This window comes from Xenorhabdus poinarii G6 (assembly GCF_000968175.1).
Lineage (GTDB): Bacteria > Pseudomonadota > Gammaproteobacteria > Enterobacterales > Enterobacteriaceae > Xenorhabdus > Xenorhabdus poinarii.
In genome coordinates, this window is sequence record NZ_FO704551.1 from 1672475 (window position 1) to 1730145 (window position 57671).

A 57671-nucleotide genomic window follows, 5' to 3' on the forward strand; every position below is an offset into this window, starting at 1 on the left:
TTGGGATTTGGCAAAGAAGACGAAATCACGATCGTGTTTTGTGGCTCGAAGAAGAGTTTAGCGAATGGTGTCCCCATGGCGAATGTGCTGTTTCCTGCGGCAATAGTGGGGGTGATGTTGCTACCATTGATGATTTTCCACCAGATCCAATTAATGGTCTGTGCTGTGCTTGCTCAGCGTTATGCACAGCGCCTGAGCGCAAAAAAGGCAGAGTAGTTTTCTGCCTTTATCATCGTGTTTAAAATTTAAGTCATGTTTCTTAGCGGCTAGCGGCTAGCGGCTAGCGGCTTTGTCTTTCAGAGCCTGTTTTTCTGCTTCGCTGAGAAACGCTGTTGCCAATCCATTAATCTGTGCCTGTTTAATCATAGCGGGCGACAGACCTGCTGCTGGTGCAGCAATGGTGTATTCATGACCAATGTCAATGCCTTCTACTGCTGGATCATCGGTATTGATAGATGCCAGAATGCCGTGTTCAAGGAATTTTTTCAGTGGATGAGCTTGTAAGGTGCTGACCGTACTGGTTTGCAGGTTTGATGTCAGGCAGGATTCAATACCAATACGATGTTCAGCCAGGTAATCCATTAGGGCAGGATCGGTGATGGCTTTTACGCCGTGACCAATGCGGGTTGCGCCTAACTCACAAATAGCATGCCAGATGCTTTCTGAACCTGCCGCTTCACCGGCATGTACACTAATATTCCAGCCAGCATCACGCGCCTGGATGAAATGCCGCTCAAAGAGATGGCCAGGAAACCCTAGTTCATCGCCAGCCAGATCTAAGGCAATGATATGTTGCTTATGGGCAAGTAGCCCGGCCAGTTCTTGAGAACAGGCTGCTTCACCAAATGTTCTGCTCAGGATACCCATTAAACGGATCTGAATATCATGCTGTTGACTTGCTAAATGAATGCCGTCGATGACGGCTTCTACGACACCTTCAACGGGAAGCTGGTGTTTCATCGCCATGTAATAAGGGGAAAAGCGTAGTTCAGCGTAATCCAGCCCGGCATTGACCGCATCTTCAACGTTTTCTATCGCAACCCGGCGGCAAGCGTCTAAGTCGGCCAGAACAGTGACTCCCCAGTCCAGTTTCTGGAGAAAACTAACGAGGTTAGGCTCATTTTCAATGATTTGGACATGAGGACGTAATGTTTCCAGTTCATACGCTGGCAGTGGGATATTATGTTGACGAGCGAGATCCAAAATGGTTTCGGGGCGAATATTACCATCAAGGTGGCGGTGTAAATCCGTCAATGGAAGCTGTATGTCAATCATTTTCTTATCCTTCTTATTAAATTGTAGATATACAAAAAAGCCAGTCAACAGGTTGACTGGCGAGAAAGTGAAAGTACTCTTTGCTATTTTAATCTTAGCGATGTTTTAGCTGAGCCGACTATTAATAACCTGATACAAGTACTTTGTTATGATGACGGTTGTCATTATTCGGTGACCGGCAGTTCAGCGTCATTATCGTGCTGACTTTGTTCACTATCGGCGTCATCATAGGTGCCGACCAGGTTATTATCAAGCAGGAATTGATGCAGGTTGGATTCTTTGCCGTTGAGTTTAACTTTATCATTGGCATAGTGGAAGTTCAGGCCGATAAGGTTGTCTTTATCAGTGATGAATTTATTTCCACCGGCAACAAGAAATTGAACCTGCTGTTTAGCTTGATTTTCTGCCGCCGTTTTATCCTGACCTGCCAGTTCACGTGACTGTGCGATAGATTCTATTAACATGGCTTTGGGAATGTTCACGTCTAATGATAACTCTTTTACCAATGTACGGATCATGTCTTCCGGCTTCATGTTGTCCATCGAATTTTTGTCTTCTGGAACGTTTTGTAAGGCAAGGTTGAAATCGACTGAACTTTCACCTTTACTGTTTTTCCAGCTAAAGGGTGAGATGCTGAATTGTGGATCCTTGTTCATGAGCAGATGTAAATTACTCATCACAGCGTAGGTAACCGTATCATCAGATAATTCACTTGTAGCCAGAGCCTCTTGTGTTGCATCATTATAGGCTTGAGTAAATTTGCGTACAGACTGGCCATCCAACTTTTCTATGCCCAGATTTAACTGACCAGAACCGAATTCTATATCCTTAATGTTGACACCATCAATGCCATAGGCAACTTTGATATTCAGATTTTCTTTATCTTCGTTCGCATTGGAGGTGATTTTTATTCCTTTGAGGGAAATATTGGGTTCGTTAGGGATCCCATTGATGCTGAACTCGCCAATGCTGTAGCTTTGATCACCAACATAAATATCGAAATTACCTTTTTTATGATCCCCTTTGAAATCGATTCCTTTCAGTGAAATCGTTTCTTTTTTATTTGGCTCGCTGAAAGATAACCCATCATTTTTTACAGAGAATGAGAATGCACTTAAATCACGGTTAACATTGGCAATGATTTTGGCGCCTGAGAACGACAAAACACGTTGTTCCCCATTTTCTTTGGTTTCTGTATGAGTAATCGGAAGCAAATCCATGTCGGTAGAGAGGGTGCCACCATAACTCACGTTGGCATCTAATTTAAACGGTGATTTTCCGCCGGTCAGATCAAAAATCGCTTTTAGCGCGTCACTTTGTTCAAGTTCTGAATGGATAGAAGCCATTTTTGGCATCAGGCTGAATGCTTTGGTAATAGGAAAGGGTCCATGATCAATCGTTGATTTGAAAATGATCTCTTCATTTGGTTTAATCCCCATTTTTTCTATACCACCTTTAATCGTCAGGATCAAACGGACATCAGAACTGAAAATACCCCGATTGAAATCCTTGGCTTGCCATTCCATACCCCTTTCAGGGAGTGATTCTTTTAGTTTGGTGTTTGCTTTTGCGATAAAGCCATCCAAACGGTTTTCAAGTTGTTTTCCTGTATACCATGATGCCCCTGTCCATACAGCACCCAAGGCGACAATAATGCTTACTGCAACTAACGATTTTTTCATATGAAAATTCCATCCATTTGACACACCTAACCGGATAGGTGTGTGCGTTTTGTATTTATGTCAAAAATGGTTGTAAAGTGTATAGTTTAACTAAAATAGTTTAAGATTAATTAGTTACTTTGGCTATTTTCCCGTGGCCATAAACTGTTACGCTCTTCTCTATAGCAGATAAAAAGATTGATTCACCTGAGAATAATCTCAATTGGCGCTTATCCGTGCTGATAACAGCTTGTCCTTCAACACAAAATAGAACTGATGCTGAATCATTTTCTAATGAGATGGGTTGTTCTGAAACAGAATAGACAGAAAAACAAAAATCATTGACGGGAACAGGATAAATCAGCGCCTCTTTTTCCTGTTTTGGTACGGTTAGCAAAGTATCGGCCGATTTTGGAATGAAATCCAGATTAGCCATTAATTCCGGGACATCAATATGTTTGTTGGTTAAACCGGCTCGTAGAACATTGTCAGAATTGGCCATGACTTCCAGCGCTACACCGTCAAGATAAGCGTGAGGAGTGCGGGCATATAAAAACATCGCTTGGCCAGGTTTTAGCTCAACCACATTGAGTAGCAGTGGGGTAAACAGTCCATTGTCATCAGGGTAGAACGAGGTCATGTTTCTGATGGTTTCCCATGGTTCACCTTGATGGCTGTTTAATGCTGACTTTAAGACAGCAATGGCCAAATGTTTCTGCTCTCCTTGCATATTCAATAGTTGTGAAAATAGAAACGACAGGTTTTGCTCAGACGGCTGCTGGAGGAATGTCGGAATATCTGGATGGGCGGCAGAAACATAACTCAATAATTGGGTGATCTCAGATAAAGGCCGAAATGCATTCATCGCCTTGAACGGCGTCAGTGCATAGACCAATTCAGGTTTGTGATTGTCATCTTTATAGTTACGTTGCGCTGAATCTAATGGGAGTCCCTGAGCGTTTTCTCTGGCGAAACCCATTTCGGCGGCTGTTTTGTCAGGATGCACCTGAATAGATAACGGTTGAGCCGCACACAGTACTTTAAACAAAAAAGGCAGACGCTGGAATTGTTGTGCTACCTTTTTCCCAAGGTATTTTTCTGGATCTTGATCAATGAGGGTGTTCAAGGCAATCGTTTCACCCGTTTGAGGATCAGTGACCTGTGAACTACATTTCGGATGTGCTCCCATCCATAATTCTGCCATGGGCTGATTGTCTGGGTTAGCGATACCGTAAATATCCGTCAGCGCGGTTTTACTTCCCCAATCATAATGTTGGATGTTGTTGATCATTTTCAGCATGGCTATGTTTCCTGTAATAAAAAATAACTTATTTATAGACAACAATACAATAAACACGATTAGGTCGCATTATCGATCATAAATTTATGGCATGATAAACGAATGCCGACTAATTTATCCGCAAAGTTTGTTCCGGCGTATTCAATTATTCTGTGTGCTAAGGAGAGAGTAATGGCAGCCACTCGCATTGAAAAAGACTCAATGGGACCCATCGAAGTACCTGCTGACCAATTATGGGGGGCGCAAACTCAGCGCTCACTGGAACATTTCCGCATTTCTCAGGAAAAAATGCCTGTTGCATTGATTCATGCCCTTGCATTGACCAAACAAGCAGCAGCCAGTGTTAATATGGATCTCGGCCTTCTGCCGAAAGAACGTGGTGATGCAATCATTGCTGCGGCGAAAGAGGTATTGGAAGGTAAACACCCAACAGAATTCCCGCTTGCTATTTGGCAGACCGGTTCGGGAACTCAAAGCAACATGAATATGAATGAAGTGTTGGCGAATCGTGGTAGCGAGATCTTGGGTGGTAAAAGGGGTAACGAACGTCTGATCCATCCTAATGATGATGTGAATAAGAGCCAAAGCTCTAACGACGTTTTCCCAACGGCCATGCATGTTGCGGCCGTGATTGCAGTACGCGAGCATGTGTTGCCAGAGTTAAAAGTGCTACAAAAAACGCTGACCGATAAAGCTGAAGCATTTAAAGACATCGTAAAAATTGGCCGTACTCACTTACAAGATGCGACACCCCTGACTTTAGGCCAGGAAATTTCCGGCTGGGCAGCGATGTTAACGCATAACTTGAAACACATAGAAGATAATATTCCTCATGTGTGTGAACTGGCATTGGGGGGAACAGCAGTAGGAACGGGTCTGAATACTCATCCTGAATATGCTGTTCGTGTCGCACAGAAAATTGCTGAATTATCTGGCCAGCCTTTTGTCACTTCACCAAATAAATTTGAAGCGTTGGCAACGTGTGACGCATTGGTTCATGCACACGGTGCATTGAAAGGCCTGGCGGCATCACTGATGAAAATCGCTAACGATGTTCGTTGGTTAGCGTCTGGCCCTCGTTGCGGTATTGGTGAAATTTCTATTCCTGAAAATGAACCAGGTAGTTCTATCATGCCGGGTAAAGTTAACCCAACTCAATGTGAAGCCATGACCATGCTATGTGCTCAGGTGATGGGTAACGACGTAGCGATTAACATTGGTGGTGCATCTGGTAATTTTGAGTTGAACGTATTCCGTCCGATGGTCATTCATAACTTCCTACAATCAACCCGTTTGCTGGCGGATGGTATGCGCAGTTTCAACGAGCATTGTGCTATTGGTATTGAACCAAATCATGATCGTATCACTCAGTTGCTGAATGAATCGTTAATGTTAGTTACGGCGTTAAATACGCATATTGGTTACGATAAAGCGGCTGAAATTGCCAAAAAAGCACATAAAGAAGGTTTGACATTGAAACAATCGGCACTCAAGTTAGGGTATCTGACTGAAACTGAATTTGATGCGTGGGTTCGTCCAGAAGACATGGTTGGTAGTATGAGGTAATATTCACTATTCACCTGCGTTATCGAGTGAAAAAAAACCGGAGTAAATATTCTCCGGTTTTTTATTTAAGCATATCGCTCTTAACTTAACGCGACTGATTGAGCAGGGGATATTTTACATCTTAAAGCTCTTTGTAGAGATGTAGTCGAGGAATGACCAACTCAAGGGGTTTGGCTTTAGGTTTATGTCTATGTTTAATGACATTGGCATTGTAATTAGACAAAACACCTATTTTGGGATTGGTTTTGCTCCCTTCTACGCAAAAAACAATCACAGGTACTGGACAGGCGTACTGAACTTGCTTTTGTATGTCTGAATACCATACACGAGTGATAGGTTGCACTTTAACAGGGCGTTTAATTTTCAATACCACGTCATTGGGTAATTTTTGGATATCAGTTATCTCTAATTCCACCAGTGCTGACCACTGTTCGCGGGAGTAGGGCGGAACCGCTCTTCCTGCATTATAACTTTTCTCCAGCCTTTCCAGAATTTGTTGCTTAGTGACTTTATTAATGATGTTCTTATTGGCCCAACCGAAATGAATGGAGTCGGGATTTAATAACGGGGTAATGGTGCGATAGGCATTCAGGGTAATCAGTCCTCGCAAGTGTTCATGAACAAATTCAAATCGTTGTTCTTTACTGACTCCCGATTCTTGAGTCACAATATTTTCCAGCTCTTTTTTTAGTATGTTGATTTCATCAATTACTTTTATGGCTTCTTTATATTGCTGGTGGTTGACCGAAAAACACAATGCGCCTGGCAGGCGGCTCGCTGCTTTACTGCTGATATTGGGGTTATTATGGTGTATAAACAGTTTCTGGTAGAAATGCAGACCGAGATGAAGCGCCTCATTCCCTTCGAGCAGATTAACCATAATTTCGGTCACTTGTTCATGCTCTTCACCTTTTTCTATTTTAGGTAATTCAAATACTCTGGCGCTGATAAGTGGATAGTTCATTAATAATCTAACCAGCTCAGCCAGTCTTTCTTCTTGTTTTTTAAAGCAAGTTGTTAGTGATTCTATTGAAAGATACTTGTTCATCATTATGCCTTGTGTCTTTACATAATCATATTAGTTACAACATACTTATTAATATAACCCCACCCAGTAGGAACATCCACCACAAAAAAGTCTAATAAGGCCAAAAAACATTTACTGTTCGTGAAATTCAGGGAGGGGGAGTCGGCCATGATGTTAAAAACATGGCCGACATTATCTTTTTATTCAGAAAGTAAAATATCAACAATTTATTTAAACGTCGGACAACTTATTGAGTTTTAAACCTAAATAAAAAGCAATGATGGTGAGTGATAAAATAAATGCAGCAACACCATTCCATGCGAAATGAAGCCAGAAAATACCGCCTAATGTTCCCGCAATGCTAGAGCCTGAGTAGTAACAGAACAAGTAGAGTGATGATGCTTGTGCTTTTGCCCGCTTGGCTCTTTGTCCAATCCACCCACTAGCCACAGCATGAGCGGCAAAAAAACCTGTTGTGAGTATTATCACGCCTAACATCACCGCCCAGAGAGAGGAAAAGAGGGTAATGATGCAACCTACCAACATCATACCAATCGCCACAAGTAATATTCTTCCCCGACCAAGTTTACTGGTTAATGTACCTGCTTTAGTTGCACTATAAGTTCCTGTCAAATAAACGATAGAAAGCAATCCAACGATTGTCTGGCTTAAATGGTAAGGCGCCTCTAATAATCGATAACCGATGTAGTTAAACATCGCAACGAAGCTCCCCATGATTAAAAAAGCTTCAGCAAATAGCAGAGGAAGCCCCTCGTCACGAAAGTGCATCTTCAAATTGAGAAGTAACGTTTTAGGTTTTAATGGACTCGATTTAAAATGCTTCGATTCTGGTAGTAATTTCCAAAAGGCAATAGCGGAAACTAAGGCAAAGATACCTAATAAAATCACCGCATATCTCCAGGAGTAGTGATCAGCGATGATCCCAGTCATCAAGCGCCCACTCATTCCTCCGATTGAGTTGCCACTGATATAAAGCCCCATGGATAGAGTGACATAACTGGGATGAATTTCTTCACTTAAATAGGTCATTGCAACAGCAACAACACCACTGATTGACAGACCAACTAATGCGCGGATAAACAAAATCCCGTACCAACTTGGCACTATTGCGCTTAAAAGCGTAAAAATAGCCGCTGCAATCAATGAAATGACCATGACATTTTTACGACCAATCGCATCTGATAGTGAACCTGTGATTAATAGCCCCAGAGATAACATTCCGGTAGAAAGTGATAGCGCTAAGCTACTATTAGCGGGGGAAATATTAAATTCTTCTGACAGAATCGGCAAAATAGATTGGATGAAATAGAGCAATGCGAAAGTTGCCAGCCCAACGGCAAAAAATGAGAGGGTGACACGTAGATAGGCACTATCTCCACGTTGAATGTAATGCGATTGACTTTTGTGTCCTAAATTAATCGTGTTTTCAACATTTCGTTCCACGCCAGAGACTGCTGATTTTTCACTGACGCTTTGGGTTGTATTCACGCGACTTCCTTATTGAGATAAAACAAACGATAACGATTTGATCCAAATCAAGAATAGGAATTCGAAAATATTTTGTCTAATATATTAATAATCAGAAATGATATCTTACATATATCAATGGGGTGATAGATAATGCCAGCTAATATTGAACTGAGACATCTGCGTTACTTTATTGCTGTTGCAGAAGAATTACATTTTGGGCGGGCGGCAGAAAGATTGAACATTTCACAGCCACCATTAAGCCAACAGATCCAGGCGCTGGAAGCAAATATTAATGCTCAGTTACTGGTACGTAATAACAGAAACGTCAATTTAACGCCGGCCGGCCGGATGCTTCTGCAAGAGGCCTACCAAATTATTGCTCAAGTTAACGCAGCCGCAACCAGGGCGGCCAGAATGCAACGAGGAGAATTAGGGGAGATATCGATTGGTTTTACATCCATCGCCCCTTTTATGCAGAAAGTGGCACTCAGTTTACGTCAATTCCGGGAACGCTACCCAGACGTCTCTATTCATATGCATCAGATGAATACTAAACAGCAAATAGCGCCTTTACAGACAGGCAGAATTGATATCGGGATTATGCGAAATACATCATTACCTGACAATCTACAACATCATTTACTCTTCAAGGAACGCTTTATGTTAGCGGTATATGATGGACATCCCTTGCTGAAATACGCTAATGATGGGGTTAATTTGCAAATGTTATCTGATTTCCCTCTCGTCTTTTTTGAACGCGATGTAGGGACAGCACTATATGATGAAATTGTTGCGTTGTTAGCCAATGTGGGTGTCGTTCCAACAATTTCCCAGGAGGCGGGGGAGGCAATGACCATTCTCGGATTAGTTGCGGCCGGATTAGGCATCAGTATCATTACCGAATCATTTACCCGCATGAAACTGGATGGAGTTCAATACTTACCTTTAGCAAACAATCCTGTTTACTCTGAAGTTTGGCTGGTTAAACATAAAAATTGCAATAATAGCGCGGCGGCAGATCGCTTAACCAACTTGTTGATCTCAAATATTGTAGGAGAAACTTCGTTGTAATGGTCTACATTTTTCATGACATCGACATGTCGGTGTAGTATACCAATAGACAAATTATCCCAATAACAGGAGGCTTGTTTTTATGCTTGATTCAGACGGCAGGGCTTTGCCTTGCAAATTATTATTTTTCTCTTGGAGAAATAAATATTATGAAAAATTACAAATTACTCATTTCAATAATGATAGCACTGAGTTGTTCAGCTTGCTCGAATAATAAGAAAATAACAGAAACAATACATTCTCTAGAATCTAATCAAATTGATCATAAAATATCATATAAGGTCGGTGACATGCTGGAATGTGGCCGAGGCTATGTTGTTGGCATATGGTCAAATGGTAATAAATGGAATCAGTGGGCAGTTTGGTTATCAAAAACAGGCCGAAATTGGAGTAATAAAGATGTCCAAATTTATTGGGCTTACAGTGCCTTAGATACTGACTATGATAGTGGAAAAAACGCGTATGCAACTGTCCTAGCAGCTCAAGCCAGTGGACAGATCGTCGCACTTCTTGACGATCAATGGCCATTTCGGTGTAATAAATGGGGTCCTGACCCATATAATGGGCCGCAATTTAACTCAGTACAAGCCTGGTTTCCATAACCGGATATGATTTTTCTGGTTTCTCTGAAAATTGATAAAATTTTAAGTGAGGAACATTTAATGAGAACTTTAAAAGTCTTTTCTTTACTGTGTATTTTATTTTTATACACAATACAATCCTACGCTCAGCAACCTGTTGATAAAGTTTATCGAATGGATACTCGGCCCCCAGAAGAAATATTTCACCCAGCAAAGGGAGGATTTTCTCCTTGGGGAACGAATGATAATCTTGTGGAGCATGTTCAGGGAGTTTTTGATAGAGAACATAGGGCTACTGCTTCAGCATTTGTTTCAACGACGACCGACCGTGATTTTGCCATTAATTGGGGCAGGGGTTTTGGTATGGAGATATTCTACGTTTATGAAATACGACCCACTGCCAATTTTTATAGTGTCGTTCGGTCATTACAGCGGCTTTATGCTCAAACAGGCAGGCGTGAATATTGGAGTCTGATGAACCTTTGTGAAAATCAGGCAGAATATGTGGCAATCAGAGGTATTGGGGTCACACAAATTCGTGGCGTCCATAGGTTTAGATATAGTGAGAATGACCATGCCTATATTGAAGATGATTATTTAAATAACGAGCTTTATCAGAATTATAGAACAGAAGCAAATCCTGTCGCCTATATACCAACTGCACAACTACCCAGTGAAGCAATCACACCAGAAACTTACTGTGCTATGAATCTGACGGCTTCCCATCGTTATTCCATTCGTTTTGCCGCCAAGGCTCACACATGCCCCTTTCTGAAAGAACGAAGGCAATGTCATGACGCCTTATCGACAATCGCTTTTTTAAACGCTAGTTTTTTGTAATAGTATTCAATTTAACTTCACTCCACCTTTAAATAGATGGAGTGAAGTCTTGTGACCATGGTTGTTACTCTAAACGAACAGATACATCAGTGAGATCCGTCATCAAAAGTAATAATTACGATAAGTTCGTGTGAAAGATCACATTTCTATATCAAACGAATACTCTCTCATTTAAACGGAGACATAATCATCATTAATTTTTTAGCAGCGTGAATTAAATGGCGGGCGGTAAGGTGAGTGTTGATATTCAACCTGGTCATATTGACCAAATTAAGCAAACTAACATGGGATTGGTTTATCAGCTCATTGATCGGTGTGGGCCTATCTCCCGTATCGCACTTTCCAAAAAAGCTCAATTGGCACCAGCCAGTATTACTAAAATCACTCGAGAACTCATTGATGCACATTTAGTGAAGGAGATGGAATTCCCTGATCTTGGCTTTAGAGGGCGTCCCGCGATTGGTTTACAAGTGGATAGTCAAGAATGGCAATTTTTATGTATTCGTATTAACGAAGGGCATATTGTGATTGGGCTTCGTGATTTGAACTGTGATCTTGTCGTTGAAGAACAATTAGCTTTCGTTGTACCTCAGAAACATGCTTTCTTAGATTGTATTGTTCATGAGATTGATGGTTTCTTTTTACGCCATCAATCTCATCTAGAACGCCTGACGGCAATTAGCATCACCATTAATGCAATCGTCGATCCGGTTAACAGAATCATCCATAGCTCGCCATACTATGATATTCAAGATATTCCGTTGGGGAAATTTTTACATCAACGCACAGGGCTACCGATTTTTCTGCAACATGGCATTACTGCATGGACAATCGCAGAATCTTTATATGGGGCAGGGAAGAACGACCAGAATCTTATTCAGCTTGTCATTGACGATAATGTTGGTGCAGGAATTATGACGGCGGGGCAAATGCTTCATGCTGATAATCATAGTGTCGTGGAAATTGGCCATATCCAAATCGATCCCTCTGGAGAACCTTGTTACTGTGGCAATACCGGTTGTCTCGAAACGGTAGTCGGCATTAAAAAAATTTTACAAAAGGCGCATTTTCTGGCGGACAGGTATCCTGATGACGTCTTGAATCACGCAACGGCGGATAATACCTCGTTAAAAATTGAAATTGATTTACTTTGCCAGGCAGTGGCAGATGGTGATTCACAAATAATAAACATTATCCATGATGCAGGAGAGAGAATCGGGCGTATCATGGCAATTATGGTCAATATTTTTAATCCAGAAAAAATATTGATTGGTTCGCCGCTAAACCGCGTTAAACATATTCTTTATCCGGCTATTCAACAGCAGATAACACAGCGTTCACTTCCTGGTTATAGCCAACACGTTGATATTGTGGCTACCCAATTTCCTAACGCAGGTACATTACCCGCAGCCGCTTTAATAAAACAAGCGTTATATAACGGTGAATTACTTATTAAGCTTATGCAAGGATAAGAATAGCCCCCATTTCGCAAAACATTGAGCTAACGCAATTCCTGCCTCAAACACATCTCTTACACTCACTTAGCCTACTCACTAAAAGAGTATCCGATCTATCTGGTCTGTTATTGTGAAAAACGGAAAAATGAATTTATGTTAACGCGCTTATTTGTTACAGGCACGGATACCAACATCGGTAAAACAGTTGTTACCCGCGCATTACTGCAAGTCTTTAATCGTGAAGGAACAACCGCAGTGGGATATAAACCTATTGCGACAGAAAAACAAGAGACTCAGGAAGGAATACGTAATCGAGATGCTTTAGTCATACATCAATCTTCATCGGTTCAAGTGAATTATGAAGAAATCAATCCCGTGATTTGGGAAAGCAATTATGAAGTAGGAAATCGTGCTGACTTTACTCAAATGACAAAAGGGCTAAGAAATTTAGGGCATAAAGCAGATCGTGTCATCATTGAAGGTAATGGCGGATGGCGCATGCTACTGGAAGATGAAACGTTTTATTCTGATTGGGTTATACAAGAAAAACTCCCTGTCATTTTGGTTGTCGGTATTCAGTCAGGGTGTGTTAATCACGCTATTTTAAGTGCTCAATCCATCATTAATGATGGTGCAACTCTTATTGGTTGGGTTGCTAACCGCATCAATCCAGGACTTGCCCACTATGCCAAAATATTGGATAGGTTACGGTGTCACATTCCAGCACCACAGCTAGGGGAAATTCCTTATCTTTTAAGGCCAGAAGAGCGTGATTTATCTTGCTATTTGGATCTTTCTGCAATATCAGAAATCGACAATTGATTGGAAAGAGAAAAGGGAGCATATATTGCTCCCTTTTCTAATGAAGCCTCTATTGGTTGGACTAATGGCTGCTTTTTTTATCACTTGGTGCTTTATCTGGAGCCGTGCTCGTGTGAGAAAGACGAATATAGACTATTTTTGTTTTCCCTTTATCACAATGACCAATGACCTTTCCACTTGTATTAACGTGATCACCAGAAATTAAATCAAGCCTAAAATCCGTTTTTGAAACACCATTTTTCATGATCTTCTGCGCAATTTCTTCTTTCAGGCTTTCGCATGTCACTTTTTGTGAATCTTGAGTAGCCTGCGCCGCAAAAGAGGAAAGCGCAACGAACAAAGCGCCGGTCAGTAGGATCTTTTTCACCATCATCTCCTTATTTTGATGTCAGTGTTGAATCTATCAAGGTTCGATTGGATGACCTGTATTGACATCCAGGCAACGTTTTGTGCTTGGTTCCCAATAGGCATTAATGTTGGCACTTTTCAAACAGGCTTCACGATTATCAACTTCTACCTCATATTTATCAAATTCTTTCTCTCTACGTCTATCCATCTTTTGACGCAATGGTCTCTGTTCATTCCATTCTTCTTTGTTTTGGCGAGCCATTTCTTTACTTACGGCGCTTTCTTCACCACCATTAATGGTTACACATGTATTTCCTGTCGTACAGGGCGTCGACAAAGCGGGTGTTTGCCAGAAGAGAGAAAACAGTAGGGTGATAGCAGAAACACATTTAATTATCGAAGAACCACGAACGTTCATGTCTGAACCTCTTTCATCAAGACTAGGATATTTAAAAATACATTAGCAGAGAACTAATACAGTTAGTTGATACAGTATAGTGATTGGCTAGCTTCTATGTACATTTAATCCCGCGAATGACTGGCAAACTGGCATCATTTCCAATGTATTGATATTGACGCGAGCAGGCAGATTAGCCACCCAAAATACCGCTTCTGCAACATCATCTGTTGTCAATGCTTCAGCACGTGCATAAGTCTGATCAACTTTTTCTTCATTACCCTTAAAACGAACATGAGAAAACTCGGTTCCACTCACAAGCCCTGGTTCAATGTCAGTAACCCGAATGTTCTTTCCGTGTAAGTCAGCCCGCAATCCTAAACTAAATTGTCGGACAAAAGCTTTGGTTGCACCGTATACATTACCGCCGGCATAGGGCCAGTTTGCTGCCGTGGAACCAATATTGATAATATGTCCGCGATTAACTTCAACCATATTAGGCAACAAAGCCCGTGTCATATTCACTAATCCTTTAGCATTAGTATCAATCATGGTTTCCCAATCATCGGGATTAGCCTGATGTGCGGGTTCTAACCCTAATGCCAGCCCCGCATTATTGACCAGCACGTCTATATTACGTAAGGCATCCGGTAATTGTTGGACTATACGTTCAATCGCAGTACGATCCCTCACATCAAGTTGAATGGGGTAGACGTTTTCCCCTAATTCGTTTTTCAACTTATCCAATCTCTCCTGACGACGTCCTGTTGCAATGACTACCGCACCATGAGCGATAAATTTCCTTGTAATCGCTTCACCGAAACCAGAAGTTGCCCCTGTCACCAAAACAATCATAACGATCCTCTTATCTGTTAATTATTATCATCCCCGTTAGCAGAGAAAATTATACCTCATTCGTCAAGATTAGCGTATGTTCTTGATTGCCCCATATACTCTTGAAGAGAGCCATCAAATACGACCTTTCCTTTATCGACTTTAATCACTCTTTCAGCAAGGTGAAAAACACGGGGATCATGGCTTATCATAAGCACTGTTTTACCACAAACAATATTATTCAATGATTCCGCAAAGCTATTGATTTTTCGATTGTCCAAGTAAGTGGTTGGTTCATCAAATAGCAATATTTCAGGTGTCTTAAGATACAACCGCGCTAAACCAATAATTTGCCTTTCTCCACCTGACAAAGAAGAACCTTTTTCGTCTACGTATGAATCCAAACCATCATAGAGGATACCCCGAAGAGAATATAAGTAATAACAAGCTTGCATCTGTGTCAATCTTCGGGCAAAGGCGACTTGAAGAAAGAAAAAAGGGAATTGGATTATCTCAAAATCTTCAGGTGATTATTTATTAAGCTTTACTTAAATAAAAGCTGTCACAGTTCATCATTTTAAACGTTGTTACTTGATTTTATTAACTTTCAGGGTAATCTTAACTCATTAGATTAATTGATATATAGGCGGCCGTGTGCAGGAAACCTGAGGGCAGTAGCTTATAATATTTCCAGTCACTCCTGTACCCTACTGAAATATATTTATAAAAATTTTTATGAGAGCGACAAGCGTTGTAGCAAATTGGACGCGGTTGCATTAACTTTTTAGAGATTCAATATCAGTTACGAACAGCCTTCATCCGTTCGTTAGTCGGTGATGTCACCTCTGTCTCCAGCAGTCCGTGCCCACGTTAACTTACCGGTTGAAATTCCGGGGAGAGTAAATCGCTTGCCAAACCATTCGGGGGCCGATAAATCGACGTTTGGGGAGCCCCGGATAGTTCGGGTGGCACGAGAGTACGTTGAAGTTTTTCCCGCAGATTTATCTATTTTGGACCTAAAATCTATGATGGAAAAACTCCGCAGTTTTATTACAAGTTGTAACTGATGACCGATTTACTCATATTTCAACATACTCCAACTAATTAATAAGGATTTATATTATGACTACGCACGATAGAAAAGCATGCAGTGCATATCTAAATCTTGTGTGCCCCCCTATATCCAACACTCTAGCGGCTACTATCACTAATAAAGATGAGGAAATTATAAGTAGGCTTCGTCAAAGTCATTTCTATATGATCTGTGGAAGATCAAAGGCTAGATTCGGTAAATTACAAAGATGGGATGAGGAAGGCAGGATTGAGGTCGAGATAAAACTTGATTCAGGCTTATCTTCATATGGTTATATTCACATTCAGAAAATGGTTTTTTTCCGAAATGCTCCAAGTAATTTCAAAATAAACGTTAAAGGAAATGATAACTTTATTATCGTTCTCTATGAGGGTGAGATAGTATTTCATGTTACTCCTGACGAGTTACTAATGCTTCGTGGTAGATTTCAGCCTGTTTTTTCTGGGTTTGATAATTATCGTGAAATTATGACTTTTGACATGCTTTACGTTGGTATTGCCAAAGAAAACCAAGATAGTTATAGCCGACTCATAGCTAGGGGCCATAAGGCGCGGATGGATATTTTGGCTGGTGAGGAGCAACGGACACCTGGCGCCAGAGTCAGTGATGAAACATATCTCCTTCTTTTTAAAATAGAACCTTTGACAATTACTACTTTTAGTGGGCCCGATGATTTAGATGATGAAGATTTAAATTTTACTATTGATTATCACAGATTGGTTGCTGATGCTGAAAAAGCAGTTGTTAATGTTTTTAGGCCGAAATATAACAAACAACAATATGTTAACTATCCAAAAGGAAAAGACGGCCTATATCGGCAGGGCTATGATGGGTACTCATATTCTATATCTGAAGGTATGGCATTTAATACAATCTATGGAACAATTAAGGGAGCAAGAGATACAATGGGTTATTTTCTATCTAATGATGCAGATTTTATCTCTGTAAATGGAGATGAGGTTACCTTACATATTTCCGGTCAAGATTTCAATGTTGAAATAGAAGAGACACAGCCAGAGGAGTAAGTAATGAAGTCTATTCTATTGAATTCATGCCAGCAAGTAATTTTCTGGTATGGCCAGTGCCCAACAGTAGGTAAGGGCGAGAGGTTTTTAGATTGGATCATTCGCGAACATGATCGTAAGATTGCGGTCCTAGAAATGGAGTTGGCAGGTGTGCATGATGTGGCGACCGTTCGCTCTGCGACCCCACGAACTTTTATGTTGCTGTGACCAGAGCTGAACAAAGCGTCGCCATAATTATCAATAATTATGGCGAATCGAGGCTGCCAGTGTGGATACCATAAAAAATGGAAAATAGGCTTGCTCGCAATTTACGGCAGTTGCACTGATTTACGAACGATCATCCTTTTTCGCCTACATGAGTAAATCCCGTATTTTTCCCAAGTGAGAGTTTTCTGGGATTGAATCCATGTATGGATCGCGCTCAAACACTAATTGTTCAGACTCAACGAAAGACAGCCATTCCAATGGGTCTAGCTCGTACTCCATTGCTGACATATCACTTTCATCTTCTCCCTCAATACATCTGACTAAATAAAATAACTCACCACCAGGAAAATCATTTTTATCATCCACAAGATCGATGTCGGTAACAGTAATTCGAAGACTGGGATCAGTTTTAGAAACATAAATCCCTAATTGTGGCATAGTTGAATTGTCACTCATGATGATTCCTTTTATTTGTTATTACTATCTAAAAAATGGCTCCAAGAAGGATGCCTGCCAAAAGAGAGCAGGACTAAAGCCGCCTTGCTCGCATCCCAGCAGATTACATCACCAATTTAAGCATAATACCGATAGAGGCAACATTTATATCACCTGGAAGCTTGTCCTTCAGAACAGATAATATAATATCTGGAAACATGAACCCCTGCAGGTTATTTAACATAATAATGATTGTGCGAACCAATCAAGCTAAAAATAAAAGCGCTATAGTTAGAGCACTTCATCTCAGCAAAAAATCACCTTTCTAACGATTTCCGTTCATCCTGACTTACTTTTCTTAGGAAATCAGAATTTATTTTATGGCCTTGTTATAAGTTCTTAGAACCTAATTGTCAACAAATTTTGAATTTTTAGATTATGATAATCGTAGAATTTATACGGAGGTCAAAAATGCCAACGAAACACATTAACGACAGCATTTGGCGCTTAGTTGAAAAAGAGACGGTTAAGGCGGTTATAGAACTCAAAGAACCAGTGAAAGACACTACTGTCTTAGAATGGTTGATCCGAAAAGGTCTGGATACAATAAGTGACGAAGATTACAGAAAATTTTCAAAAAAGAACGCATGATCGACATCTTTTTTTAATCTTCAAAGGACTATTTAAACATGAGTAATAACCACAATAATAGTAATTATTTAGTTGCAATGGTTTTTGTAATATGTGCCGTAGTAATTGGTGCTGTAACCTATGGCTTAATGAGTACTTTTGATGTTCCATTTAAGGTTGGAATAAGATCTGCCCTCCCTGTTCTTGCTTGGTCCGGTGGTCTCATTGCAATAGTCTATTTTTACTTCAGAGTTGAAGAAAGTATTCTTATGTTTATATCTCCATTTTATATATCCATGATCGTACCTTGCCTAAGCCCTATTCTTGGATATATTGCTGGAGAACGTGAAAATTTCCCATTCCGGCAAGATATAGCATGGTATGGAACAGCATGGGGAATGTTTTTAATTTTCTTGGGCATAAATCTTATTGGTTATGGATTACTCTATTGGTGGAGAAGCAGAGATACATATAGATATTATTGATAGACTTAAAAATTAGACAGTAATCGCTGAAAGCCCGAAGATAACCTTAGACTACCCCCGTAGTACCCCCGTAGTACAGCACGGGGGTCACCTTCGGCACTGAGCAATCTTCAAGCTTAATGACGATATAACCTTATAACAAGGAAGAATGAAATGCGTATTAATGATATTAAGGAATTTTTCTTAAATAACTCGGCGGAAACAACAGGATTAGAACAAAAGGAATTTATTGTTTTATATCGATTATCCACCATGTTAGATAGCAATCTTTACTCGCCAGATATGAATGACAAAAGGAACATATGGAATTTATGTGATTTATGCAACGTTAACACAAAAGAACTATCAAAAATAATTGATTCGTTAAGTAATAATGGCTGGCTTGTTGTTTCAAAAGGAAAAGAAAAAGTTTTTTATCGGATTTCTCAAAAGAAAATAGACTCTCTATCGTATGATTTTCATGAAGACTCAGAACTAAACGAAACACATTAACCGTGCAAGCTGAACATTTCTTTTGTCTCCGACAGGAAACTATCGCGTCACAGAAAGTTCCGTGAGGTTTAGGCTTTGTAGGGAGTGGAAGTGTTCTGCGCTCCCTGATTCAGTCCCCCCTTTGTATCGGCGGATTAACAATGGTGTCTTCAGTCATTTCTGATAGCCGCCTCCCATGCCCTAAAGGGCATCCAAAACCCTAACAAGCTCACTCCCCTTGAAAAAATCACGTCCCCCCCTAATGATTACGTTTTCTTTTCGCCACATTCCTGATGCCAATACTAAGAAAATAGCAATTAATCACCCTATTTTCATCCGTATTCAGGAAAAAGATGATCCGTTAGGATTCCGCCTCCTCGCACCGCTGCGGGGGCGAATCCTAACGTTTCACCTTTTTAGCTTGCAAAATAATAACTATATCGGTCTTTGTTTTCTCCTTACTGCTACTAGAGAGCCAGGACGGCATGAATGATAATCCGGTATTCGCATCCGTATCTTTATTATCAGCCAATCCGCCAATCAGGATAATGTCACCATCATTCACCGATACCGATGTTTGAATATTACGTTTGATTAACGTGGGTGAGTTATTCACGCCTGTATGCGTCTTGGCAAAGTTTGATAGTTCCTGACTAATCGACAAATCAATCACATTCTGCCTGACTTCTGGCATCACATTAAAAATAACCCCAGACGAACGATATTCCACTGATTGAATAGGTTTATCCCCCGAATAACTGACATTACTCAACACAGGCACATCCTCACCCACAGAGAATGAAGCCGACGTACCAGAACGCGCCCGAAGAGAGGGCGAACTTACCACGGTAAAACGAGAATCAGTATTAAAAAGCTCAACTAATGCATTTATATTGCCAGACGAAAATTTGATAAAATTGTCCATACCAATACCAGATCCATTACCACCAATCTGAATAGAAAAACGTTGACTCAGTAATTTAGCCGCTAATGCTAAACCCGAACCGTTACGCTCCGTTGTCTGAACCTGATAAACATAACCGCCTACATAAACCTCGTCAGACACCGTATCAATAGAAGGCAAAATCTGCTCTATCCGTGAAATATCCGCCTTAGTCCCATAGAAAACAAGCATATCACCCGAAGAACTAAAGGAATTCGCGCCAGAGGCAGAATGATTAGGGGCTTTAGATCCGCCTACATAAGTAGACATTGAACTACCATAACCGAACCGCCCCTGAACAACACTGGAAAGCACGGACGTTAAATAGCCCACAGAACGATACCGCGGTTTATAGACAAAGGTATGCTGCGGGATAACCGGTTCGACAATTTTTAATTTATAAATGTAATCAACGCCTGATTTATTGGTTACACCAATCCCCATGTTATTTAAGTAGCGAACAAAAAAAGCCTTTTCGTCCAAGTCTGGTGTGATATGAAACGAAACTAATCGCGTATCCGTAATCACATCCGGTGAAATCATAAAAGGCTTCTTAAATACCTGGCTATAAATGAAATTTACTGATTTTGGAACGGTTACACCATCAAGGGAAAAATTAACGCCTTTAGCAAAAGAGAAAGGGACAAATAAAAGAGTAATAATAAAAATAACTCTGTTCATTTCGATACCCCGCTAAAATAAGTCACCTTTTCCCCATCAATAAAGCCAAACATCATTATTCCTTTCCCCTGAAAACCCGTTTTATTCACCAGCCTGATGTCACCAGAAGCATTAACCAACGTCACATAAGTGTAATTGTCAATATTCAAAACACCTGATATACGCCAAGAAGAAGAAGAAACCGGTTTGTCTATTTCTTTCTCAACTCTTTTATCTCCGCCTCCCTCTCGCAAAGACTTATTGTCATATCCGCCGCCAATATGTGAAGTTGTCTTATGTAAGACATCATCACTATCAACACCAGATACGACAGGGTTATTGTCAGAATAACCAGTAAAGAAGGCGTAGATAAAATAACCACTACAACCAAATAAGAATAAAAACCCAAATAAAAATACCCATAATTTAGTTTGGCTAAACACATTTTGACGAGTGTCAACAGTTGCTTCACTGCCCTTTCCTCCGTTATAAGAATGATAAAATTTAAATATATTTTTATCGTACTTATTCTGATAGTGCGTCGTGCGGCCAGATTTGGTTAATTTCACGCCATTATAGACATCAACACGATAACGATTTTTAGCCCCGATCATCACTAACTTAGTCATCCTGAAAGAGGTTTCAATACGGGTTTTTATAAATCGGGCTATCGTATCAGGATGCTGATTCATCAACACCAAATCGCAACATAAACCACTATCAGGGTCAGTAAAATGGCGATGCTCAGCAATAAAAGACCGATGTTCAGCGGTTAAATCTTTATCCGAAGACCAGAACCGCCAAACTTCATCAAGACAAATCAGGTCACCCGCTTTACAAAAGGCATCGTTACCCGAATAACCCTCTTCATCACTACGCTTGTAAGGAAAAAATCCCGCCTTTATCACCCTTTCATCATTCACTGAAACTATCTCGCCAAAAACAATTTTCTTGCCTTTAGATAATTTCACCGCATAATCACGAATGGCAGCGGGATTAATGCCGTCAATATTGGTAATAATCCGTCTGCCTTGTAAATAAGCCGGAAGAATGACACTTTTCACACACTCATGACTTTTACCAGAGCCGGGAACGCCAAAGTAAGCCGTTATAGACATAGCGATCACCCAATCACAGGAATGCGACGAATAATAAAACGCGTAAACCAAGCGGTAACCACTAAGCTCACCCCAAACGCCCCCTGAAACAAATTAATAAAATACCAAGCTGCATCAGGCAACAAATCAAACAAAGACTGAATATTGGAACTCTGCGGCAGTAAATCCACAACAGCAGAAAACAACTCTTTGACAATAAAATACAGTGCACCAAACACGACAAATTTAATAACTACTGTACGAAGAACAAAACCTAAAGCCGTATTTAAAGCAGAAAGAAGAATACCGTACATAAAAACTCCTTTAAGCACTTAAAACCATACGTAAGGCCGCAAAAGCCCAGACAATCGAGGCAATAAGCTCTATCAATTTCCTGTTTTTCTCAATAATGTCACAATGGCTGTTAATTGTTTCGTCAACGTTAACCCCAAACAGAGAAAAAGAAATATCCGCCACCGGACAAATAGCGTCCCTACTGCCTATTTTAAAATCAGAAAGAAAAGGCATACTGTCCCTGATAGGCTGAATAATTTCCTTTCCCGTCAGCGGCTCATCTAAATCGGGTGATTTAATATTAGGGTTTTCACCTAAATCAACCTTCGCATCAACAGTAATATCAGTATTACCTCCACTATTATTAATGTTTTTTTCATTGGTTGATGAGTTTATTTCAATATTTTGATAAGGTGAAAATAAATCACGCGCTGTTAATTTATCTATACCTAATGTTATTAAAGCATCGCTAATTTCCGATTCTTTAATATAATCATTGTCATTTAAAACCATCCCTTCATAATTATCTTGTGCTGCCGCGTCATATAATAAATCATTAATTAAATCAGCGACAACATTATTATTAAGTGGCTTATCTTTAAGAATGTCAGCAAGTTCATTGGCAGAAACAGATTTAATTAAGTTGGATTCATTTTTTTTCGTAAAATAATCGCCTTTATAATCAGTATTCAAACTTAAATAAACACTCTCACTAATACGACTATCATTAATAACATAGTCGCCATCATTGGGTGGTGTGCACATATATTTATTTGTATTCACTGGAATATCGTCAACAACCTCACTAACCGTAATATACTTACAGGGTCGATAATTAGGCTTTAATGTTTTTTTATGCAAAATAGCTGGGACAACGGCATCATAACTTGTTACTGCACCGGAAATTTGAGTGTAAATGCCAGGATATGAAGGAAAAAGGCTACCTTCTTTTGGAATAAAATCCAGAACATCCAGAGTATAAGAAGTATCAACATAATCAAAAGTGACGTTGTCTCCTTTAGCTTCATCTATTCTAGGTTGATACTGCTTCTCAAACTCCTTAACAGCCTTAAAAATCATTGCATTCTGAATACTGCTCATCCGGTCATCTTCAATAAAATAATAATCCCCTGTGTCATCACGAATGCTAATCTCATAGACCGCCCGACTATGGTCGAAAGAAACCGATTTAACAACACCAGAAGGAACAGGGAAGACACCTGTATTGCTATCATTAAGCGGAAATGCATTCACAACTACAGGAAGAGAAGGTGTTATTACAGCTCCATTATCAGCCCCAGAAAAAGAAGACCCATAAAGAATAACTGGCGCTTCTGGCGAAGGCTCAAAGTCTACAATCTGAGTCCGTCCTCCTACCCGAACCTCATATTTGCCGTTCCCCAATGAAACACCATCAGTAGCGACTTTTAAATTATCAGAGCGAAAAGAATCAATCAGCTCTGAAGCCGTCATCACTCCCCCTGTAACCGTAACACCCGCCCAAGTAACCTGTCCTGCTTTACGTAAATAAGAATTCATAGGAACACTGGCGGCTCTCCTTGCTGCCTCACGAGACATACCATTAACTGTCGCTTTAACCGATTGATCAAGCGCATAACGACCCACTGCCGCCTCTGTCAGTGGATAGCGAATTGCCGCTTGAGTAGCCGCCCTTTTTGTCACTGTCTGTGCAATAACGCGAACCAATAAACCTGCTGCCAGAGCCGGATTAGCCGCAACAGGTTTAGGCCAACTGATAAATAGAAATGAAAAACAAAAAAAGTAAACTATTAGCCTCTGAATCCCTGAATAACAGCCCATGCGCATAATAGCCCCCAAATAAAAACAACCAGCGTTAATGAGTCAGCATGCATAAAGTAAAAAAGGGGTTTTCACCCCTTTACCCTATAAAATTAATTTAACTAAGCCCCACGAACCATTTTTAATACATGCCTAATACCCGCAACCGCCGCAAGCAAAGTAATAATTGATCCTGCTATTGCCATCACAGCAACAATAACACCGGAAAAACTAATGTTGTTAGTTAATGCAGACAAATCGACATCCCCCGCCTTATTAACGACATCATCAGCAAACGCACCAACAGAAGATAAAGCCAAAGCAGAAGCAATAGAAACCTTAGTGCACAGAGAAGATAATTTAGACATTTTTTTAATTTCCTATATTAAGCATGTTTTACCATGCGAATTATTTGACCCAAACCAAAAGAAAAAAGATATAACATCATTACTGAACTAAACGCCAATCCCCACACCTTACTTAAATAAGGATAATCATAAGATATGGGTAATTGGTTTGATATGTCCAATATTATCTTTTGACAATTATTGGATATATCGCATATAGAACCTGTTAAAGAGGACATTATTACCCCTTATTAAATGAAATGCTCCTATAGCTTTATTAAGTGTTTAACTGTTTCCATAGACACATAAGAAACATTCCATTGGTTAAATTCCAATCTCGGCGGATTATCACCAAATGGTTTGCCAGGATATAAACTCGAACCAGAAATTAAATATTTTCCTTCCGGTAAGGGGTTGGGTTCTGACAAAGTAATAACCGTTTCTGACATTGAACGGGGTCCCATATGAGCAATAACCCGTTGGGTATAATAAGGCGTAATTTCACCCGTATTTTTATTGGTTCGGGTTTTTTGCTCGATTTTCACATCAGCCGCAGTGACTTCAATATAAAATGGGATTTTTTCTAAAACGGACATGTTGATACTCCTAATTTTTCATTTACTAATGTTTGGTAAATTGGGGGCAAATCTAATTTCAGATTCAAATCAGAAATATGCTCATCCCGTACTATCATGGACAGTGCGGCTTGAGTGTCACCCTCAAAGAAATGAATAACTTTTGCAATCGTAGAAGAAGCCTGTTTTCTAAGCCAACTCACTTTCGCTTCGATTGCATCAATAGCCTTACGGCCCTCACCTTTTAGAATCTTATTAGGTTTTGCAGAATTAATAGAAGCTGCGTAAGAACATAATCCCGTATAAGCTCCCTGAGTGTCTAAGAGAACCTCAATTGGTATATCTTTCAATTCAGCTTCGGAACGATACCAAGTACCGGAAACTTTCTGCTCAAGCGCTTTATTGTAGACACGCCAATAGACTTTTGATTGTCGAGAACCTACTGTTACAATTTCTTTGGTATAACAACCATCAGCATCAATCTCATAGGCTGTTCCCAGTTTGGGTTTAGGCCCTTTCCCGCCATAAAAAGCATCATCCTTATAAGCAGATAATGCATGATGACAGGTGAACACTTCATCATAATCATCTGTAGCCAAATCTAAGCGCTTCAATGATGTAATATCCAGATGCTTGAACCATCTATAGAGTTTTTCGGGTGTGATTCCACTCATTACATGGGCGCACCCTTTCCCACCGATCTGTACGTAAAAAGTGCCTTTATTGCCGCCCCAGTAGATCATGCCAAAATGTTCATTACCACCATTCTCAGAATAAAGGACAGCAGAATCCTGATAGGCAAATCCGCCCGTTCCGCGCGCTGGACCAACAAATAGTCCAAATACAGAGGCAATAAAACGTCTTAAACGAGAATGTAAGCAGGACAGAAGTTCTTTGTTGTAGCGTTCTGCCTTACGATTGATATCTTCAACTGAAGAAGAAAATACATCATTTGAATCCGGTAAAGATTCATAATCATCAATTGACAATGTGTCAGCAAACCTACTGTGATGATATTGTCGATAAGATGGAAGATGTTGATATTTACGCCATTCGTGCCCTTTATCCTGAAATGTATGAACATCTTTCATGCAAGAAAGAGGAGCAGAAAAAGCCAGATAATCAATGATAACGCTTCTATCAGTGAGCATTTAAAGACTCCTGATAGCCAGTGAAGCACCCTGATGTTGCCGCCGTAGAGACGAGCACAATTTGATTGCCGTAGAGGGAGATGCATTCGAACATCAGTTCATCAACAGATGGATAATAGTCCCACTCCCCGTTGACAAGGGCATTGATGCCGAAACCTGCGATGTAATCGAAATAGACTACTTTCATATCCCCTCTCTAATTCAAGTAAAATTAGAAAGGGGATCGGACTCCACTAAGGAGTATGATTCGCACAACCCACGTTATGTGTAAATTGCTAGGCTGCCCCGTTATTCTAGCAGCCTAGCAATTCAACATAACGGTTATCGATTGTGCGAACCTTTAATGCTTTTAAAAAAGTACTGAGGTTTGACCCCACGCCAAGCCGACCATTGCTCTCTGTGCGGAGAGCAGTTCAGCCAAATAAAGACACAATATGTTAAATTTTTTGCTTTAGCACGGTATTTTCATGCTCAATTAGCCATTTTTTGCGAGCTACACCACCGCCATATCCCGTTATTGTGCCATCTTTGCCGATAATTCGGTGGCAAGGTATAACGATTGCAACTCGGTTTGCACCATTTGCGGCGGCCACAGCTCGTACTGCATTTTGTTTTTCAATTTTCGCAGAAAGTGCTTGATAACATGAGGTTTGACCATAAGGAATTAAACATAATTCCTTCCAGACAGAACGCTGAAAATCACTACCAGGGGTATCAAGTAAAAGATCGAACTGTCGACGTGTTCCAGCAAAATATTCACCGACCTCTTTTACTGTTTGCCGTGTGTGATTATTTTCTCCTGATAATATTTTAGATTTTAGCAAACGTTGGAGATCGCTAAACTCAGTCTCTAGCATTCGGCGGTCAGTAAATTCTAACAGGCAAACTCCACGTTCAGTTGCGCAAACAAACATAGGACCAAGGGGGGTGGTAAAACGGTGAATCATAATCACTTCACTCTGTTTTATTGGAGAAACACCTGTGAGACGTTTATAGGTATAACCAAAACCGCTTAATGATTCATAACCACTATCAAAAGCAACATCAATGGCGGCCCGTCCACTTTTGAGCTCTTGAAGTGCGATATTCACCCGCTGCATTCGTTGAAATGCTTGAAAGGTAATTCCATGATTTTGCATAAACCAACGACGTACACGTTCAGGACTAATGTTATATTCACGAAGATCTATATCACGTATTCGAGTTTTAGGGTGAGTTCTAACAAGATCAAGAGCTTTCTCGATAAAAAATGGTGCACTATGCGCATTTTCCATTGGTCGACAGACTTTACAAGGACGAAATCCCGCATCAAGTACAGATTTAATATCAGTGTAGAATTCAACATTTTCTCTTTTCGGTTTTCGAGCTCGACAGACCGAGATACAGAATACTCCCGTCGTTTTTACACCAACAAAAAACACACCTGTATACTCCGTGTTACGTTCAAGTAATGCCTGATACCAGATATTGCACTGATTATTATCGATAATTTTCATGAGTAAAAACACCTGCAAATGACTGTTGCAATTTGATATTTGACATTAAATCTTTAAGCTTTAATTGAATTGCTGAATGTATAAAATTACCCATAGAAATACGATTTACACCTAGTTCACCCAGTTTGTCGAAAGATGGTAGATCTGGCATACACATTATATTTAGTGGCACATTAATACCTTGTGCAATCGTCTCAATATCATTTTCATAAGTTAGACATGGAACAAAAAGACCGTTTGCACCCGCCTCTTCATATAAACGAGCGCGTAATAATGTTTCTTGTAATGCTTGTTCATGATTGAGAAGAAATGTATCGGTGCGGATATTAAAAAATAGTTGGTAATTTTCGTCAGCTAACGCACGTCGGACTTCTTTTAACATGCTGGCAAATATGGCAGCATCATCAAGTTGTCTGATTCCGTTAATTACCTTGCTATCCTCTAGGTTGATACCAACGACTCCAAGCTGAGAGAGCCGCTTAAGATTAATAGTTATCTCTCTAGCTGTTTTTCCAAAACCGGCTTCAACATCAACGCTTAGTGGTAGGTCACTGACGGATCTGATTCGATTGACGATATATAGCAATTCATCAAAAGACATTGCTTCACCATCTTCGTAACCTAATGTAGCGGCAATCGCTGCGCTTGACGTACCTAACGCTTGATAACCTATTTGTTGTGCTATCATCGCACTACCCACATCCCAGACATTTGCAATGAGTAATGGTTTATTTTGATAATGAAGTTTAGTGAAGTTCATGACTATCTCCTGTTATGACGTATCGAATAAATGTAAGCATCCGATGAGATGGTCACAACCGAAAATCAGACGACCATTTTTGGTTTATCACTCGATGAGGATAAAGCTATTTGATTTTATATATGCCGGACATTTCAACTTTGCTGAAAGGCGGACATCTCTACTCCAGCTGGAAACGGTCCATCACATAAACGCAAAAAGCCAACAGAAAAAAAATCCCAACGTTCATTAAATACTGACGATGTGCTTGCAGCATTAACCACACTTCAAGCTCTACGCGAATGAAACCAGCATGTTCGTAAAGTTTCAGGTGTAATCTTTTTAATAAGAAAATTCATGAGATAATCTCCGATTAGTCATATTAACTTTTAATTTTCATATACGATGCGCAAGCTGCATCGTATTCCTGTTGGCAAATCGTCCCCATCTCGGTTTTCTTATCCTTCTGCGTTTTCCTTTAAAAAATGGTCAAATACGCTAGATAACCATTCTGGCCTCTCCTCATGTACGCTGTGTGATGTGTAGGGAATATTAAATAAACTTGCAGAATCGATTTTTTCCACCATTTCTTGAGAATGTGTAAGCGAAACTAGAAAATCATTATCGCCTCGGCAAATTAATACAGGGCATACAATATTTGAAATGGTAGTATCAGGGTAACCTGTTGAGCTTTGATCCAACCACATTGTACGAACAGCGTTCATTAAACGATCAAAATCAGGCTGAGAATTAAGGCCTTGGTATGTATTTTCTGCCTTCGGGAATACTTGCAACCAACTCTCTGTGCTGATGCTTTCATAAATTGATTTGACTGGATCACTATCCGTCAGTTGCCACGTGGCGCCAATTACAATGACTCTATCAATAGGTGCAAATTGCTGTGCCGCTAAACGTAATGCAACAATACCACCATCGCTATGACCAATAATGGCACAGCTCTGTATTCTTAATTCATTAATGACTTTTATAAAATCTGATTGTAGTTGCTGATAGCTTAATGGAACATTACCCAATGTTGATTTCCCGTGACCACGAGTATCAATAGCTACTAGGTAATAATGTTGTAAGTATTCTGCTAATGGATTAAATGAGGTTAAATTACCCATCCCACCATGTAATAAGATAATGGGGTAGTTATCAGGGTTTCCTGCGGTTTCATAATAAATATCAGCGCCATCGACCTTGATAAATTGCCCTGATTGGTGATCAAAAATGCTCATTTATATGCCCTCTACAATTAATATTGAAGTTAAATGACAGTATTTGCCAGCAGTACTTACACATATCATTCTAATGGTTATTGAACGTAATTTATTAGGATATTTCAACTTTGCTGAAAGGCGAACATCTCTACTTGACAGTGTTTCTTCCTGAAAAAATAAAAAAACTCATTATTGCCATCAAGAATACACTTATCGCCGCATAAATCATTAACCATTCAAAACCAGATATTAAAGCGGCATGGATAACTTCGCTAGGATTAACTATATTACCAATGCTCTTTTCTACTGTGGCCACATCCCCCGCCGCTATTTTTTCTGCTAATAATCGTATCTGTTCGTTATTTATCATATTGAACTGGCTATTTAAATAAACGATGATCCCCTCAACTAAAAGAAAACCCATCACCGCAATATTAAATGCTAAAGATATCATTCTGGCACTCGTGTCTGAGCCTGATGCCATCCCTGCCCGCTCACTAGGCACTGATGCCGTTATCGTATTTGTTGCTGTAGTATTTGTCGCACCAACACCAACTCCAGCCAATATACAGCCAATTAACATTATCCATCCTTGCTGATCATACATGTTAGCGATTATCATTAAAACAAAACCTGAGCTAATAACGAGAAGACCTATAGGGATCACCATACCTGAGTGGTAGCGAACTGCTAAACGTTCAGCAAGTGGAGGAATAAAGAGTGTTGGTAATGTATAGGCTAATAATGCTAAACCTGTTTCGACGCTGTTATAGCCTAATCCTATGTGGAAATAGATAGGTAAATAGATAATGAATGGCCAAAAGCTAAAATTTTGTCCTATTGAACCAAATAAAGCACCAGAAAAGTCGCGAATTTTAAATACAGAAAAATCGAACATTGCATGTTCATTAGAGCGTTCTGTCAGTATAAAAGCAATAAAACTCAGGATAGATAGGCCAATAATGAATAGAGCTTTAATACTCTTAAAACCCAACGTTGGCCCCTGCGTAACAAATAAGACTAAGCAAAAAACACCGATGGATAAGGTCAATATTCCTTTTAAATCCAACTTAGCGGCATTTACATTACGTGATTCTTGTATACCCTTTAAACTTAATAATAGGGTAATCACAGACAGAAAAACGTGAATTAAAAACACCCATTCCCAACTGGCATAAGTAAGAATAATGCTACCTATGATTGGGCCAAATCCAAGTCCGGCACCAAAAACGATTCCCCAGCATGCAAACGCATTGCCCCTTTCTTTTCCATCTCGAAATTGATTAGAAAGAATTGATATCTGGCAAATTAGCATCATTGCTGCACTTAAGCCTTGTAAAAAACGAGCAATGATAAGAATAGACGCTATCGTTGTTAAACCACAAATCAATGATGTGATACCAAAAATGATAATACCGATAATGAAAATTTTTTTACGGCCATAACGATCTGCTATTGTACCAACGGCCATTAAAATTGTTGTCATCGCTATAGTATATGCTGTCATCACCCATTGTAATTGGCGAAAGCTAGCTCCCATCACGTTCTCAATAGTGGAGAGAATAGGAGGAACACTTGATATTTCTAACCCTAGCATGAGCGCGGACAAACAGACGGCGGCTAAAGCATATTTGCCCTGCTGTATAGATGTTTGATTCATTATAATCCTTAATAATATTGGGTATATCGATTTCACGTATCACGTTTTTCGAAATTGATACGCATTTCTCAGAAAATAGTATTGATGAATCATCTATACATCAATGTTATGATAGGTTATTTCTATAATAACAAATTGGTGTGATTGATGAGTCGCATGACACTCGATGTGGAATCGGTAAAAGCATTTGTTTATATCATTGACTTCCAAAGTTTTACCAAAGCGGCGGATGCGTTAGGGACAACTCAAGGAGCGATAAGCGTTAAGCTAAGACGTTTAGAAGAGCGTTTAGGCTATAAATTGATTGAGCGAACACCGCGATTGGTACGCCTGTCTGCCCAAGGTTCGCTTTTTATCAACGCTGCGCGGGATTTCATCACGTCACATGATAAAGCTATTGCTGCATTATCATGTAAGTGCCGACAATTCAGATTAGGTATTGCAGAACATGTCGCAGGGCCTGAAATTCCCGTGCTATTGGCTAAGTTGAATGAACGAGACCCTGCTTTGACAATTGAGGTCAGATTGGAAAACTCAACTCAACTGCTAGAGGCTTTTGATAATAGTGAGCTGGATGCCATCATCGTTCGACAAGATGATGATCATCGAAGTGGTGAAGATTTAGGTCCTGAACATTTTGGTTGGTTTGCAGCTCCAACATTTCATCAGCAGCAAGGAAAACCATTAAAGCTTGCTGCATTAGCACCTTGTTGTCGTGCTCGGAATATTGCAATCGATGCGCTGGATAATGCAAAGATAGAATGGGTAGAAGTTTTTGTTGGTGGTGGAAACGCGGCAATTATGGCCGCTGTATCCGCAGGCCTTGCTGTTGCCGCTTTTTCAAGCCGTCTTGCGCCGGCAAACACTATCGAAGTGGGGAAACGGTTTGGGTTACCTGACTTACCCTCCTCTAGGATCATATTACATTCAACACTTTCAGATAGACGATCCAAAGAGGCTTTGCGCACATTGGTTGCTGCATACCGCGAACATAGTGCATCTTGATGTCAGTGGTAGATAGTTCCTTTAAAGCCAGCTTCTCATGTAAGCGAATGAATTCGCTTTTTAGCTGACAATAGATTTCTGAGCTATTACCACATGCTTTTGCAGCCTGATACTTAATTTCTGCATATTGATGAGCAACATCATTGTGTCTACGAAGGTAATCGCTGAACGGTACTGAGGTACTTCCAATATGATGCACAAATAATATTTCATCCGGACAAACATCTTTAAGCTTAACCATTTCATCATTGTATATATTCTCCCAATGTGAATTATATGGTTCAATAGTAATAGGGTTTTATCTTGATTAATCGTCGTCATCTGTATTATTTTTCGTATATTAAAAATTCACTTGGATTTAACACCAATGTCTATTGCTGATTACCTTCTCACCTACTCCCTGGCTGCATTACTTCTAACTCTTACCCCAGGGCTTGATACTGCTCTGATCCTACGAACAGCATCAGCTGAAGGTTCAAAAAAAGCGTTGCATGTGGTACTTGGTATAGATACCGGATGTTTTATTTGGGGAGCTGCTGTAGCATGTGGCCTTGGTGCATTGTTGGCGGTTTCTGATGTTGCTTATACACTACTCAAATGGTGCGGTGCGCTCTACCTGTGCTGGCTTGGCACTCAATTACTACTTCGCCCTAGAACTACATTACAACAATTAAATAATCAAGACGTTGCTGAAAAAAATTGGTTTTTAAGAGGAATGTTGGGAAATGTGCTTAATCCCAAAATAGGTATTTTTTATGTCTCATTTTTACCTCAATTTATTCCTGCTGGGCACTCTCCGGTTATCTGGACATTTCTACTTGTCACTATACATGTCATCATTGGTACTATTTGGTCATTGATCCTGATTTCATCGACACATTATGCTGCTTTCATACTAAAGAAAAAGAGGGTTATTAAATGGCTAGACCGAGTTACTGGCGGATTATTTATTCTTTTTGCAGCAAAGTTAGCCATAAGCTCACGATGAAGAAACGGATACCTGTTTCTTCACGAAGTTCTCTGCTTGTTCAAAGGATTCCGCCACCTCCAGGGATTGCCCAATATGTGGTAGCAGAAAATAAAACAGTCTATAGCGATTCAATCATCTTAAATTCGATTACTACAATTTCCATCTCTGGAAAAAAATCACCTACTTTCTGAAAAAAACGTTGATGCTCTAATTGCCAATAAAGCAGGCTTCTATCTCCCTCTCCTTCTTTCCATGCCAGTTCTTCCGTCATTTCTGAAAATCGCATTAAATGTAGGTGAGTCACCCTGACAACACAAACAGGCTGGTTTTGACTATTGAAAACAATATAGTGATTACCCACCAGAATTTTTCCATCCTCTGATTCATGAGAATCATAAGCGTAAAATGAGCAGGTTGTCGCTGTTTTTATACCATTGGCAACTAATTGAGCTAACTCATCATGCATAATGGGCGAATCTCCAAACATCCAACGCCCTGCCTTTGAGTATTTGTGGCTAATTAATTCCATCATTTCATTTGTTTTCATATTATTGTTCGTTAAATTTATTGTGGATGATATACGCATACCCCGTAAACGGATTTTACTGAATCTGGTGTAGAACACACCGACAGTATTGAATAAACGATTAAGGATCGCCGTTTTGGCATTGAACGTAGGCCAAATTGCAACGCATGTCCACAAAAACACCGACATAAAAGCCGACTTTTATGCAATATTGCAGTAAGATTGGCACCCAATCTCGTGAAAATTGATTTGGATCATTAAATTGTTATTGTTATCGCTTTTTCGCCTGTCACAGCGCCGAATACCCGCCTTTATCGCCTTAATGGCGATTCTGATGCTGTTCATTGCGCCGGTGATATCGAAAGCACTGGAGCATCATCGTAAAAACGGGATGAATCACTGCATAGCGATGTCAGATATGCAGCATAATGATAATAATGGTCATCAAAAAATAGGCCACCAACAAGCGGTAACATTAACTCATTCTATGAACCATCATGGTATTGACCATATTCATATGGGATTCATGGATGATATCGCTTGTGGTTACTGCCAGCTCCTGATTAATCTGCCATTATTGGCCGGTGGGTTTGTTTCTTTCGTTTTACTGACCTTGATGGTGTCACGAACTCCACCAGCGCCACTCTTTTCTGGTACAACTATTTGGCGTTTTTACGGGGAATCACAACCACGCGCCCCACCCTTAATTAGCTCATTGACTCGAAATAACGACTTTTATTTTATTTATTGCTAATTAAGGAATTTTTTATGTCTGCTACACAATTATTCCGCATATCACCGCTGACAGCGGCGTTGGCTATTGCACTTTCTGCGCCAACCAGCGGTTGGGCTGCTAATTTTGAACACACAAAAGAAGCACATACAGCAAAAAACAGTGATGACAGTGAGACGGTGATAACCGTCACAGCTCCGGCAACGTCACCGCTTGAAGTTTCTTCTTCATTAAAAACCCCTCGCCAACCTATTCCGGCCAGCGATGGTTCTGATTACCTGAAGACCATTCCTGGGTTTTCACAGATCCGCAATGGGGGGACTAATGGTGATCCCATATTCCGGGGGATGTTTGGTTCTCGTCTGAGAATGCTGATTGATGACAGTGAAATTCTGGGATCTTGTGGTGGGCGTATGGATGCACCAAGTTCTTATATTTCACCTGAAAATTATGATGTTCTCAGTTTGGTCAAAGGTCCACAAACCGTACTTTGGGGATCTGGAAACTCAGCGGGAACTATCCGTTTCGAACGTTCTCGTCCTCAGTTTGAACAATTTGGTGCAAAAGGCCATGTCAGCACAGTGATTGGTTCCAATGACCGTTGGGATAGTAATGCTGATCTCAGTATTGGCAATGAGCTGGGTTATATCCGTTTGATTGGTAACAAATCCCGTTCCAATGATTATAAGGATGGTGATGGCAATAAAGTACCTTCTCGTTGGGATAAATGGAATACCGATATTGCACTGGGTTGGACTCCGGATGAAAATACGTTGCTGGAGTTAAACGCTGGACAAGGTGATGGTAATGCGCGTTATGCCACACGTGGCATGGATGGATCTCAGTTTAAACGTAAAAGTTTTAGTGTGCGTTTTGAAAAATCTAATATTGGCGAAGTATTTGATAAGTTCGAGAGTCATTTTTATTACAATTACACCGATCATGTCATGGATAACTATTCCTTGCGCACACCTGCACACATGAAGAAAATGATCTCAGAACCGGATCGCCTCACTATGGGCGGCCGTATGATGGGCACCTGGATTTGGGAAGATTTCAGCTTGCAAAGCGGTGTCGATATGCAAACCAATATCCATCGTTCCAACACCGATCATAAAATGATGCAAGCGGAGAGAATGGGCTGGCAGAAAAATGCGCGTTTTCGTGATTATGGCATTTTTGGTGAATTAACCTGGGATGCAACAAAGCAGAGTAAAGTTATCGGAGGTGCACGTTTGGATCGTGCAACGGCCTATAAGTATCTGACTCAACAAGAACGAAAAGAGACTCTCCCTGCTGGTTTTATCCGGTTTGAACATAACCTGAAAAATACCCCAGTGATGTTTTATGCTGGGGTGGGCTACACTGAGCGTTTTCCCGATTTTTGGGAGATCTTTTCAAATAAAGCGGGTGATGAACGTATTTTCACTGATATCAAAACTGAGAAAACCACACAGTTGGATATTGGTACACAATATGATGATAATCAACTGAAAGGTTGGGTATCGGCGTATGTCGGTAAAGTGAATGATTTTATTCTCTTTAACTATGACAACAAAAATCCCGCTCATAATGTTAATGCCACCATTATGGGGGGAGAAACAGGGATTGCTTATAATTTCAATGAACATTGGAAAACGGATGCCAGCCTGGCATATTCCTGGGCACAAAATACCACGAACCATCGTCCGTTACCGCAGATCCCACCTTTGGAAGCACGTTTTGGCCTGACCTGGAAACAAGGTGATTGGACTAGTAGCGGTTTGCTGCGTCTGGTAAATAGCCAGCACCGGGTCGCTATCAATGAAGGGAACGTTGTTGGCAAAGATTTTGATAGTAGTAAGAGCTTTGCCATTTTGTCGGCAAATACAACTTATCAGGTGACTAAAAATGTTCAAGCCAGTGCCGGTGTTGACAATATTTTTAATAAAACCTACAGCGAGCACCTTAATTTAGCGGGTAACCAGGGTTTTGGTTATTCTGGCAGCACAGCCGTAAACGAGCCTGGTCGTACTTATTGGGCAAGATTGAATATTAAGTTCTGATATGTTTTGTTTTTAAAATTTTCAGCCCCCGCTTGTCCTGATTGATATCAGGGTAAGCAATAAGATAATCACCCTGTTAGCGGTATGTTGACAGGGTGATTTTTTCTTAAAACCATTCTTGTCGCTGAATCAGTAACAGATTATCAGTTAAAAATTCAACTCATTGATTCATTAGTCAGTAACCAATGCCGCAACAATGTTGCAAGTTGTTCTTGTTGGTCTTCAGTCAACGGTTCGAGAATCGCTATTTGGTTTTCTAAATGACTTTCTACGGCTTTATCTATTAATGATTTTCCTTCTGGAGTCAGAAAAACTTTGCAGCTACGTCGATCTTCTGCATTGGCAGTACGCTCAATCAACCCACGTTGTACCATATGTTCAATACGCGTGCTCATCGCACCAGAGGTGAGCATAACCGATTGATACATCTCAGTCGGTGTTATTGGCGTGTTATTGCGCCGCAATGTTGCAAGAATATCAAATTCGATAGCGCTTAAGCCATATTCTTTGAAAACACGTTGTAAGCGTTGCTCAATCATTTTGTTTATGCGGCATAACCGTCCAATGACACCCATTGACGATGAATTAAGATCTGGGCGTTGCTGTTCCCACTGTTTCAGTAATCGGTCAACGTGATCGTACTTCATGCTTTCTTCCTATTGTCCCTATGCATTTTATCTCGATAAAAAGATACTTGATAAAAATCAATTAAGCTATTATTTTAATCTATCTTCACATAAAGATACTTTTTTTAGTGATATCATCAGGTTTATAACTTGATTTGTGAAACATAGAAAGCGTTAAGAACAGGATGGCGAAATGAATCAATTAGAAGGATATTCAGATGTCAGAAGTTAGAATTGTCCCAAATATCTTACTGACTGCGTTAGCACCGATTGTTTGGGGAAGTACCTACATTATTACAACCGAATTATTGCCGCCCAATATGCCCTTACTGTCTTCTACAATCAGGGCGCTGCCGGCCGGTATATTGCTATTGCTGGTTTGTCGTACCCTACCACAAGGCATTTGGTGGTTACGCATTATGGTATTAGGATTACTTAATATCGGTGCTTTTTTCTATTTCCTCTTTGTAGCAGCTCAATATCTTCCAGGTGGAACAGCGGCACTTATCATGGCTTGCCAACCCATACTGGTCATCTTGCTAAGCGCTTGCATATTGAAAACCTCCCTCACAATAAGGCACATTATTTCAGCAATACTGGGAATTATTGGTATCAGTTTATTAGTATTAAATTCAGCCACCAGCCTAAGCTGGCAAGGCATCGCTGCGGGGAGTGCCGGGTGTTGCTGTATGGCTTTAGGGGTTGTGCTAACTAAATACTGGAATCGACCGCCAAATTTATCATTGCTCAGTTTTACGGGCTGGCAACTAACACTGGGTGGAATAATGCTATTACCTGTCGCCATTTCCGTAGAGGGATTACCGCAACACCTTACTGCGTTCAATATTCTCGGCTACTGTTATTTATGCCTCATTAGTGCGATATTTTCTTATGTCATTTGGTTTCGGGGAATCGAAAAGTTACCTGTAGTGACAACCTCTTTTTTAGGTTTTCTTAGCGCCCTTTCCGCTTGTATTTTAGGTTATTTGTTTCTAAAACAGACATTTTCATTGCTACAAATGTTTGGAGCATGCACCATTATTATGTCTATTTGGTTTTCGATTCCACGAGAGCAAGCGGAAAAAACGATTTAATCAACAAGTAAAAAATAGCAGGATAATTAATGAAACTTACTATAATCTCAGGCAGCCAACGCCTTGACTCTCATAGCCAGCGTGTCGCTTGTTATTTGCAGAAATTAAGTCATAGACATGGATTTACCAATATAGAATGTTTGGATCTTTCGAAAGTGGAATTACCACTCCATGATGGTTTTACGACAGATATATCAGCGGAAACTCACCCCTGGCAAGCGATTAGCCGACATTTGAGGGAGAGTGAAGCGTTTATCTTTATTACGCCAGAATGGCATGGAATGGCAACACCGGCATTGAAAAACCTTTTATTGTACTGCTCTATCGCAGAGTTGGGCCATAAACCTACATTATTGGCAAGTGTGTCAAGTGGAATCAACGGCGTTTATCCGCTTTGCGAATTACGGATGACAGGTTTTAAAAATAATCATGTTTGTTTCTTGCCTGATCATTTAATTTTTCGTCAGGGGGAAGATTTAATTTCAAGTGATCTGATTTGCCATGATGAAACATTTGAAGGTCGTGTTAACTACACGCTGAAACTACTTAAATCTTATGCTAAGGCATTGAAGCAAGTTCGTGAAGATATTGGCGAAGAAGGTAAAAATTATCTGTATGGTATGTAATTAGTATCCCGTTAGTGACAATCAATACACTTCGGCTCAACAAAGCTTGAGCCGAAAAGAGAGTAATCTATTTTGCATAGGCTATTCATGATTGCGATAACTGGATAAAAAAACAGTACCCCGTATTTTTGGCACTTTTGCTCAATAAAAAGACATGATTCGCTTGTTTTACTCATGCAGATCAAAATACCAACACAAAAAGAAATGCTGAATTAGAAAAAATCATGACAATGGACAACAATCCGTTAAATTAGCATATTACCGGCCTTTTGAACTTCATAAGGTACGCTGGACACCCCGTATTTTTATCTAATTCCTCGCTGACGACCGAAAATCCCTGCGATAAATAAAACGCATAACTCGCCTGATTTTGCTGATAAACCGATAATGTAAGTTCCTCTCTTCTATTTTTAGCATCATCCATCAATGCCTTTCCGATGCCCTGCCCCTGCTTATCGGGAGATACAAAAATAGCGGCCAAATTATTTTCGTAAAGCGCATAAAAACCAACAATATTCAACCCTTGTACATAAACATACACTGCTGAGGCAGGGATATAGATATGCCTCATATTTTTGATTTGTGATTGCCAAAATTTAACAGGCACAAAATGGTGGGCTTGAATGGAGGCTTCTAACCAAATAGACAGAACCGCATCCATATCAGTTTTTGTAAATACTCTGATCATTTTTTCATGCCCTCTCTCTGTCGTCTTCCAAGTTGATAGAAAAAAATCCGATTCTATAAATTAGAAAGTTAACACAAAATAAACAACAAAGTTGTTATCAATGTATATAAAACATACATCTTGCTATAAATTGATTATAATTTACAGTAAAACAGGTATTCCCAAGAATACTACGTTCCCGGCTCTTATATTGATAATAGCCGTTACCTGCGCGATACACTGAACACCCGTTTACGTCAGGCTGATACTGATGATGTCTCTGTTGGACACAATATCAAAGCAGATAGAAACGGGGCATGGGCACACATCACTGGCAACGGGCAGAAGGTAACAGTGAAGTCAATGGTTACCGTGTATCTTCTGCTTTAGCCATAATTAAGCAATGCATAATGTCATCGGGTATTTTTCGGAAAGCTTTTGTGATGAAAATCATTAGCAATCCCATAGATGGAAGTGTTTTTTCAATTACAATTCGGCCACAAAAGCCTCAGATAATATCATTGCATTGCATTTTTGCATTTTCTTATAAAATTTCTCTTCCGGTTTCAGAATCTCACTCCTACTAGCACTTGAATATGATGTACTATTTGCACATGCATACGTTTCTGAAAATAGAGTTTGAGCTCCTGAGGGGTACATGTGGGGATATGGGGCAGTGTTTGCTGCTGAAGTTACTTCTTGATAATTAGGGTTATTTGTGACTGTAGACGGTACAGGTCTACCATTTTCAATCCGATACAAGGTCGCACTGCGTATCTGCTCCCTTAAAATCCCTGCAAAAGCAACATATTCATGTTGGTCTTCGAAGTCATAAAGAGCCTCGAGGTAACCATTATCTGTTCTCCCCCATTCTCTGAACGAGGTTTCTACACTATAAAAATTATCAGTCGGCCTTACTTCATAAAGATAAAATACTGTTCCATCTCCCTCTTCATCCGCATAAATATTAACAGCCACATTAGAATCAGTTGATGTTGCTACAAAAGCAGAGGTGGGTGCCTCACCATGCATACCTAAACTAGTCGCTTCAACATGCTCAAGTAAATTATCGTTTCCCCCCCATGGACGAAACCCTATATCAAATATTCCGTCAGTTCCAGTCGGGGCTCTGCTATCAGCCCTGTAAAAAAAAGTCTGTGCCAATAGAAATGGTGAAAAAACAAGCAAGAAAAATGCCGTTAGTATTTTCATTACCCCCACCCACTAATGTAATAAATTTATTTTACCCAATGAACCATCCCCATCGCACTGGGCTTGTAATCTACTGGAAGTGATATTTGCCAAAGTTGCGTACTTAAAGAATCTCTTTCCATTTTCTGTATTCAGGCCGTATTCATAAGTAAAGGCGCCGTGAAAGAACCCCTTCCCTTGAGCAAGGTTAACTCTGTTTACATCTTTACCTCCCCAGGTTGGATAAATACCGGTCACCTTACTATCGATATAAACCCCATTAGAATTTCTGTCCCGACATGATGTCTGGTCAGTAGTAAAAAATGTTATATTAATGGCTCCATGATCCGGAACGCCGCTTTCTGCATAATTCAAACACCCTTGGTCATTACAGGTTGCATCGGCCACTAGTATATCCTTCCCACTTGTGCAGGGGGATTTTATTATTGTGAACCATGTGCCACCACTTTTAAAATGCCTAAACTCTACCGTACATGTCTTGGCACGATAATAATTTGCATAGTTAGATAAAGGGTTGGCATGAACATTCCACGTGACAAATTTGGGATTGTTAATACAAGAAAACAAGGCATTACTGTCTTCTATTTTTATTTTTTGAGATGTTTGACCTGGTTGAAGTGTTATTGCTGGATCAGGAACTGCCCAAGTATGCATACATTCTGAACCACTCCCTTGCGGGGTGTCTATAGTTATAGAGTAAGATCTATTTGGATTACTGAAAGTCACATCATACCATTGTGATGCATGAGCAAGTGAAGACAGAAAAAACAAAATAGAAGTATAAAATTTTATCTTCCTCATATTTCCCACCGTTTAGTTATCAACTTTAACAGATGCGAACTGATTGCCACCTATACAATAAATAGTTATCTTCGCCCCAGACACATACGCCAGCATAACAATTTTATCTATAGCTTTTCCTGAATCTGTATCTATAGGGTATGTTTTATTGATTAACTGTGGGAAATTGGTCCCGTCATTTGCAGTAAATTGAATTTGCGTGAACTTTCCGCTACTGTCTAACCCGTAGCTTTTCACTACACCAGTAGGTGTATTGCCCGGATTACATGTTGTGGTTGACATGGCCTGGCACGAGAAAAATAGCCCGCCAACCATCAATGTACTCAATATATATTTCATATTACACCATAAACACACAGATGATTTATTGTCACAAAAGTAACTTTAAACATGGGTGATTATTTTTTCAACAAGAACACGATGAAAACACCGACGAGATCACACAATCTGCAGGGCTTGCCAACAACCGGAATAACCCATCCGCGACGGCGTACCGAGAGGCTATGGCTGTCGTCGAAAGCATCATATATTGGGTTAATAGAACCAACCTCTCATCGCATTATGCGATGAATATTTCTTTATCAAGCAACATAGTGATGGTTCTTGTGCATAAAATAAACCGTGACAACGTCACGGATTATTTTATGTAAAAAGAAGCGCGAAAAGAGTAGGATAATCAGTGAAGGGAGTATGAAATAGACATCATATTTTTAACATCATAAAAAATGTATATTGATTAATAATTTCAGCGATAAATACGATGGCTGCGCCAAGAAGAATGAAATAGTTATTATTGGTCAATAAGTTACTTTTTCCCTTCCAGAGTGAACACGTCCAGAGTGTCATGGCAATAATATATAAGCACCATGAAAGCATTTTTAATCCGAAGTCACTTTTGATATTAAACTTCACTTGGTTTGGATAAATAATATCATCGTTATCTATTTTTGTGATTTCTGTTAACCACTCCATATAAGCGGGATGTTCAATGATTCGCATGATAACACTAATAAAAACAACCAGTAGCGTTGACATAACCAGTTTGACAGGCAACTTTCCCTGATAACGTTTTGCTAATGGATAACCGATAAATAACATCGATAATGCAGGGCCTAACGTAAATACAGCACCATAAAACAGAAAATAAGTGTTAACGTTATTCCATACGAACATTGTGTTTTGAACACAGATGATTGCCATATAGTAAAGATCGATGAGACCAATACCCCCAATAATCAGTATGATATAAAGGTGTATGCGTTTTATCACCGCGAAAAAAAGTGTATATAAGACCAGTGAGCCAAAGTAGATGGAGGCGAAAGCAGTTTCTATGTTTATCCACTCCGGCATGACATTTTGTAAGATGCAATAAACACGAAATGGGTGTTCCATCACATTCAGAGACGTAATCAATCCCACCCCTGCCAGTAAGCTACTGACTAATAATGTTCTTAGTAAGATTTTTTGCACAAAAATGGTTGAATATTGCCATGTATTTGATTCGCATTTAAACCAATAAATATAAAGCCCGCTCATCAATACCAGCCCTACTGAGCTTTGTACGACCATTGTAAATGCAACTAACAACCACTCGACCATGTCAACCCTATTTTCTCTTGTATCTGTCAGTAACCAACATCATCGACGCCATTTCATCCATATATTATGAATTCAATTTTAGTTTGATAGAGATGTTATATTGAATGACTAAAATTTTACGCAAATTCGATGTTAATCCCAAAGAAATTTCATTTTTTTTCGTAGGTGATGATAAATGCCGTGATTAATGAAAGTATCTTGCCCTTACCAGAGCAACCTAAATATGTTAAATTTACACTTATCAATCACTTCTCATGAGCATCTCCTATGATCCCTGAAAAACGTATTATTAGTCGGATTCAATCTGGTGGTTGTGCAATCCACTGTCAGGATTGTAGCATTAGCCAGCTTTGCATTCCTTTCACCTTAAATGAACATGAACTTGACCAGCTTGATAATATTATTGAGCGCAAAAAACCCATCCAGAAGGGGCAAACGTTATTTAAGGCCGGTGATGCTCTGAAATCACTCTATGCCATCCGTTCTGGGACGATCAAAAGCTATACGATTACTGAAGAAGGCGATGAACAGATCACGGGTTTTCACCTTGCGGGTGATTTAGTGGGATTCGATGCCATCATTAATACTGAACATCCGAGTTTTGCTCAGGCGCTGGAAACATCAATGGTGTGTGAGATCCCATTTGAAACGTTAGATGATCTCTCCGGAAAAATGCCTAATCTCCGCCAACAGATGATGCGTTTGATGAGTGGCGAAATTAAAGGCGACCAGGAAATGATCCTGTTATTGTCTAAAAAGAATGCAGAAGAAAGATTAGCGGCTTTTGTGTACAACTTATCGCGCCGCTTTGCACAACGCGGTTTTTCACCTCGTGAATTCCGCTTAACGATGACACGGGGTGACATTGGCAATTATTTAGGCTTGACGGTTGAGACAATTAGTCGCCTGCTTGGTCGTTTCCAGAAAAATGGTATTTTGGCAGTGAAAGGTAAGTATATCGCAGTCGAAAATATGGATAAATTGACTGAATTGGCGGGTAAATCCCCGGCTAAAGTTCCCTGACACCCGCTAAATTTTAAGCCAGATCACGATATTTTACTGATCTGGCGTACCCTTACCCTGTTATAGTTGTTCTATATTGCTTTATCTTCTGTACGAAAGAGCTATCCAGACTCTGCGAGGAATTCAATATGGCAAACTATCAAAACCTCTTGGTTGCAATTGATCCCAATCAGGATGATCAACCCGCATTAAGGCGTGCAGTTTATATCGTGCAACGTAACGGCGGAAAAATTAAAGCATTTTTACCGATTTACGACCTTTCCTATGAAATGACTACGTTACTTTCTCCGGAAGAAAGAAATGCAATGCAAAAAGGTGTCATAGGCCAACAAGTCGCTTGGATAAAACAACAAGCCCATTATTATCTTGAATCAGGCATTGATATCGAAATCAAAGTCGTTTGGAATAATCGTGCTTATGAAGCCATTATTCAAGAAGTGATGACAGGAAACCATGACTTATTATTGAAAATGGCGCACCAGCACTCTCGGCTGGAGTCCATGATTTTCACGCCACTTGACTGGCATCTGTTACGTAAGTGCCCTTGCCCGGTCTGGATGGTAAAAGATCAAGTCTGGCCAGAAAATGGCTCAGCCGTTGTTGCTGTCAATTTATCTAATGAAGAACCTTATCATAATGAATTGAATTTGAAATTGGTGCGTGAAACACAAGATCTTGCCAACCGAATAGTTAAAGGCCCATTGATTCATCTTGTAAGTGCCTATCCCGCTGCACCTTTAAATATTGTAACGGAAATACCTAGCTTTGATCCTAATGTGTATAATCAGGCATTGCGCGGCCAACATTTGATTGCCATGAAAGCATTACGGCAAAAATTTCATGTTGATGAACAGCAGACTCACGTTCATGAAGGTGTTCCAGAAAAAGTCATTCCGGAAATATGTGATAAATTAAATGCAGGTGTGGTTGTTTTAGGCATCCTTGGTCGCACTGGCTTATCCGCGGCGCTTCTTGGTAATACAGCAGAACATGTTATTGATCGGCTAAAATGTGATTTGTTAGCGATAAAACCCGATGGATTCGTTTGCCCGGTTAAAATAGACGAAGAGTAATGGATTGGGTTAGATTGCCCGTAAAATGCGGGCAATCTCGTAGATCAAAAACTTAAATTTCTGGCGGCATTTTTTAGACGTTCATCTCCACGGCGATCATATTTCTGAGTGGTGGTAATGCTGGAATGTCCCATCGCATCTTTGACGGTGACGATATCTTCACCATTATCCAACATAGCAGATGCAAATGTTCTGCGCAGATCATGGGGCGCAAATTTTTCCAGCCCACTTTCTATCCTGCGTGTTTCAAGGATATGATAAATCGCCTGATCTGATAAACGGTCATCAGTGACATCATCGTGACGACGGATTCGGGTAAAAAGTGGACCGGCATGATCCCCGCGTACTTCATCTATCCAACGAGTTAAACGCGCCCATGTTCCTTCCGGCATATAAGATAACCGTTCTTTATTACCTTTTCCCATAACCCTTAAAGCTTGTTCGCGACGAATAATGTGTTTCATATCCAGTGAAATAATTTCTGAACGGCGAAGCCCACAACCAACAAGCACGCCAAGTATCGCTGCATCACGCAGCCCTTTTGTACTGACATCATTTTCACAGGTAAAAAATAAAGTTTTTATTTCATAACGTTCAAGCGCCCGGCCTTTTGGCAAGCGATTTCCCCTGACTGATCGCACTTGTTTAATATGTTGAAAATTATCGGTATCGAGTTGTTTCATTGTCCATGCTTCCAGGGCAACGCCTTTCAACGCAGAAAGATAAGTATTAATTGTGGCTGGCGCTTTACCCGAATCTGACAACATTTCCATAATGGCTTGAACATGATGACGGCGAAGTGCATGCCAGGTGCAATCCCGGACGTTTTGATATCCCAACATTTTTGCCACAATATCCAAAAATGACTTCATTGTTTGGCGACTACGCTTTGAACCGAGACTAACAAGATAAGCAATGGCGGGATTATCATACACCCGGGCTCCCGGTGCTGATAGTGACATTAACATACCTTGTTCTTGTTGAGCGTTGATTGGCAAAATCAGTGAATCGGTATCACCGTGATTATTGTCATTATTTTTATTCTGGTTATTCAAAACTACCCCCTGCTTCCTATCCCTGAAAGTTTATTTTTTGCGCAATCTGAGCGCATGTTAATGGTTGATTTACGTAAAAACCACGGTTAATCACTCACGCTATCTTATTTAATAAATCTTACTTTTTCAAATGTATATTTTAATAAGTAGAGACGATATTAAAGTGAAGGTTTTATTTAACTCATTGTTATATAAATATAAAAACAGAAAGTCGTTTTTAAGGGAAGCGCTCGTGATTTTTCACCTTCTGAATTGGATCGGGAGCTGGAAACACATCGCACTATTAAGGGGATTTACCCTGAACTAAAATCGCTGATTGGATCATTAGAATTGTCACAAGGCAATATCATTCACTATGCATCGATTATAAAACAGACTTCTGTTTACAAGGTACACCGATACCCACACTGGCAAGGCTTGCTGTATCTGACCTGTTATCTCTACTTCCGCTACCGGGAAACCAATGACAAATTGGTAACGGCTTTTTGCTACCTGACCCGTAAATATCATGAAGCCGCTAAAGCCTTTGCCAAGCAAAAGATAGCCGATGAACTGGAGCTAATCAGGGAAAAATTGAAATATGCCGGGGATATTCTCCACTACTTTGTTGACGAGAACGTCAGTAATGTCGTTGAATTTGGTGAAATTCGCCAGCAGGCTTTTGGCCTTATCCCGAAAGAGGAAATTCATGCCATCAGTCAACACTTGGGTAAACGCGATTTTGACCTTGCCGGTTACGAATGGGAATACATTGATAAACAATCCAGAAAAATTGCCAACTCATTGCGTAAGCTGTTTATTGCCATCGACATTGAATGCGAGGCTGATCAAAAAATACTGTCAGCTCAGATTACGTTATCGAAACAGGAGCTTACTGAAAAACGAAAAATTATCACCCTGCATCAGGAAGGAATTAAGAAAAGTGACAATCGCTATCTTTGGATTAATGGGGAAGTTCATACAAGACGCTTTGAATTTTATCTGTATCATAAGATCAGCAGACAGTTAGATCGTGGCAAGGCTTACGTCACTGAAAGTGAGAAAAATAAACGACTGGAAGATGACCTTATCCCAATCAAAGACTGGGAAAATGACAGGCTTAACCTCATCCAGAAAACCGGTTTACAACGGCTGTCATCGCCGATTACTCAAACACTGGATGAATTTGAAAAACGGCTTGAGCGGCGCATGGATCAGGTTGCGGCAAGTATTTCTGGTGATACCAATGAGTTCGTCAAATTACAGCCTCGTTCAAGCCAGCTCGCGTGGACGTTAGCCAACCGACGTTGGCGAGACGACGTTGTTAGCCCTTCATGAATATGACCGGCTGATTAAGTGCCTATATCTATTGGAGTATATTGATAACAAAACGCTGAGGCAGTTTGTACAACAAGCCCTGAATAGAGGTGAAGCTTATCATTAGCTGCGTAGGGCTATTGCGTCAGTTAATGGCAATCAGTTCCGGGGCGGAAATGATTATCAAATCGAACAGTGGAATGACTGCGCCAGACTCATTGCCAACTGTATTATTTATTACAACTCTGCGTTGTTATCTGCATTAATTGAAAAGTGTCAGGATGAGGACAATCAGAAAGCCGTCAACCAAATCGCTGGTTTTTCACCAGTCGCCTGGCGTCACATCCAATTGTCAGGAAACTATGTTTTTGGAAATCGTGATGGTTTGTTGAATCTGTACAATATGCTGGAACGCGTTGATCCGCTGGTCAATATTGAAACTGAAGAACTTGCCGCTTAATCATGAATCAGGGGGGAGTGATCTTTCCGAGGGAATGGTCACAAACCCCCTACAAGGTAGCGCCGTCATGATGCCTCGTTCTGCTTTAAAAAAAGATAAGCGGGCAGCCGAATACCATCGTCGAAAAATTGATGAATTAGGCGATCCACTGCTTGTCCTTGATCAGTATGTTGATTTCTCGGCACTGGCTGACACGGTAGACCGGGTCACGCCACGGATTATTTCTCCCAAAGGCGGACGCCCGCCATTCCCGACTGAGGTGATGGTTCGCATCATTATCCTGAAACATTTCCATAATCTTTCCGATGAAAAGAGGGAATATCAATTACTTGACCACATGAGTTGGCAACGTTTTTGTCGTTTGACCGATGTCATTAATATTCCAGATCGTAATACCATTTGGTATTTCGAAAAACGGATTGGTCAGGAAGGTGCCAGGGCGTTGTTTGACGAGGCGAAGCATCCGCTTTCGGCACATAAGAAAATAGCGAAAACCCGGGCACGAGTGGAACACATCTTTGGCTCATTCTCCCAGATGGGTGATAAATTCATCCGAACGGTAGGCCAGCTACGCGCCAATGTCGTGATGACGCTGAAAGCAACCTGCTATGATTTACAACGTTTGGTTTATTTTAGGAAATCGAGCATTCATGCCTTTTAATGCGTGAAAAAGTCAGAAATCCCTCTTCTCAATAAGATCAATTTTATGACGAATGGGTACAAAGTTGATCTTATTTTTTCAGGGGAGAGTTTTTAGAGGTTCCCTTACGTGAGTACCCTGTTCTACCGGCAGGAGAACTTGCCGCGCAATTTCCGGAATGGAAAGGTTTAAAAAACCTTGGCGTAGCAATGCGATATCGCCTGGATAAAAAAAGTAAAAAAGAATCATTGGACTACCATTATTACATCAGCTCAGCCGCGCTTGAAACAAACCGCTTTAAGGCGGCAGTGCGGGGTCATTGGGGTATTGAAAACCGCGTTCATTGGGTGCTCGATGTTTCCATGAATGAAGATGCGTGCGCCATTCGTCGCGGTAACGGTGCTGAGATATTAGCGGGTATGCGACACCTCTCACTGAATATGTTGCGTGCAGAAAACAGTATAAAAGCCAGCATACGGCGAAAAATGAATATGGCTAATATGAGCAGTAAGTATTTGGACAAGGTATTAATTGCAGGTTTTCAGGTATTGGGCAAGAAATGAACACTCATGCTCTTGCCCTGGCTGTTACACTTAGTGTATTATTTTTCCGAATTCTATAGTAACCAGGAATTGATAATAATTAATTTATGTATTTTTAATTGCAAGGTGTATTAATAATTGGCAATTAATAAGGTTGGTAACTAAAAGTGAACAAATTAAAAACAATGGCTTTTTCAAATATAGTTAGTTTATGTCTTTCCATACTAATTGTGAGTCAATCATCATTATCAATAACACAATATGGTAATGTACATCATTATTATGATGTGATATTGGCAATTTTATCATTTTTTGGTTTTAAATATATTTTTAACAAAACAGTTGAAATATTTCTTTAAATTAATAATAATTATTACTCCTACAATGAATTACATTAAAAGATATATAATATGAAAGAATACGACTTGAGATAATTAATTGTTTTACAGATGGACAACTTCTGTAGATTTAACCTGAGCTAGAACGAAATACATCTGCGCCTACAACGATATAACTGATGCAGGGACGAACTGGAATAAAATGTGCTAGACATTAGTTCAGGCTGTCAAAAATAGACCTCGCAGTTAAACTGCGAGGTCTATTTTTATAACGAAATAACCCTATTTACGACGTAATTGATGTTTCTTTGTGAACAATAATTACACGGCACTAATTCCAAAGTGTTCCAACACGCACGTAACCTGCCACTCCTGAAAAAGGCGATGGCTCTGGTTGTAAAGCAAATTCCCGTTGTATTGAGGGCACTCCACTGACATACGGTTCTTAAAACAAAGAAGGTAGCATCCGGCAACGATAATCGACACGATTGTATCCGAAAGGATGATGGGTTTTATGTTCAGGCAGTCACGGTTCCATTTTTTGCCAAAAAATATAATATTCATGGCTCGTAGTTACTTCTTTATTGCTAAATAGTAAAACAATAAGGAGTAATATCTATTTTATCTAACCCCTATGTCTCATAAATAATCAATAACGACATAGGTATGAATATCTTGTTCGGAAATTAACCGCCTAATGTAAAAAATAAAGTAAAGAGTTTTTGCATAATAAATACGTAAAATACATTTTTCAACTTAAGTATATATTAGTGAGTTAATTACTCTGTACAAAAATAACCCAGAGCTTTAGCGAGAAAGTATTTAATGACCATATAACTATGGTAAAAATTTATCATTCAGACTCGGAGAGAATAATTGTTTCGTCAACAGGCAATTGAGAACAGAAAGAAAAAATGGCAAGGGAAAGCAATTTTGTTTCCAGGGCTATCCCCACGTTTGATCAGCATAGCAAGCCTCTTTTTTCTTGTTGTTTTTATATCATTAATCATCTTTGGCTCCTACACACGAAGAGTTAACACCAGACTGAATTCTGGCGAGTGCCCTCTCCTAACCGAACCATTATTCATAGGGCTGGATTTCTTTGATACTTTTCAAATCAAGAGAAAATGGACTCCATACGCCACTCCCTACTTCTGAGCCTGTAGACTTTCTGAATCGGCGGCCGGTTTCACTGATCCACATCGTTCTGGTTTGCCGTAATCTGACCTTACGTGTTCTGTAAAATTCTGAAATTATCCCTTCGTGGGTCATGTTCATCTGGTTTTTCCTTAAAGGGATTCTACGCCAGAAATTTCGGTGGTTCCGGCGGAGAACCCCAATGTGCAAATATTCAGCTATATACCCTATAAGAGAGCATAAAAATGGGGGCTTTTTTGAAATGAGCACCCCGTGTTCATAGCCCAATGTTCCATCATGCAGTCACGCAAAATATCGCGGGCGATATCGACGCACGCTCTAGCAAATGCTGAATGCCATCAGGCGTACGTTCGCCTATCCATTCCGCCAGTTACCATTTTTACGCAGTCCTCTGAGGTAAGCGAGGCTGCGTTGTTGTTGGCCGGGATGGTGAAACAAGGGAAACAAGGGAGACAAACACGTATGGAGTGAGAGCAGTTCCTGTTCCCAGGCATTGATCGGTGAGTGCATTGAACACCTCCCCGTATTTTTCAGAAAAAATGTCAGAGGCTATCATGCCACAGTGAACTTTCCGAGGGAAAGGGCGCAAATCCCCTTTAACGAGGCAACGAGGTAAATCCTGCCTCCAGCCCATAAGCTTCTATCTCTTCCGGCATTGCCTCCCCAATAGTGACCTGGCGAGACTCGGCTTGATGGTTTAAATCCGGGCGCCAGTGGACGATTAACCGCCCACTGCTGTCGTGAGTTAATGCTGAGTTTGATTGTTGTGTATTTCAATTATCATAAATTAATAATGCCACTAATACATGTGATAGCATGACCGCCAACCAAAATTTTCTCATCAGTGACAGTCAGTTGAAGTTTCCCGTCACGGCCGAGTATCTGTCCTTGGGAGGACAAAATCAGACCATTTTCAGGTAAGTCGACCGCGTGATAGCGCATAAATGCCGCCACGCTACCATTACCACTTCCACACACCGGGTCTTCATTCACACCGCATGCTGGGGCAAAAGACCGAACTTCGATATGCAGACCGTGATTACTACTGTGTTCACCATAGAGACAAACCCCTGTCACCTTCATGTCGTGATCATGCTCTTTAAGCTGGGTATAATCTGGGGTGGACTTCAAGACTGAATTGGCGTCTTTGATATGCCCAACGATCCAGCGCGGACCAATATCAACAAGGGCCGGCACTAAGGAGCGATCCATCGTACAACCCAAAATATTTTCAAGACGATCCACCTGTTCGCATGTCAATGGAGTGATAGTTGGTTCAGGTAATTCAAAGGCTATTGACAGATTACCGGATGTCTTTCCCATCACTGAAAGATTAACAAGTCCAGTACCACATTCTTGAACAATGCTGTTTCCCCGGATTTGGATACTGCCCGCTTCAAGCAACGCATGGGCCGTCCCTATAGTGGGATGGCCGGCAAACGGAAGTTCACTTTCTGGTGTGAATATCCGTACCCGATAATCAGCCGCGCTATTTTCTGGTGGCAGTACAAAGGTGGTTTCAGAAAGATTTGTCCAATTCGCGATTTCTTGCATTTGTGCCGTCGAAAGCTCATGAGCATCCATAACAACGGCAACCGGATTGCCTTTAAATGGCGTGGAGGTGAAAACATCAACTTGTTTGAAATTAATACGAGGCATTAATGCTCCTTATGTTATTTTCTGGAATCACTGATGCCGAATTCAGTGAAACCTTTTTTATGAAACTGATGATGAGGCTTATCTCGGCACGTATGAGATGCTACACGCATATTTTGATTGGATACAGATACAGGTTTTAGGAGATTTTATGGACACAGTTGTATGATAATATTTTGCTATTTCAGTCTATCTGCATGTCTGATAAGTTGTCTCGATGGATATCAGCTGTATCCCTATTTATGAGAGGAGTCACATGTTTACTTATGAGATTATTGCAGACGAGGTGGCAACAGCCATCACCAATGGCCAGCTTCAGCCAGGAACCCGTATTAGATCGATTAGGGCGTATGCCAATAGTCGCAATATCAGTATTAATACCGTTAAAACCGCATACAGACTACTTGAAGATCGGGGATTGATTGTCGCTCGTCCGCAGTCAGGTTATTTTGTGAATCACACACTCCCTGAGCTTCTCGAACAACAACATGCTCATACGTTCCGTGAGAAATTACCGTTAACAGGGATAAATAGATTATTCTCCACCATTCTGGAATATCAGGCGAAAGAAGGTTATCTTGATCTCGCATTAGCCTGTCCAACCGGCGATAGGTTTTATCCTGCGAACCGCTTGAGAAAACTGACTTCGCAGTTAATTCGTTCCACAAAAACCAGCCTCACTTCTTACACGCTTCCACCCGGATCTTTTCGCTTACGTTCACAAATAGCAAGACGAGGGTTGCATTTAGGTATGGTTTTATCTGCTGACGATATATTAATTACGCATGGCACGATGGAAGCGCTGAGCCTGGCAGTGCGGGCAACGACCCGTCCCGGAGACAGAATTGCAGTTGAAACACCGACTTTTTATAACCTCTATCCCATGCTGGAAGATTTAGGCCGCCGTATCATTGAAATTAAGACGCATCCTCATACAGGAATGTGCCTGGATACATTACAAAAACTGATTGATAAAGGTGAAATTTCTGCGGTAATGACGATACCGAGTGGGCATAATCCGCTCGGTTTTACGATGCCTGAAGAAAATCGTCGTCGTCTTGCGAAGATGGCAAACCGTTATCAGATCCCGGTGATTGAAGATGCCATGTATGCGGAACTCCAATACAGTGAGCGACCCGTTTTTAATATCAAGGCATTTGATGAAGATGGCTGGGTGCTGGTTTGTGCCAGCTATACAAAAACCGTCGCCCCTGATTTCAGAATAGGCTGGCTGGAGGCCGGCCGCTTTAGGGATCTGGTGCACCAGTTGAAATTCACCACAACGGTGGCGGAATCGACCATCCTGACAGAAACACTCGGCATGTTCCTGGAAAATGGGAGCTATGATCTTCATTTGCGCCATCTTAAGCGACTGTATAATAGCCAAATTGATAGTATAAGGGCCTGTATCGCAAAACATTTCCCTGAAGGGACGCGAGTCAGTCGCCCTCAATGTGGTTTTATTCTCTGGCTGGAATTACCGAAAGGCTTAGATACACTACTGCTCTTTCATTCTGCACTGGATGAAAAAATATTATGTATGCCTGGCTTACTTTGCTCTGGAAATCAATCATTTAATCATTGTTTGCGTTTGGCCGTCTGTTTTGAATTTGATGAAAGCCATCTTGACGGTATAGCGAGGTTGGGAAAGCTTGCCTGTCATCTTTAATCCCCTTGTCTCATGAAATTCATTATGCTGATCGATATTTTTGTTTGTTTGATAAGATTAAAAAAACATCATATTTATCATAGTGATTTAGCTCATGTGTTATGATTATTTCCCTCATGAAAAGATCTTGTTTTCCATAAAAAAATAGGGAATACAAATACCAATGAAGCTTTTCACGCCATTATTGATGTATAAGGGATTACCTAGAGACACCTATTTTATTGCGTTAGCAAAATTTGTTCTTGGTCTTGGAAACTTTATTATCCCCTTCATCCTTCTTTTGCTAACACAAAAACTCGGTTACTCAACAACTATAGCTGGAGGATTGGCTATGGGGGTTATCATGCTTTTTCTGGTGGGTAATCTTATCGGCGGTAAAATATCGGATACTTTAGGCCATAAGCGAGTGATGGTTTGTGGGGAAATGGCTGGTTCATTGGTGTTAATAGTTTGCGGTTTTTTTTCAGACTGGCCTGTCATATTGCCCGCGTTGCTTTTTTTAAGTTATTTCTTTTATGGTGTGTCTCTTCCTGCCAGTAATGCTTTGGTTGCAGATATATCGTCACCAAATAATCGTAGTGCTGTCATGTCATTAAGCTACCTTGCATATAGTTTAGGTTCTGGGATCGGTCCAATATTAGCGGGTTATCTCTTCTGGAACTATACAGACTGGATTTTTTGGGGAAATGGATTTGCGAGTTTAATCGCGGTTTTCATCGTCTTATTCGGTGTCAATAATCATACTCACGACGATAAAACCAATAAGATAGCACTTTCGGAACTGGAGAAAGCGACTGAGGGGTCAGTATGGCGGGTGTTTAAAGAACGTCCGAGATTACTTATATTCGGCATTTTATGTACTTTTCTTTGGTTTGCGTTAAATCAAAAGACAATAACGACGCCACTCTACTTAAGCCATATATTTGACAAGCAGGGACCCATTTTATATGGGCAGTTAATGACATTTGCAAGTATATTGGTGGTTATTATTACACCGATATTGATCAAATTAACGTCAAATTTATGTGATATTAAAAACCTTGCTATCTCAGGTTTTGTTTTTGCACTAGGGTATAGCCTGATCCTTTTTTATAGTTCAGTCAGTATTCAGTTTGTCGCCTGGTTTTTCCTGGTTATTGGCGAAGTGCTGCTTTTAACCAAAGAAGGGGTATATTTGGCTAATCATTCTCCAATTAGCCACCGTGGGCGTATCAGTGGTATATTAACCACAATCAGACACCTTCTTCTTATGCCTACCTATATCTTAATTGGCGCTTATATTCAATCTGACGGGTATGTATATACCTGGGGTTTGATCATCACTGTTTCATTAGTCGCCGGATTAATGTGTTGGTTATTTTCAGTTCAACAAAATAAGCGTATGAGAGGATAATTGGATGAAACGAGTTAGTTTCCACAATTTATAAACCACCGCATAAATCTGTAAAGCTTCCCGTGATGAATGAAGCTTCGTCACTAAGCAGCCAAAGAATCGCATTTGCAACCTCTTCAGGCGTTCCACCTCTTTTCATCGGAAAGTTTTTGGCAATACGATCAACTCGAGAAGGCTCGCCGCCATCGGCATGAATATCGGTGTAAATGCCTCCCGGACGAACACAGTTGACTCGTATACCGTCAGCGGCGACTTCTTTAGATAATCCGGTAGTAAAGGTATCAACTGCACCTTTCGACGCGGCATAATCAACATATTCGAAAGGTGAACCACTTTTCGATGCACCTGATGAAACGTTAACAATTGAACCTCCAGAGCCTCCTCTAGAAATCGACATACGCTTAATCGCCTCAGAAGAGCAATAAAAATGACTCATTACATTGGTCAATAGTACTTGTTGAAATCGTTCCCCATCCATATCAATTAAGGGCATTTTTTGTTTTAAGATCCCAACATTATTGACAAGGTGAGTAATACTGCCTAACTGAATATCAATGTCGTTGAACATTTTTTTTACTTGATGCTCATTGGAAACGTCAGCACGTACAGCGATACATTTAGCATCCAGATTCAAAATCGTATCACGGACTTTAAACGCGGACTTTTCATCGTTTAAATAATTTAAACATATAGAATACCCTTTATTTGCTGCCAGTATCGCGGTAGCTGCTCCAATACCTCGACTAGAGCCTGTCACTAAAAGTATTTTTTTGTTCATCATTATCCTATGTGTAACAAAGGAATATCGTCTTAGAGTGCTTTCCGCATGAAAATCCTTGAGTTTCCAGAGGGCATGCAGGGGACTTCACCAAAAATGGTGTAACCATGCTTGAGATAAAATTCGGGTGCCTGAATCGACATAGTGAACAACATAGCAACGTGACAACCACGCCGGCGAGCTTCCTCTTCGGCACGTTTCAGCAATTCACTGCCGATCCCCCTACGTCTCGCCGATTCGGGAATAAAGAAAAAATTAATGAAAAGCACTCCAAGGGAAGTGCGTCCTACCAGTCCCCCGTTTACTTCGCCGACTTGATCATGCAGATAGAGATCTAACGGTTGATTATCGGGTATGCCTGTCTGTTCCACGTTAAAGTCATCCAGCCATTTGCTAATCTTGCACCGGAATTGACTGTCTGCGCTATTTGATTCGGTGATACTCCATCTATTGGATAAACAGAACTGATACATAGATCTCCTTGCTTTGCTAGCCCATAAGAATTGAACTAGAAAAGCTAGCTTAAGCTCGAAATTTGTGCAAATCATTTTTGTTAATTTTATGTTATTTTTTGTATTCCCTATATCCGACTGTCCCTATTCCCCCGGAGAAACAATAAATGCAGCATAACACCTCATACTCCTACAGCTTCACAAATTCCACGTGTTGAAGGTATCCGTAACCAGAGATATTGAGCCAATGTTCAACATGTAAGGTAACGACGAGCTCGCCTTCAAGGAGTTCAGTTTCGGTATCACGAAAGAGCACTGGACCGTAATTTGAACCAGGTTTGTAAGGAGTCAGAATGGTTTCTGTGAAATCAGTCAAATGCTTATCCATCAGTATTTGACCGGACTGCTCTAGGAGGAGTAGAGCATCGTAATTAAAATCATACGACTCTGTCATATAGGCGTAATAAAGGCGTATATGATAGCGGCCTGCATTCTTCACCGGGATTGTAACCGATGTCTTTATTCCGTTATAAGTAGCAGGTTTAGTGGCTGATAAGTAGTTATAACCCGTGTCTTCAGGTGGAAGACCGACATTTTGGTCAGTCATGAAAACGGTACCAAGATAAACGGAATGGGATTCGTCATTGATTGGGTTGGCCATTATGTCATCACGGGTTAGGCACACTTTGGTGGGTTTATGTGAGGCACCTTGGGACAAAAAATTTTGAATGTTGGTATAATCCGATGTCCAATAAACTATGGAGCGTTTCGCTTGCTCGCTTGGTTCAGGGAAATCCCCCTCATTATAGTTATTGATCCTTGCGGTCAAAACTTCTTTAAACATGATGTCTGCTTGCTCGGTAAGAGCCTGACTGAATTTTTCCAGATCATATTCGGCATACCCCCAGAGTTTGCCATATGCTAACGTATCACGCAGGGTGAAAAAGTAAAGCAAACAGGCAAGGGCACAGACACCACACAATGCGTCATTTTTTCCGTTCCGTTTAGTTGTATCGATACTTAGAATAGACAAACGTCGCATATGTGAAATTGCAATCTCATTACGATCCACAACCAATTGCCTAGCCTCTTCTGTTGGGCACTCATTCCATGAGTGGATTGCATCTTGAAGGCTTTCGGCATCTTTACGAACAGCTGCATATTCAGACTCTAGCCATTCAGTTGTATGTTGTATCAATACTTCTTTAATTACCTCAATAATATCGACTTCTT

At 40.4% G+C, this 57671-nt stretch carries 60 protein-coding genes and 3 pseudogenes (2 of these 63 running past the window's edge); 26 read left to right on the top strand and 37 right to left on the bottom strand.

Going from position 1 to position 57671, the window contains the following annotated elements; all coding sequences use genetic code 11:
- On the top strand, window positions 1-216 hold the final stretch of the coding sequence (locus tag XPG1_RS07670) for a bile acid:sodium symporter family protein (RefSeq protein ID WP_045958561.1). Its footprint begins 774 nt before the window's first position; the window shows 216 of its 990 coding nt (coding positions 775-990); its start codon lies off the left edge, out of view; the stop codon is at window positions 214-216.
- 57 nt (window positions 217-273) lie between these two features.
- Here the strand turns inward: XPG1_RS07670 and add are convergent, their stop codons facing one another.
- From add to manA, 3 genes are all read right to left on the bottom strand, one after another.
- Window positions 274-1275: an adenosine deaminase gene (gene add, locus XPG1_RS07675; RefSeq protein ID WP_045958562.1), complete on the bottom strand. Its 1002-nt coding sequence runs from the start codon at window positions 1273-1275 to the stop codon at window positions 274-276.
- Between the two features lie 164 nt (window positions 1276-1439).
- Window positions 1440-2957 (bottom strand): YdgA family protein, encoded by a 1518-nt coding sequence (locus XPG1_RS07680; protein ID WP_045958563.1) that lies wholly within the window; start codon window positions 2955-2957, stop codon window positions 1440-1442.
- A 106-nt stretch (window positions 2958-3063) separates the two neighbouring features.
- Complete coding sequence (gene manA / locus XPG1_RS07685; RefSeq protein WP_045958564.1) at window positions 3064-4236, bottom strand: mannose-6-phosphate isomerase; 1173 nt, start codon at window positions 4234-4236, stop codon at window positions 3064-3066.
- Window positions 4237-4407: 171 nt separating this feature from the next.
- Here manA and fumC point away from each other — a divergent pair, with 171 nt between their 5' ends.
- Window positions 4408-5802: a class II fumarate hydratase gene (fumC, locus tag XPG1_RS07690; protein ID WP_045958565.1), complete on the top strand. Its 1395-nt coding sequence runs from the start codon at window positions 4408-4410 to the stop codon at window positions 5800-5802.
- A 121-nt stretch (window positions 5803-5923) separates the two neighbouring features.
- Here fumC and tus read toward each other — a convergent pair whose 3' ends face one another.
- Both tus and XPG1_RS07700 read right to left on the bottom strand, forming a co-directional pair.
- Window positions 5924-6850, bottom strand: coding sequence for a DNA replication terminus site-binding protein (gene tus / locus XPG1_RS07695; RefSeq protein ID WP_045958566.1), 927 nt, complete (start codon window positions 6848-6850; stop codon window positions 5924-5926).
- 210 nt (window positions 6851-7060) lie between these two features.
- A complete protein-coding gene (locus tag XPG1_RS07700; RefSeq protein ID WP_052708269.1) occupies window positions 7061-8338 on the bottom strand; it encodes an MFS transporter in 1278 nt (425 codons plus the stop codon).
- Between the two features lie 132 nt (window positions 8339-8470).
- On the opposite strand from XPG1_RS07700, the gene XPG1_RS07705 reads away from it, so the two are divergent.
- From XPG1_RS07705 to bioD, 5 genes are all read left to right on the top strand, one after another.
- Window positions 8471-9391 (top strand): LysR family transcriptional regulator, encoded by a 921-nt coding sequence (locus tag XPG1_RS07705; protein WP_045958567.1) that lies wholly within the window; start codon window positions 8471-8473, stop codon window positions 9389-9391.
- An 86-nt stretch (window positions 9392-9477) separates the two neighbouring features.
- Entirely contained in the window at window positions 9478-9993 is a 516-nt protein-coding gene (locus XPG1_RS07710; protein WP_162197114.1) for a hypothetical protein, read from the top strand.
- A 60-nt stretch (window positions 9994-10053) separates the two neighbouring features.
- Window positions 10054-10812 (top strand): enterotoxin A family protein, encoded by a 759-nt coding sequence (locus XPG1_RS07715; RefSeq protein WP_157879458.1) that lies wholly within the window; start codon window positions 10054-10056, stop codon window positions 10810-10812.
- Window positions 10813-11045: 233 nt separating this feature from the next.
- Entirely contained in the window at window positions 11046-12284 is a 1239-nt protein-coding gene (gene mlc / locus XPG1_RS07720) for a sugar metabolism global transcriptional regulator Mlc (RefSeq protein WP_157879459.1), read from the top strand.
- Window positions 12285-12422: 138 nt separating this feature from the next.
- Complete coding sequence (gene bioD / locus XPG1_RS07725) at window positions 12423-13091, top strand: dethiobiotin synthase (RefSeq protein ID WP_045958571.1); 669 nt, start codon at window positions 12423-12425, stop codon at window positions 13089-13091.
- Between the two features lie 61 nt (window positions 13092-13152).
- On the opposite strand, the gene XPG1_RS07730 is transcribed toward bioD, so the two are convergent.
- The 4 genes from XPG1_RS07730 to XPG1_RS07745 form a co-directional block, all read right to left on the bottom strand.
- Window positions 13153-13464 carry a DUF1161 domain-containing protein gene (locus XPG1_RS07730; protein WP_231853066.1) on the bottom strand — a complete coding sequence of 104 codons (312 nt, stop codon included), beginning with the start codon at window positions 13462-13464 and terminating at the stop codon, window positions 13153-13155.
- A 30-nt stretch (window positions 13465-13494) separates the two neighbouring features.
- Window positions 13495-13857 (bottom strand): DUF1283 family protein, encoded by a 363-nt coding sequence (locus XPG1_RS07735; protein WP_045958572.1) that lies wholly within the window; start codon window positions 13855-13857, stop codon window positions 13495-13497.
- A gap of 87 nt (window positions 13858-13944) precedes the next feature.
- Complete coding sequence (ydfG, locus tag XPG1_RS07740) at window positions 13945-14691, bottom strand: bifunctional NADP-dependent 3-hydroxy acid dehydrogenase/3-hydroxypropionate dehydrogenase YdfG (RefSeq protein ID WP_045958573.1); 747 nt, start codon at window positions 14689-14691, stop codon at window positions 13945-13947.
- Between the two features lie 56 nt (window positions 14692-14747).
- On the bottom strand, window positions 14748-15125 hold the full coding sequence (locus tag XPG1_RS07745) for an ATP-binding cassette domain-containing protein (protein WP_045958574.1): 378 nt from the start codon (window positions 15123-15125) through the stop codon (window positions 14748-14750).
- A 667-nt stretch (window positions 15126-15792) separates the two neighbouring features.
- Between XPG1_RS07745 and XPG1_RS07750 the strand changes: the two genes are divergently transcribed.
- Entirely contained in the window at window positions 15793-16788 is a 996-nt protein-coding gene (locus tag XPG1_RS07750) for a hypothetical protein (protein WP_231853067.1), read from the top strand.
- Between the two features lie 3 nt (window positions 16789-16791).
- Window positions 16792-16995 (top strand): hypothetical protein, encoded by a 204-nt coding sequence (locus XPG1_RS07755; RefSeq protein ID WP_045958575.1) that lies wholly within the window; start codon window positions 16792-16794, stop codon window positions 16993-16995.
- A gap of 144 nt (window positions 16996-17139) precedes the next feature.
- On the opposite strand, the gene XPG1_RS07760 is transcribed toward XPG1_RS07755, so the two are convergent.
- On the bottom strand, window positions 17140-17451 hold the full coding sequence (locus tag XPG1_RS07760) for a DUF8087 domain-containing protein (protein ID WP_045958576.1): 312 nt from the start codon (window positions 17449-17451) through the stop codon (window positions 17140-17142).
- 450 nt (window positions 17452-17901) lie between these two features.
- On the opposite strand from XPG1_RS07760, the gene XPG1_RS07765 reads away from it, so the two are divergent.
- From XPG1_RS07765 to XPG1_RS07775, 3 genes are all read left to right on the top strand, one after another.
- Window positions 17902-18081, top strand: a complete 180-nt coding sequence (locus XPG1_RS07765) for a hypothetical protein (RefSeq protein ID WP_045958577.1) — start codon at window positions 17902-17904, stop codon at window positions 18079-18081.
- 38 nt (window positions 18082-18119) lie between these two features.
- Window positions 18120-18545 carry a hypothetical protein gene (locus XPG1_RS07770; protein ID WP_045958578.1) on the top strand — a complete coding sequence of 142 codons (426 nt, stop codon included), beginning with the start codon at window positions 18120-18122 and terminating at the stop codon, window positions 18543-18545.
- A 153-nt stretch (window positions 18546-18698) separates the two neighbouring features.
- Window positions 18699-19037 carry a hypothetical protein gene (locus XPG1_RS07775; protein ID WP_045958579.1) on the top strand — a complete coding sequence of 113 codons (339 nt, stop codon included), beginning with the start codon at window positions 18699-18701 and terminating at the stop codon, window positions 19035-19037.
- Window positions 19038-19416: 379 nt separating this feature from the next.
- Here XPG1_RS07775 and XPG1_RS07780 read toward each other — a convergent pair whose 3' ends face one another.
- The 12 genes from XPG1_RS07780 to XPG1_RS07835 all read right to left on the bottom strand — a co-directional run bounded on the left by XPG1_RS07780 (window position 19417) and on the right by XPG1_RS07835 (window position 31001).
- On the bottom strand, window positions 19417-20640 hold the full coding sequence (locus tag XPG1_RS07780) for a type II secretion system protein GspD (protein WP_045958580.1): 1224 nt from the start codon (window positions 20638-20640) through the stop codon (window positions 19417-19419).
- Window positions 20637-21737: a zonular occludens toxin domain-containing protein gene (locus XPG1_RS07785; protein WP_045958581.1), complete on the bottom strand. Its 1101-nt coding sequence runs from the start codon at window positions 21735-21737 to the stop codon at window positions 20637-20639. Before XPG1_RS07785 ends, XPG1_RS07780 begins: the two co-directional genes overlap by 4 nt.
- Before the next feature lie 5 nt (window positions 21738-21742).
- On the bottom strand, window positions 21743-22030 hold the full coding sequence (locus XPG1_RS07790; protein ID WP_045958582.1) for a DUF2523 family protein: 288 nt from the start codon (window positions 22028-22030) through the stop codon (window positions 21743-21745).
- A 10-nt stretch (window positions 22031-22040) separates the two neighbouring features.
- Window positions 22041-23837: a hypothetical protein gene (locus XPG1_RS07795; RefSeq protein WP_045958583.1), complete on the bottom strand. Its 1797-nt coding sequence runs from the start codon at window positions 23835-23837 to the stop codon at window positions 22041-22043.
- A gap of 95 nt (window positions 23838-23932) precedes the next feature.
- Window positions 23933-24178 carry a hypothetical protein gene (locus tag XPG1_RS07800; RefSeq protein WP_045958584.1) on the bottom strand — a complete coding sequence of 82 codons (246 nt, stop codon included), beginning with the start codon at window positions 24176-24178 and terminating at the stop codon, window positions 23933-23935.
- A 245-nt stretch (window positions 24179-24423) separates the two neighbouring features.
- Window positions 24424-24753, bottom strand: a complete 330-nt coding sequence (locus XPG1_RS07805; protein WP_045958585.1) for a hypothetical protein — start codon at window positions 24751-24753, stop codon at window positions 24424-24426.
- Window positions 24741-25883, bottom strand: coding sequence for a replication initiation factor domain-containing protein (locus XPG1_RS07810; RefSeq protein ID WP_045958586.1), 1143 nt, complete (start codon window positions 25881-25883; stop codon window positions 24741-24743). The genes XPG1_RS07805 and XPG1_RS07810 overlap by 13 nt, the downstream gene beginning before the upstream one ends.
- Window positions 25873-26070 carry a hypothetical protein gene (locus XPG1_RS07815; RefSeq protein WP_045958587.1) on the bottom strand — a complete coding sequence of 66 codons (198 nt, stop codon included), beginning with the start codon at window positions 26068-26070 and terminating at the stop codon, window positions 25873-25875. Before XPG1_RS07815 ends, XPG1_RS07810 begins: the two co-directional genes overlap by 11 nt.
- Before the next feature lie 250 nt (window positions 26071-26320).
- Window positions 26321-27379: a bifunctional transcriptional activator/DNA repair enzyme AdaA gene (locus tag XPG1_RS07820; RefSeq protein WP_045958588.1), complete on the bottom strand. Its 1059-nt coding sequence runs from the start codon at window positions 27377-27379 to the stop codon at window positions 26321-26323.
- Window positions 27363-28139, bottom strand: coding sequence for an isocitrate lyase/PEP mutase family protein (locus tag XPG1_RS07825; protein WP_045958589.1), 777 nt, complete (start codon window positions 28137-28139; stop codon window positions 27363-27365). Before XPG1_RS07825 ends, XPG1_RS07820 begins: the two co-directional genes overlap by 17 nt.
- Before the next feature lie 437 nt (window positions 28140-28576).
- Entirely contained in the window at window positions 28577-29359 is a 783-nt protein-coding gene (locus XPG1_RS07830; RefSeq protein ID WP_045958590.1) for an alpha/beta fold hydrolase, read from the bottom strand.
- Window positions 29360-29489: 130 nt separating this feature from the next.
- Window positions 29490-31001, bottom strand: a complete 1512-nt coding sequence (locus XPG1_RS07835) for an MFS transporter (RefSeq protein WP_045958591.1) — start codon at window positions 30999-31001, stop codon at window positions 29490-29492.
- 147 nt (window positions 31002-31148) lie between these two features.
- On the opposite strand from XPG1_RS07835, the gene XPG1_RS07840 reads away from it, so the two are divergent.
- Complete coding sequence (locus XPG1_RS07840; RefSeq protein ID WP_045958592.1) at window positions 31149-32006, top strand: LysR family transcriptional regulator; 858 nt, start codon at window positions 31149-31151, stop codon at window positions 32004-32006.
- Here the strand turns inward: XPG1_RS07840 and XPG1_RS17500 are convergent.
- Window positions 31918-32298 carry a GrpB family protein gene (locus tag XPG1_RS17500; RefSeq protein WP_157879547.1) on the bottom strand — a complete coding sequence of 127 codons (381 nt, stop codon included), beginning with the start codon at window positions 32296-32298 and terminating at the stop codon, window positions 31918-31920. The two genes, XPG1_RS07840 and XPG1_RS17500, sit on opposite strands and share 89 nt — an antisense overlap.
- Before the next feature lie 75 nt (window positions 32299-32373).
- On the opposite strand from XPG1_RS17500, the gene XPG1_RS07850 reads away from it, so the two are divergent.
- Window positions 32374-32994, top strand: a complete 621-nt coding sequence (locus tag XPG1_RS07850) for a LysE family translocator (protein ID WP_045958594.1) — start codon at window positions 32374-32376, stop codon at window positions 32992-32994.
- 100 nt (window positions 32995-33094) lie between these two features.
- Here the strand turns inward: XPG1_RS07850 and XPG1_RS07855 are convergent, their stop codons facing one another.
- Entirely contained in the window at window positions 33095-33523 is a 429-nt protein-coding gene (locus tag XPG1_RS07855; RefSeq protein ID WP_231853068.1) for an ASCH domain-containing protein, read from the bottom strand.
- A gap of 241 nt (window positions 33524-33764) precedes the next feature.
- Here XPG1_RS07855 and XPG1_RS17505 point away from each other — a divergent pair, with 241 nt between their 5' ends.
- Both XPG1_RS17505 and XPG1_RS07865 read left to right on the top strand, forming a co-directional pair.
- On the top strand, window positions 33765-34256 hold the full coding sequence (locus XPG1_RS17505) for a DUF2946 domain-containing protein (RefSeq protein WP_231853069.1): 492 nt from the start codon (window positions 33765-33767) through the stop codon (window positions 34254-34256).
- Between the two features lie 14 nt (window positions 34257-34270).
- The gene (locus XPG1_RS07865) at window positions 34271-36280 is read left to right on the top strand and encodes a TonB-dependent copper receptor (RefSeq protein ID WP_045958596.1); all 2010 of its coding nucleotides are present in this window, start codon (window positions 34271-34273) and stop codon (window positions 36278-36280) included.
- 155 nt (window positions 36281-36435) lie between these two features.
- On the opposite strand, the gene XPG1_RS07870 is transcribed toward XPG1_RS07865, so the two are convergent.
- Window positions 36436-36927 (bottom strand): MarR family winged helix-turn-helix transcriptional regulator, encoded by a 492-nt coding sequence (locus tag XPG1_RS07870; RefSeq protein ID WP_045958597.1) that lies wholly within the window; start codon window positions 36925-36927, stop codon window positions 36436-36438.
- 197 nt (window positions 36928-37124) lie between these two features.
- Between XPG1_RS07870 and XPG1_RS07875 the strand changes: the two genes are divergently transcribed.
- The gene (locus XPG1_RS07875; protein WP_045958598.1) at window positions 37125-38000 is read left to right on the top strand and encodes an EamA family transporter; all 876 of its coding nucleotides are present in this window, start codon (window positions 37125-37127) and stop codon (window positions 37998-38000) included.
- Between the two features lie 29 nt (window positions 38001-38029).
- Complete coding sequence (locus XPG1_RS07880) at window positions 38030-38626, top strand: NADPH-dependent FMN reductase (protein ID WP_045958599.1); 597 nt, start codon at window positions 38030-38032, stop codon at window positions 38624-38626.
- A 250-nt stretch (window positions 38627-38876) separates the two neighbouring features.
- On the opposite strand, the gene XPG1_RS07885 is transcribed toward XPG1_RS07880, so the two are convergent.
- From XPG1_RS07885 to XPG1_RS07905, 5 genes are all read right to left on the bottom strand, one after another.
- Window positions 38877-39314, bottom strand: coding sequence for an N-acetyltransferase (locus tag XPG1_RS07885; protein WP_045958600.1), 438 nt, complete (start codon window positions 39312-39314; stop codon window positions 38877-38879).
- Window positions 39315-39779: 465 nt separating this feature from the next.
- Window positions 39780-40505 (bottom strand): scabin-related ADP-ribosyltransferase, encoded by a 726-nt coding sequence (locus XPG1_RS07890; RefSeq protein ID WP_045958601.1) that lies wholly within the window; start codon window positions 40503-40505, stop codon window positions 39780-39782.
- A 12-nt stretch (window positions 40506-40517) separates the two neighbouring features.
- Window positions 40518-41306 carry a hypothetical protein gene (locus XPG1_RS07895; protein WP_157879461.1) on the bottom strand — a complete coding sequence of 263 codons (789 nt, stop codon included), beginning with the start codon at window positions 41304-41306 and terminating at the stop codon, window positions 40518-40520.
- Window positions 41307-41318: 12 nt separating this feature from the next.
- Window positions 41319-41645 carry a hypothetical protein gene (locus XPG1_RS07900; RefSeq protein ID WP_045958603.1) on the bottom strand — a complete coding sequence of 109 codons (327 nt, stop codon included), beginning with the start codon at window positions 41643-41645 and terminating at the stop codon, window positions 41319-41321.
- A 363-nt stretch (window positions 41646-42008) separates the two neighbouring features.
- A complete protein-coding gene (locus tag XPG1_RS07905; protein WP_045958604.1) occupies window positions 42009-42905 on the bottom strand; it encodes a DmsC/YnfH family molybdoenzyme membrane anchor subunit in 897 nt (298 codons plus the stop codon).
- A gap of 267 nt (window positions 42906-43172) precedes the next feature.
- Here XPG1_RS07905 and fnr point away from each other — a divergent pair, with 267 nt between their 5' ends.
- Window positions 43173-43928, top strand: coding sequence for a fumarate/nitrate reduction transcriptional regulator Fnr (gene fnr / locus XPG1_RS07910; protein WP_045958605.1), 756 nt, complete (start codon window positions 43173-43175; stop codon window positions 43926-43928).
- Between the two features lie 128 nt (window positions 43929-44056).
- On the top strand, window positions 44057-45001 hold the full coding sequence (uspE, locus tag XPG1_RS07915) for a universal stress protein UspE (protein WP_045958606.1): 945 nt from the start codon (window positions 44057-44059) through the stop codon (window positions 44999-45001).
- Window positions 45002-45045: 44 nt separating this feature from the next.
- On the opposite strand, the gene XPG1_RS07920 is transcribed toward uspE, so the two are convergent.
- Window positions 45046-45969, bottom strand: a complete 924-nt coding sequence (locus XPG1_RS07920; protein WP_231853086.1) for a tyrosine-type recombinase/integrase — start codon at window positions 45967-45969, stop codon at window positions 45046-45048.
- Between the two features lie 417 nt (window positions 45970-46386).
- Between XPG1_RS07920 and XPG1_RS18390 the strand changes: the two genes are divergently transcribed.
- The 4 genes and pseudogenes from XPG1_RS18390 to XPG1_RS07940 form a co-directional block, all read left to right on the top strand.
- Window positions 46387-47373, top strand: coding sequence for a hypothetical protein (locus XPG1_RS18390; protein ID WP_157879462.1), 987 nt, complete (start codon window positions 46387-46389; stop codon window positions 47371-47373).
- A 31-nt stretch (window positions 47374-47404) separates the two neighbouring features.
- Window positions 47405-47812 (top strand): annotated as a pseudogene (locus XPG1_RS18400) (Tn3 family transposase).
- A gap of 67 nt (window positions 47813-47879) precedes the next feature.
- The gene (locus XPG1_RS07935; RefSeq protein WP_045958610.1) at window positions 47880-48473 is read left to right on the top strand and encodes an IS5/IS1182 family transposase; all 594 of its coding nucleotides are present in this window, start codon (window positions 47880-47882) and stop codon (window positions 48471-48473) included.
- Window positions 48474-48580: 107 nt separating this feature from the next.
- Window positions 48581-49015, top strand: a pseudogene (locus XPG1_RS07940) (ISAs1 family transposase); the annotation flags it as partial.
- A 1201-nt stretch (window positions 49016-50216) separates the two neighbouring features.
- On the opposite strand, the gene XPG1_RS19070 reads toward XPG1_RS07940, so the two are convergent.
- The 3 genes and pseudogenes from XPG1_RS19070 to XPG1_RS07950 form a co-directional block, all read right to left on the bottom strand.
- A complete protein-coding gene (locus tag XPG1_RS19070) occupies window positions 50217-50342 on the bottom strand; it encodes a hypothetical protein (protein ID WP_269450586.1) in 126 nt (41 codons plus the stop codon).
- Between the two features lie 367 nt (window positions 50343-50709).
- Window positions 50710-51000: pseudogene (locus XPG1_RS19275) on the bottom strand (IS701 family transposase); the annotation flags it as partial.
- A 270-nt stretch (window positions 51001-51270) separates the two neighbouring features.
- Window positions 51271-52149: a PhzF family phenazine biosynthesis protein gene (locus XPG1_RS07950; protein ID WP_045958612.1), complete on the bottom strand. Its 879-nt coding sequence runs from the start codon at window positions 52147-52149 to the stop codon at window positions 51271-51273.
- Between the two features lie 253 nt (window positions 52150-52402).
- On the opposite strand from XPG1_RS07950, the gene XPG1_RS07955 reads away from it, so the two are divergent.
- Both XPG1_RS07955 and XPG1_RS07960 read left to right on the top strand, forming a co-directional pair.
- On the top strand, window positions 52403-53815 hold the full coding sequence (locus XPG1_RS07955; protein WP_045958613.1) for an aminotransferase-like domain-containing protein: 1413 nt from the start codon (window positions 52403-52405) through the stop codon (window positions 53813-53815).
- Window positions 53816-53978: 163 nt separating this feature from the next.
- Entirely contained in the window at window positions 53979-55208 is a 1230-nt protein-coding gene (locus XPG1_RS07960; protein WP_084717281.1) for an MFS transporter, read from the top strand.
- Window positions 55209-55236: 28 nt separating this feature from the next.
- Here the strand turns inward: XPG1_RS07960 and XPG1_RS07965 are convergent, their stop codons facing one another.
- From XPG1_RS07965 to XPG1_RS07975, 3 genes are all read right to left on the bottom strand, one after another.
- Window positions 55237-55986 (bottom strand): SDR family oxidoreductase, encoded by a 750-nt coding sequence (locus XPG1_RS07965; RefSeq protein ID WP_197541122.1) that lies wholly within the window; start codon window positions 55984-55986, stop codon window positions 55237-55239.
- A gap of 32 nt (window positions 55987-56018) precedes the next feature.
- Window positions 56019-56459: a GNAT family N-acetyltransferase gene (locus XPG1_RS07970; RefSeq protein WP_052708272.1), complete on the bottom strand. Its 441-nt coding sequence runs from the start codon at window positions 56457-56459 to the stop codon at window positions 56019-56021.
- Between the two features lie 169 nt (window positions 56460-56628).
- Window positions 56629-57671 carry the 3' portion of a hypothetical protein gene (locus XPG1_RS07975; protein WP_045958615.1) on the bottom strand. 202 nt of this gene lie beyond the right edge of the window, so 1043 of the gene's 1245 nt are visible here — the last part of the coding sequence; its start codon lies off the right edge, out of view; the stop codon is at window positions 56629-56631.

Excerpts from the sequence above, each read along its gene's own strand:
- add (WP_045958562.1), bottom strand. The coding sequence starts at position 1,275 with ATGATTGACATACAGCTTCCATTGACGGATTTACACCGCCACCTTGAT.
- XPG1_RS07680 (WP_045958563.1), bottom strand. The coding sequence starts at position 2,957 with ATGAAAAAATCGTTAGTTGCAGTAAGCATTATTGTCGCCTTGGGTGCT.
- manA (WP_045958564.1), bottom strand. The coding sequence starts at position 4,236 with ATGCTGAAAATGATCAACAACATCCAACATTATGATTGGGGAAGTAAA.
- fumC (WP_045958565.1), top strand. The coding sequence starts at position 4,408 with ATGGCAGCCACTCGCATTGAAAAAGACTCAATGGGACCCATCGAAGTA.
- tus (WP_045958566.1), bottom strand. The coding sequence starts at position 6,850 with ATGAACAAGTATCTTTCAATAGAATCACTAACAACTTGCTTTAAAAAA.
- XPG1_RS07705 (WP_045958567.1), top strand. The coding sequence starts at position 8,471 with ATGCCAGCTAATATTGAACTGAGACATCTGCGTTACTTTATTGCTGTT.
- XPG1_RS07715 (WP_157879458.1), top strand. The coding sequence starts at position 10,054 with ATGAGAACTTTAAAAGTCTTTTCTTTACTGTGTATTTTATTTTTATAC.
- bioD (WP_045958571.1), top strand. The coding sequence starts at position 12,423 with ATGTTAACGCGCTTATTTGTTACAGGCACGGATACCAACATCGGTAAA.
- XPG1_RS07730 (WP_231853066.1), bottom strand. The coding sequence starts at position 13,464 with ATGATGGTGAAAAAGATCCTACTGACCGGCGCTTTGTTCGTTGCGCTT.
- XPG1_RS07735 (WP_045958572.1), bottom strand. The coding sequence starts at position 13,857 with ATGAACGTTCGTGGTTCTTCGATAATTAAATGTGTTTCTGCTATCACC.
- ydfG (WP_045958573.1), bottom strand. The coding sequence starts at position 14,691 with ATGATTGTTTTGGTGACAGGGGCAACTTCTGGTTTCGGTGAAGCGATT.
- XPG1_RS07745 (WP_045958574.1), bottom strand. The coding sequence starts at position 15,125 with ATGCAAGCTTGTTATTACTTATATTCTCTTCGGGGTATCCTCTATGAT.
- XPG1_RS07750 (WP_231853067.1), top strand. The coding sequence starts at position 15,793 with ATGACTACGCACGATAGAAAAGCATGCAGTGCATATCTAAATCTTGTG.
- XPG1_RS07755 (WP_045958575.1), top strand. The coding sequence starts at position 16,792 with ATGAAGTCTATTCTATTGAATTCATGCCAGCAAGTAATTTTCTGGTAT.
- XPG1_RS07760 (WP_045958576.1), bottom strand. The coding sequence starts at position 17,451 with ATGAGTGACAATTCAACTATGCCACAATTAGGGATTTATGTTTCTAAA.
- XPG1_RS07765 (WP_045958577.1), top strand. The coding sequence starts at position 17,902 with ATGCCAACGAAACACATTAACGACAGCATTTGGCGCTTAGTTGAAAAA.
- XPG1_RS07770 (WP_045958578.1), top strand. The coding sequence starts at position 18,120 with ATGAGTAATAACCACAATAATAGTAATTATTTAGTTGCAATGGTTTTT.
- XPG1_RS07775 (WP_045958579.1), top strand. The coding sequence starts at position 18,699 with ATGCGTATTAATGATATTAAGGAATTTTTCTTAAATAACTCGGCGGAA.
- XPG1_RS07780 (WP_045958580.1), bottom strand. The coding sequence starts at position 20,640 with ATGAACAGAGTTATTTTTATTATTACTCTTTTATTTGTCCCTTTCTCT.
- XPG1_RS07785 (WP_045958581.1), bottom strand. The coding sequence starts at position 21,737 with ATGTCTATAACGGCTTACTTTGGCGTTCCCGGCTCTGGTAAAAGTCAT.
- XPG1_RS07790 (WP_045958582.1), bottom strand. The coding sequence starts at position 22,030 with ATGTACGGTATTCTTCTTTCTGCTTTAAATACGGCTTTAGGTTTTGTT.
- XPG1_RS07795 (WP_045958583.1), bottom strand. The coding sequence starts at position 23,837 with ATGCGCATGGGCTGTTATTCAGGGATTCAGAGGCTAATAGTTTACTTT.
- XPG1_RS07800 (WP_045958584.1), bottom strand. The coding sequence starts at position 24,178 with ATGTCTAAATTATCTTCTCTGTGCACTAAGGTTTCTATTGCTTCTGCT.
- XPG1_RS07805 (WP_045958585.1), bottom strand. The coding sequence starts at position 24,753 with ATGTCCGTTTTAGAAAAAATCCCATTTTATATTGAAGTCACTGCGGCT.
- XPG1_RS07810 (WP_045958586.1), bottom strand. The coding sequence starts at position 25,883 with ATGCTCACTGATAGAAGCGTTATCATTGATTATCTGGCTTTTTCTGCT.
- XPG1_RS07815 (WP_045958587.1), bottom strand. The coding sequence starts at position 26,070 with ATGAAAGTAGTCTATTTCGATTACATCGCAGGTTTCGGCATCAATGCC.
- XPG1_RS07820 (WP_045958588.1), bottom strand. The coding sequence starts at position 27,379 with ATGAAAATTATCGATAATAATCAGTGCAATATCTGGTATCAGGCATTA.
- XPG1_RS07825 (WP_045958589.1), bottom strand. The coding sequence starts at position 28,139 with ATGAACTTCACTAAACTTCATTATCAAAATAAACCATTACTCATTGCA.
- XPG1_RS07830 (WP_045958590.1), bottom strand. The coding sequence starts at position 29,359 with ATGAGCATTTTTGATCACCAATCAGGGCAATTTATCAAGGTCGATGGC.
- XPG1_RS07835 (WP_045958591.1), bottom strand. The coding sequence starts at position 31,001 with ATGAATCAAACATCTATACAGCAGGGCAAATATGCTTTAGCCGCCGTC.
- XPG1_RS07840 (WP_045958592.1), top strand. The coding sequence starts at position 31,149 with ATGAGTCGCATGACACTCGATGTGGAATCGGTAAAAGCATTTGTTTAT.
- XPG1_RS07850 (WP_045958594.1), top strand. The coding sequence starts at position 32,374 with ATGTCTATTGCTGATTACCTTCTCACCTACTCCCTGGCTGCATTACTT.
- XPG1_RS07855 (WP_231853068.1), bottom strand. The coding sequence starts at position 33,523 with ATGAAAACAAATGAAATGATGGAATTAATTAGCCACAAATACTCAAAG.
- XPG1_RS07865 (WP_045958596.1), top strand. The coding sequence starts at position 34,271 with ATGTCTGCTACACAATTATTCCGCATATCACCGCTGACAGCGGCGTTG.
- XPG1_RS07870 (WP_045958597.1), bottom strand. The coding sequence starts at position 36,927 with ATGAAGTACGATCACGTTGACCGATTACTGAAACAGTGGGAACAGCAA.
- XPG1_RS07875 (WP_045958598.1), top strand. The coding sequence starts at position 37,125 with ATGTCAGAAGTTAGAATTGTCCCAAATATCTTACTGACTGCGTTAGCA.
- XPG1_RS07880 (WP_045958599.1), top strand. The coding sequence starts at position 38,030 with ATGAAACTTACTATAATCTCAGGCAGCCAACGCCTTGACTCTCATAGC.
- XPG1_RS07885 (WP_045958600.1), bottom strand. The coding sequence starts at position 39,314 with ATGATCAGAGTATTTACAAAAACTGATATGGATGCGGTTCTGTCTATT.
- XPG1_RS07890 (WP_045958601.1), bottom strand. The coding sequence starts at position 40,505 with ATGAAAATACTAACGGCATTTTTCTTGCTTGTTTTTTCACCATTTCTA.
- XPG1_RS07895 (WP_157879461.1), bottom strand. The coding sequence starts at position 41,306 with ATGAGGAAGATAAAATTTTATACTTCTATTTTGTTTTTTCTGTCTTCA.
- XPG1_RS07900 (WP_045958603.1), bottom strand. The coding sequence starts at position 41,645 with ATGAAATATATATTGAGTACATTGATGGTTGGCGGGCTATTTTTCTCG.
- XPG1_RS07905 (WP_045958604.1), bottom strand. The coding sequence starts at position 42,905 with ATGGTCGAGTGGTTGTTAGTTGCATTTACAATGGTCGTACAAAGCTCA.
- fnr (WP_045958605.1), top strand. The coding sequence starts at position 43,173 with ATGATCCCTGAAAAACGTATTATTAGTCGGATTCAATCTGGTGGTTGT.
- uspE (WP_045958606.1), top strand. The coding sequence starts at position 44,057 with ATGGCAAACTATCAAAACCTCTTGGTTGCAATTGATCCCAATCAGGAT.
- XPG1_RS07920 (WP_231853086.1), bottom strand. The coding sequence starts at position 45,969 with ATGTTAATGTCACTATCAGCACCGGGAGCCCGGGTGTATGATAATCCC.
- XPG1_RS07935 (WP_045958610.1), top strand. The coding sequence starts at position 47,880 with ATGATGCCTCGTTCTGCTTTAAAAAAAGATAAGCGGGCAGCCGAATAC.
- XPG1_RS19070 (WP_269450586.1), bottom strand. The coding sequence starts at position 50,342 with ATGATTAATGATATAAAAACAACAAGAAAAAAGAGGCTTGCTATGCTG.
- XPG1_RS07950 (WP_045958612.1), bottom strand. The coding sequence starts at position 52,149 with ATGCCTCGTATTAATTTCAAACAAGTTGATGTTTTCACCTCCACGCCA.
- XPG1_RS07955 (WP_045958613.1), top strand. The coding sequence starts at position 52,403 with ATGTTTACTTATGAGATTATTGCAGACGAGGTGGCAACAGCCATCACC.
- XPG1_RS07960 (WP_084717281.1), top strand. The coding sequence starts at position 53,979 with ATGAAGCTTTTCACGCCATTATTGATGTATAAGGGATTACCTAGAGAC.
- XPG1_RS07965 (WP_197541122.1), bottom strand. The coding sequence starts at position 55,986 with ATGAACAAAAAAATACTTTTAGTGACAGGCTCTAGTCGAGGTATTGGA.
- XPG1_RS07970 (WP_052708272.1), bottom strand. The coding sequence starts at position 56,459 with ATGTATCAGTTCTGTTTATCCAATAGATGGAGTATCACCGAATCAAAT.